Here is a 54,391-nt window from a genome sequence, read left to right on the forward strand (position 1 = left end):
TCAACAAGGTAGACTCAACACTAACTGCCGGTGACATCACATTCGAATACGGATTGACCGGAACAACAACAGTGACATACACAGGAGCCACAGGATTCAATGCAACAGCCGAAAAAGGAAATGTCAAAATTGAAGGAAATGTAATAAGCGTTTCTGATTTAAATCCTGGATCATACGCTCTAAACATAACAACAGTGCCTGACACTAACCACAATGCGGTCAGCAAAAGCATCAGAGTTACAGTAAACAAGGCCAGCACAGAAATAACCGCACCAGGCATATTGACTGTATACAACATCAACAAATACCTGACAATAACCTTAAAAGACAACAAAAACAACACAATTGCAGGTGCAAACATAACAGTCAACATAAACGGTGAAAAGACATACACAACAAATCAAAACGGCCAGGTCAAGATAAACACCAAGACCCTGACACCAAAAATCTACAAAGTCGAAATTTCCTATGCAGGAAACGAGACACACAATGGAACACAGGCCACATCAAATATACTTTCCATAAAGGCAAAACCAATACTGACTGCAAAAAACAAGGTGTTCAAATCCACTACCAAAATCAAGAAATACAGTGTTTCACTCAAAAACAATCTGAAAGCTCCAATGAAGAAGGTTAAGGTCAGTTTGACAATCGGTAAAAAAACATACAATGCAAAAACAAACTCCAAAGGAATTGCTACATTCAAACTGACAAAACTGACAAAAACATCCAAGGCTACTGTAAAATATCTTGGAAACAAAAACTACTATGCAGCAAGCAAAAAAGTGAAACTGACAGTAAAAACAGTATTTAAAACAATATCCAAAGGAAGTAAAAACCACGCAATGGTTAAAAAAATTCAAAAGGCACTTATTAAAAAAGGATACTATAAATCATCTTCCGGCAAAGCTTATAAGGTCGATGGAAATTATGGGGATCTCACTGTAAAGGCAGTAAAACAATTCCAAAAGGCCAAAAAACTTAAAGTAACTGGAAAGGTTGACGAAAAAACAGCCAAAAAACTTGGAATAATTTAGTGTTGAATTGTCTCGGTCTTTAAAGGCCGGGGCAGTTCAATTTAAACATTTTTTTTGCATTTAGGGAAGTTGTTTTCACGACATCATCTTCAGCCATGTCCAACTCTTCAGCTATTTTTCTGATTATATATTTCAAGTTAAAAGGAGTATTCACCTCTCCCCGCTTTTCTTCGGGACTTAAATATGGGGAATCAGTTTCCAGAACGATATTGTCAATGCCAACTTTTTGTAGGGTCTTTCTAACTTTTTTGTTGTTTTTGTGGGTAACCGGTCCGCCTATTCCAATGTTAAATCCTATCTTGACGAATTCCTTTGCCATTTCGGCTGAACCCTGATAGCAGTGCATTGATCCCACAACGTCATGGCTTTTCAGGATGTCGAATGTGTCCTGCATTGATTTTCTTGAATGCACAATCACGGGAAGGCCGTGCTTTTCTGACAGCTCCAGCATTTTTTCAAAGAGTTCCTTCTGTTTTTCCTTGTTTTCTTTGGTGTGGTAATAGTCGATGCCTATCTCTCCCACTGCAACCACATTATTGTTTTCAAGCTGCTTGTCCAATAATGTGATGTCTTCATCACTCACTTCATCTGCAAATGGGTATAGGTATCCCAAGGCGGCATGGACATTGTCATATCTGGAAGACAGTTCCAGTACCTCGATGTTGCTTTGGGGATCGGTACCGTTCAATATTAGTTGGATGTCATTTTCTGCAGCTTGCCTTATTATTTCATCTGCATCTTCCATTTCACTATCATAAATATGGCAGTGTGTGTCTATTATCATTAATATCATCACTTAAAAATGTTGTTTAATCAATCGAATCTATAAAATTATTTGGGCATTAACTTTTTATTGTTTTATTATATAATTAGTTATATATCTTAATTAATTTTTGGTGACTTTTATATGGAAGGGAAGTTTTCAAGAACAGAAATGTTAATTGGAAATGATGGAATGGAAAAATTGGCCAATGCAAAGGTTGCAGTTTTCGGCATTGGTGGCGTCGGATCTTTTGTCTGTGAAGGACTTGCCCGAAGCGGAGTGGGCAACTTTGTTTTGGTGGACTTTGACAAGATTGATGAAAGCAACATCAACAGGCAGCTAATTGCAACAACAAAAACAATCGGCAAATATAAGGTTGACCTGATGAAGGAGAGGATTTTGGACATAAATCCCGATGCCAATGTTGAAACCTACAAGGAATTCTACATGGATGACTGTGAGCTGGACATCATCACAAAAGATTTGTCATATGCCGTTGACTGTGTGGATACGATAATGGCCAAGATTGCAATCATATGTGCCTGCGATGAGATTGGCGTTCCTGTAATGTCTTCAATGGGAACCGGAAACAAGCTTGACCCGACAATGTTTGAGGTTGCCGACATATATGAGACTTCAGTCTGTCCCCTTGCAAGGATAATGAAAAAGGACATGAGAAAGAGAAATATCGAGAAACTGAAAGTGGTATATTCGAAGGAACATGCAATAAACACAAATGACTGTCCTATAAATCATGACCGAAAGTTTAAGGTGAAAGGCAGCGTTTCATTTGTGCCTTCAGTTGCAGGTTTGATGATTGCCGGTGAAGTGATAAAGGATATTGCAGGGGTCTGATTTTTTCAATATGTCCTGATAAGTGAACTATTTTATTTTGTTTTAAGCGAACAGTTCGTATTATTTCACTGATTTGATTCAAAACTGTTCAATATTTGCTTAAATTTGTTGAATAACCTTCTTATTATTCCGTTTTAGATATATTTATTAACTGATAATTTAAAATATAACTGTATAAAATTCGGAGTTCCAAAATGAAAGAACAAAAACCTATCCAAATTTTCTCCAACTTGAATGATGATGTTGGGGTAAACGTAATCAAAAGTCCAGTAAAACTCACTATTTTGGAAATGCTTAGAGATAGTGACATGGAATTTGAAGAGATTGTTAACAATACTGGTAAATCAAAATCAACCGTTTCAGTTCACTTAAAAAGCTTAAGAGAAAGTGGAGTAATATCTTACAGGGTACATCCTGTAGATAACAGAAAAAAGATTTTCTATCTCAATTCAAAATACATAGGTTCCGTCAACTATACCGAGCCAAAGGAAATCAAGGAAACCCAGACAGATTATCTTGTTGAAAATCTTATAAATGAGGATGCCGAGTTTTCAACATTGCTCTTTCATACCCTAAAATCAATGCTTATACAGGAAGGAATTAACATTGACCCTATTATGCAATCCACAGGAAACCGCATAGGCAATTCCCTTTTCGATAAATTATATGATGAGGATTTGGAGGTTTTCATGGACAACATTGCGGAATTCTGGGATGCCAAAGGTTTAGGTAGAATTTCATTTAAAATTGGTCAAATAATTAAAATAACAACCTATGACTGTTTTGAATGCCAATTGCTTCCAAGAACAGGTAAGCCTGCATGCTTTTTAGACACAGGAATTTTAGAAGCATTGTTCTCACAATACTTCAAAATGCCCGTCAGCGTAATAGAAATCCAATGCTACACCATGGGTGATGGAAAATGTGTCTTTGAGGTCGAGCCTCTTCCGATTAAAAACTATTAGTCATCACCGAATTTAATTATTGTTGTTGTAAGATAAGGCTTTTCATTTGAAAATCCTTCAATTATTTTTTCGTTTTCTCTTGTACAGTTTTCAACTGAATAGATTTCTTTAGGTCTGTTTTTCTCTTCGATTGTATTTTCCAGTTTTGAAGTATTTCTTGATGCTTTCATAAGCACGATTGAGTCGCTGTAATCCAATACCTCTTCAAGCCTATCGTCTATTTTAGGCACGATTGTTAAAATGTCGTTCTGTTCCACAAGAGCTTCGTTACGTGCTGCAGCACACGCTGTAAATGAAGTAATTCCAGGTATTGTTTCGATTTCGTATCTTCCAATAAGTTTCTTTTGAACGTATGAGTATGTGCTGAATATTGAACTGTCTCCAAGGGTTATGAAAGCTACATCCCTTCCGCTGTCAAGGTATTGGGCAATCATTTCAGAAGCGCTTGTCCAGACTTTTTCAAGCTCTTTTTTGTCTTCAATCATTGGAAATATTGGTTCAACAAGCATGAGTCTTTTGTAATCTTTTCTTTTTTCAAGAACCGGTCTGACAATTGACAGTGCAATGCTTTCTTTTTCCTTTGATGATTTTGGTGAGAAAACTACAGGCACTGTTTCCAAAACCTTTGCCGCTTTCAGGGTAAGCAATTCAGTATCTCCAGGTCCAACACCAATTCCAATCAATTTTCCTTTTTTTGCCATATAATCACTCTAGTTAAGAATTATTAAATCTGATATTATTTTTTCAAATATGATTTCTATAATTTATTTATAGTATATCAACTAATATAATGTTAATGTCTAATTCTATGTTTTGTCCAAATTGCGGTATGCTTAAAAGTAATTGTACCTGTAAAACAAGTCGTAAAAATAAATCAGAGGGTCCTACTAACCTGTTTAGTTTTTCCAAAAAAAGAACATCTTCTATTTTGGATGATGAGATTCCTGAAGTCTATTCGGTTGATGACCATAAGCTTGATGAAGGAACATCAGCATATCTCAAGGAACTCAATCCTAATATCGACGATATAATAATAGAAAATTTTCCCTTTGAACAGCCTAGGCTGGGCCAGCTTGAAATAATTCAGGATATCTACGATGCAATAAGAAAAGGGTACAAATATATTGTTCTTGAGGCAGGAACAGGTACCGGAAAATCTGCAATTGCAACCACACTTGCCAAAATGTATGAATCAGCATACATCCTGACAATGACAAAGCAGCTGCAGTCACAGTATTCCAGCGAATTCGATTTTCCTCTGGTAAAGGGAAGGGGAAATTTCGCCTGTCTTAATGACAATCTCGAGACTACCTGCGATATGGGAACATGCAAGACAACACCAAATTCAAGCAACTTCTTCTGTCAGTATGGAGTTGCCAAAAACCCGACACTTGATGCGGAACTGGCATTTGAGGATTCATTTGGAGGATCTGTATTTTATCAGTCCGGAAGCCATTGCCATTATTGGAACCAAAAGGCCAATGCAATCAATTCTCCAATAACCCTGATGAACTATGACTATGCGATAATGGAGCTTAACTATGTAAAGCACTTCGGCACAAGGTCACTTCTGATTCTTGACGAAGCACACAACATCGAAAACAAGCTCATGGCAACAATGGAAGTTACATTGTACAACAGAACCCTTGAAAAGGACATTAACAAAGCCATATCCAAGGAAACATTGAAAGATGGTGAACTGGAAGATTGGAAAATGGAAATTGAAGCTATCGGCGACAGCTATGAAGACATTGACCTGAAGGAAGTCACCAAAAACAAGGCCGACAGAATCCGCTCAACAATTTCCAGGCTTAAAACCCTGAGAAACAACCTTGAAAAGGAGCCTAAAAACTGGGTCATCGACACAGATGAATTCGGAGTTACATTCAAGCCGTTGAGGGTTCACCACTATGCCAAGGATAACCTGTTGAAATATGGGGATGTAGTCATCTTCATGAGCGCTACAATCCTTTCCCACAAGATGTTTTCAAAATGGCTGGGCTTGAATCCTGCTGAAGTCTATCACATCAAGGTGGACAGTCCTTTCACAAAGGAAAAAAGGCCTATCATTCTTGATTTGGCAGGAAAGATGTCTGCAAACAGAATCAAGAACACCGCTCCAAAGACAATTCCGATTCTGCAGGAAATCCTCAAAAAGCATGAGGGCGACAAGGGTCTTATTCACACCCACAGCTACAAATGCCAGCAGTACATTACCCGCAACCTTAACAACTCACGTCTGATTTCCCATACATCACAAAACAGGGAACAGATATTGAATTTCTTTGAAAAGGATGAAAATCCGTTGGTTCTCATTTCACCGTCAATGAGTGAAGGAGTCGATTTGCCTTACGACAAGTGCAGATTCCAGGTAATCTACAAGATTCCTTTCCCGTATCTTGGAGACAAGCAGGTCAACATGAGAATGAAAAGGGATAAAAAATGGTATGCGTATAAAACGGTAATGACCCTTATGCAGGCTTACGGCCGTGGAATGAGAGCTGAAGACGATTCATGTTATACATACATTATCGACAGCGACATCAACATGCTCTTTAAAAGTCCGATGTACAGATCACTGATTCCTGACTTTTTCAAGGAAGCAGTTGTTCGCGTAAAAAAATGAGCGGACCTGGAGGGATTTGAACCCCCGATCTCAGGATCCGAAGTCCTGCGTCATTCCTGACTAGACCACAGGCCCTAAAAAAATAATAAAAGATAAAAAATTTATTCTTTTTTACCTTCTTCTTTAGAATCAACAGATATTATAGGAATGTCCTCAATACCCTCAACTTCAGCAAAAATATCATCAATAGTTTCGTTTTCAAGTTTAACTTGTTCGTATTCTATCTCTTCGATTTCCTCACTTGTCAAACCTTTTCTTTCAGGTGGTTTTTCACGAGCAGGTGGAATATCATCGATATTTTCTTGAGGTGTGGTTTTTTTAGGTTTAGAATCAGATTTTGTTTTTTTGAAAGTATTTTTTAATTCGCCGAAATTGAATTCGCCTATCTTGAAGGAATCCTTATCCAATGGAATGTTGCTTTTCGGAAGGATATTTTGATCCTTTTCTTCCATTTTTTCAGCAGGGGTATCATTTTCATTATCTAATGAGTCAATACTCTTTGAAATATCTTCCAATGGGTTTCTCATTCCAATTACTTTGTATATTCCATAAATTAATAATACTAATCCGCATACGATAAATATTACTGTAATAAAACTATTTTCTCCTGAAATAACATTGTCCACAATTCTATCACTGCGTGAACTGAAAGTAATTGCGCCCAATACGATTAAAATTAATCCTAAAATGGTGCTCACTACACCTATAATTGGGGTTCTGCCTATTTTGGCATTAAGAACATTGTCAAAGTTTTCACTGATTTCTCCTGTGATGACTTCATTATCATCATTCAAATCGATATCTTCCTCATTCAAACCATTATCACTTTCTTTTGGTGTTTTAATTAGGAACTCATCATCGATTGGATTTTCTTCTAAATTAACAGCATTTTTGGTATCCTCATCGGGATGATAGATGAATTCGTCATCAATTTCCAAATCCCCATAACCTTCTCTGTCTTCATTAAGGTATCTGATTAATTCTTTATCTTCTTCGATATCGTCATAACTTGTGTCTTCATCTTCATTGACATTATTGATCATATCCTTGAGATTGGAAATTCTATGCTCTTTATCTTTAGAATCTTTCATAAAAAAACCTCAGTCGTATGCTCTCCAAGTATGTTTACATTTGGCACAAGTAAAAATACGTGTAGGTGCTTCATCAGCACTACGGGTTTGTAATAATTTGTATGTAGCTTTATCATGTCCACATTCTGGACAGGTTTCGTTTGTGATAGGACCAACGTCTACGTCTTCACCGAGCATTTTGACATTATCGCTTTCCTTAATGTCCTCAGAAACCTCATATTCGTTGTTGTCTGAGAGGTTTTTTTCATGCCCGCATGAATTGCATTTTAGTATACCGTCTTTTGGAAGTAACATTGCTCCACATTCTGGACAAAATTCCATTTAACTCCTCCATTATATATCTATTAATCTTCCTTATATCTTGTAATATTTTTTTTAATATATTTAAATATATACCTTAAAAAGTGGTTTTGACCTTTTTTAAACAGTCTCTTATTATTTTATCATGGTCAAATGCAATATTGATTTCATCTAATTTTTCGGCTGAAAAAATCTTCACTTCCTTTGCATCGGTGTCGGCTTTCATCTTGCTCATGTCTCCGGTGGCGGTGAAAGCTACTGTTATTGTGTGACCTCTTGGATCTCTGTCGGGGTCAGAATAAACACCAACCAAGTCTTTCAGTGTTACATCAATATTTGTTTCCTCTTTTGCTTCTCTTATGGCGCCGTTTTCAACACTTTCGCCATATTCAACAAAACCTCCAGGCAATGCCCAGTAATCCCTAAATGGATTGTTTTTTCTTTTAACCAGTATGAAGTTAATCTCTTCGTCAAAAATAAAAATATCGGCAGTGACTGAAGGAGTCTTATATTCTGTCATTAAATCACAATAAAAAAAATAATGAAGCTATAAAGCTTCGTCAATGAGTTTTTTGAATTCAGCACTTTCTTTTTGAAGTTCTTCTGCTGCTTTTTTCAATACGATTCTTGGTCTTTTTCCCCTTTTTGTCTTGATGGTCATTTCAGGTTTTCCAGTGAGGGGGTGATCGATATTGTAAACAGCATATTCGACGTCTGGGTCTTGCATTAGAATGTGTCTGAGTGCATTGAAAACACCATGACTTTCATTTTCTACTCTAAATGTTAATTCTAATGTTTTTTCTTCAATAATTTTAAAATTCTCATCCATTATATCAACCTTAATTAATTAACGTAGTTTTTAGATATTTTTCTTTTTTCTTTTTTGTTACAAGTATTGCATTGGAGTTCGTTTTGTTTTTTTGTAGTGTGCATATAATCTCTGCAGCGTGTACACATAGCTTTTAAAACTCCACAGTCATCATCAACAGTGCCCAAATCAACATTGTCTCCAGTAATTTTCACTACTTTAGCCTGGACTATGTCTCCTATTCTAAAAGCATCAGACAATTTTTCCAAATAATCTTTTTTTGCCTGTGAAATGTGAATGGCACCCATATACGGTAATGCTAATGGTCTTGCATTGTCTTTTATGCAATCAATTTTTACATTAGCTCTTTGAGGTTTAATGTCGGTTATCTGTCCGTAGACTACATCTCCGACTTTCAATAAAGCCGGTTTTGCATCTGATTCAACGGATATAACCTTCATTTTTTGATTAATTTTAACGTTACCAAGTACTGATGATTTAATCTCTCCATTGTCATCGTAAGTACCTTCTCCCGGCAAATACTGTTCGATGATTCCTAATTTATCGCCAGGCATTACAATTTGTTCCTCTTCTATACTCATATTAAAATCACCAAAATAAAGATTTAATAAAAAATTTTTATTTAATATAATAATTTTATTGATATTACTATTTAAATCATTGGTATCGTTCATGGAATAATATTTCGTCTAATTGATAATTTTCCCATTCCCTTTTATTCAATACAATTTCCAACTCCTGTGGAGTAAGCAAAGGTTTTTTATACATTTGAGAATCGTCAATAGCTATTCTTGGGCATGCGCTGACGACAAATGCATCCAATTCCAGATATGGCAAAAGCACATCCGGATTCACATTGTCCACCAGAATGATGTAGGCTTCCATTCCATTTTCTTCAAGAAGCTTTTTTGTTTCCTTTGCAAGCTTCATCCTGTATTGGCCTTCCTTGGAGGATACGATAATTCCCCATTTCTCAGCACTTCTTGCCTTTGTTATTCTTGCAAATCTGATTCTCAATATTCTGTCAGCGTATTCATCCATTCGTCTAAGCTCATTGTTGTACGGATCCAATGCAAGAACAGGAGTGTTTGAAAAGAGGTTGATTCCTAGAGGGTGGAAGTTTCCGCTTCCTATAAACAGGAATATCTCAGCATCCAAATCCTTGATTGACGAGAAGTTGCATCCCAGAACCTGTCCCTTTCTGGTTGACTTTGATGAGCCGAGAACAACTTCCTTGCCGTTGTCCTCCAGATAATCCCTGATTTCATTTAAAAGGTGCAGGTGCTGTGTTGTGGTTACCAACGCTACTTTCGAATAGTCCTTCAAGGCATCCAGGCATTTTTCCAAATCCTTCTTGAGGTCTATCTTTGCAAAGGCTTCAACAAAAATTGTGGGAACCTCATACTTCAGCGGAAGAGGAGTGTGGCCGTAATGGACTATCAAATCTACAGATCCCTTCATCTTATAGTCGCTGACGTCACATGCTCCAAAGCATGGGTCACCTGAGATTATGACTGTTGCATCAGTTTCGGATTCAATCTTTCGTGCAATCTTGATTGCCTGCATCTTAAGACCTTCCGGAAACTGGAGGCCTACATTTTTCGCATCCTTGGAGTTGATCTTGCTGATTACCCTGTCCAGGTCCATGTTGTACATTGACATTTTAATCTTCAATTGTGCTTTCGATAACAACTTTGCCGTCAATGACGTCAAGCTTTACAAGTGACAGTACATCTCTGCCGGTTTCCTTTTTAACTATTTCCTTGCCTTCTCCCTTGTCGATTATGGCTACCACGGATTTCAAATCAAGGCCCATATCCTCAAGGGTTCTAATAAGTGCCACCATTGTTCCGCCGGTACTTACCACATCATCGATGAGCAGTATCTTCTCGCCTTCGTGCAGGTCATTTACATAAAGGTTTGATGAGCCGTAACCGGTTTTTTGATAAACTTCCTTTTCACCCGGAAGGCCGTATTGCCTTTTTCTAATCACTACAAAAGGGATGTCGGTTGCAAGGGATAATGCGGTAGCCAAATGGATTCCCATTGCTTCAACAGCAACTATTTTATCCACATCTAAATCAGCATACTTATGAACTGCCAATGCCAATTCTCTAAGCATTAAAGGGTTCATTGCAGGTACTCCATCACTTATAGGATTAACAAAATAATTGTATTCACCTTTCTTCACGATTGGTGAGGATTCTAATGATTTTTTTACTTCTTCTAACATTGTATCACACAAAAATTATAAAACATTTATTAGATATAAATATAACTTAATACAATTATATAATTTTGCTAATATAAAATATTATTAAGAGTGATTAAAATGGCAATGCTCGGAAGTTTAGGTGAAAATCTTACTAATACGATGAAAAAATTAGTAGGGATGTCTGTCATTGATAAAAAGACAATTAAAGAAGTTGTAAAAGATATACAACGTGCCTTAATTCAATCTGACGTTAACATTAAACTAGTTTTAGAATTATCAAAAAAAATCGAATCAAGAGCTCTTGAAGAGGAACCTCCAAAGGGTATCACTCCAAGAGAACATGTTATAACTATCATTTATGAAGAGATGGTAAACCTGCTTGGAAGCGAAGCTGCAGGTTTGGATATCAACGAAAAGCCATACAAAATTCTATTTTTAGGGCTTCAGGGTTCCGGTAAAACTACCACCATCGGTAAATTATGCAGATACCTTCAAAAAAAGGGTTTCAATCCTGCCGTTGTCTGTACAGACACATGGAGGCCTGCAGCATATGAACAGTTAAAACAGCTCACAGAAGAGATGGACGTTCCGCTATATGGAGACCCGAACAATAAGGATGCGCTTGACCTGGCCAAAAAAGGTCTGCAGGAATTCAAAAACAGAAAGGTCATCATTTTCGATACTGCAGGTAGGCACAAGAATGAGGAAGACCTTATTGCAGAGATGGATGAGCTGGACAATATCATCAATCCTACCGAAGCTATCCTCGTTATCGACGGAACAATCGGTCAGCAGGCCGGTGAACAGGCAAGAGCGTTTTCACAGGCAACCGACATCGGTTCAATCATAATTACCAAACTTGACGGTTCAGCCAAAGGAGGGGGTGCAATGTCTGCAGTTGCAGAAACAGGAGCTCCTATCAAGTTCATCGGTACAGGTGAGAGAATCGATGACTTTGAACTATTTGACCCTCAAAGGTTCATTTCAAGACTCCTCGGTATGGGGGATATCCAGTCCCTTATAGAAAAGGCTGAAGAAAACATCGACGAGGACATTGCAGAAAAGACCATGAACAACATGCTCACAGGTAAATTCACCCTGATGGACATGAAAAACCAGTTTGAGATGATGAACAAGATGGGTCCGATGCAGCAGGTGCTCAACATGATTCCTGGTATGGGAAACAAGATTTCCAAGGAAGCCTCCAAGATGACTGAAGACAAGATTGACTCCTATAAAATCATGATGTCTTCAATGACCGAAGAGGAAATGCTAAATCCGAAAATCATCAAGCAGTCACGTATTCAAAGAATCGCCAGAGGTTCAGGTGTTGATGAAACTGAAGTAAAAGAGCTTTTGAAATATTACAACAACACCAAAAAGACCATGAAGGGAATAGGAAAACGCAGCGGTCGTTTAGGTGGCGGTGCAATGAACCGTATGATGGGACAATTCATGAACAGATAACATGTTGGAATTAGCTAAACAGATTTTGGATGAATGCGACGGCAAAATCTGCAAAAATTGTCTTGGCCGCAAACTGTCCAAAACAGTCGAGGGTTCAAACAATATGGAAAGGGCAGACAAGGTCTGCAATGAACTTGGAATCACTCTGGACGGAGAATGTATAGTTTGCGACAACCTCTTTGACAAGCTCAACGACGATTTATATAAAAAGATTGACGATAAGATCAATCAGCTGGGAGTTGAGTTCGACACATTTCTGGTAGGTTCAAAAATCAGCAAGGACATTCAAAAGAGGGATGAGGAACTGTCAGAAAAATTCGATTTGAACGTTGAAACCATAAAAAAGGAAGTTAACAGGCTAATCGGTCTTGGAATTTGGGAAATATATGGCAAGGAAGCAGAATTCGAAAGCCAGGACATTGTCTTTAACGTTGATTTAATCAAAGAGCCAAAGGTAAGAATCCAAATCAATCCGTTGTATGTTGAAGGAAAGTACAACAAATGGAAACGTGGAATACCTCAGACAAAATGGCCATGCACAAAATGCAAGGGAAGAGGATGTGAAGAGTGCAATTTCACAGGCAAGCAATATCCCGAGTCAGTTGAAGAACTGATTTCCGAGCACTTTTTAAAACTGACAAAAGGAAGGGAAGCAAAATTCCATGGTGCAGGCCGTGAAGACATTGACGTTTTGATGTTGGGTTCCGGAAGACCATTTGTTTTGGAAATCAAGGAACCGAAGATAAGAAAACTTGATTTGCCAACACTCGAAGAGGAAATCAATAGGATTAATGAGGGAAAAACCTCATATCACAATCTCCATGTCTGCGAGAGAAGAAGAAAAGCGGAAATAAAGCAATCCTCTCCAGACACTTATAAGGTTTATAATGCACTTGTCAAATGTGACGGTGCCTTTGATATAAATAAGCTTGATGAGCTGACAGAATTAAATGAAATTCATCAGCAGACTCCGGTGAGGGTTTTAAGGCGTCGTGCCGATAAGGTGCGCATAAAGCATGTGTTAGACCTTTCATGTGAAGTCATTGACGATTATTCATTCAACATGAAAATCAAAACCGAAGGTGGTTTGTATATCAAGGAACTGATTTCCGGTGATGATGGAAGAAGCCAGCCAAATGTCAGTGATATTTTAGGTGTTAAGGCAATCTGTGAGAAATTGGATGTAATTGAAGTAAGCGAGAAGTAGGTATTATGGGAGACGAATTTACACATTTAACAGAAAGTGGAGTCCACATGGTTGAAGTTGGCGAAAAGCCGGATCAAAAAAGAAGAGCTATTGCAAGCGGCAGCATTTTTTTAGATGAAAATACTGTGGCAATGATTCAAAATGAAGAAATCAAGAAAGGTAATGTCCTGACAACCGCTCAAATTGCAGGAATTCAGGCGGTAAAAAATACCTCTTCAATAATTCCCCTTTGCCATCCGTTGGCCTTGACCGGCATAGAGCTTAATTTCGAAGTGAAAGCCGATGAAATCATAGCAACCTGTGCCGTCAATACTTTGGGCAAAACCGGTGTTGAAATGGAAGCCATAACTGGTGTAAGCGTAGCTCTGCTTACAGTATGGGATATGGTAAAGGCTGTTGAAAAGGATGAAGACGGTCAGTACCCGGACACCAGAATCAGCGATATCAAAGTTATCAAAAAAGAAAAAATCTAACCTTTATATACTATGAAAAAAATAGATATATACAATTATTTTTATCAATTAACTTAATAGGAGATTACTATGTCAAAAAAAGATAACAAGATTTCCATGCCTCAGACAGGTGCTGGATTAGTAAGATATTTTGATGAAGAAAGTGTAGGTCCAAAACTTTCTCCTGAGCACGTTTTAGTCGCTACTGTTATTGTAGCTATACTTTGTTTCGTTTTAAGATATTCCGCTTAAAATTATTGTTTTTTTTTAAAAAACAATACTACTTTTTTTTATTTATTTAGATAATATGTTAACTAAAAGAATTATTCCTTGTCTGGATTGTGACCTGCAGGTTCCCGAAGGACGTGTTGTTAAGGGAGTGGAATTCAAGGAAATCAAATATGCAGGAAACCCTGTAGACCTTGCCACACGCTATTATGAGGAAGGTGCAGATGAAGTTGTAGTTTTAGACATCACAGCTTCTCACGAAAGAAGAGCCACCATGGCAGATGTGATAGACAGACTGACTGAAAACGTTTTCATGCCGATTTGTGTAGGTGGGGGAATAAGAAAAGTTGACGACTACATTAAAATGCTTAAGGCTGGAGCAGACAAATGCTCAACAAACACTGCGGCAATCAAAAATCCGGAGCTTTTGACAGAAGCCTCAAAGGTTGTAGGTTCACAGGCTGTCGTGATTGGAATCGATGCCAAAAGAAGATATGTTTCACATCCGGATGATGCGCCGGAAAAGACAGTCATCGAAACCGATAATGGCTATTGCTGGTTTGATACAAGCATTTACGGTGGACGTGAATTTACAGGCATTGATGCAATCCAATGGGCTTTAAGGTGTCAGGAATTGGGTGCAGGTGAGATTCTCCTGACCAGTATGGATGGGGATGGAACCCAAAACGGATATGACATTGAGCTTAACAAGACAATCAATGATGCAGTTGACATCCCCGTTATAGCAAGTGGAGGCGTTGGCGAACCTAAACATATTTTGGAAGTCTTCGAAAAGACCGATGTTTCAGCGGCTCTTGCAGCAAGCATATTTCATTTTAACCAGTATTCAATAGGTACCGTTAAAGAATATCTAAAAGAAAATAATGTGGCTGTTCGCTTATGATTCTTAGGACACCTATTGATTTGGAGCTAACTCAACTGTCCGGTCAGACTTCACAGCCTCCATGGTGTGAAGTTGACGGTACTTTTTCTAATGTTGTTAATGTCAATGGCAATCAGGCTATTTTTAATGTTAAACAATCCGGTGAATTTTTAGATTTCAATTATTCAGGAGATGTTTCAGATAGTCAAGCTATTGATAAGCTGAATTATATTTTTGATTTGGATTTTGATTTGGATAAATTCTATAAGTATTTGGGCAATCATGCGGAGTTAGCTGAAATACCTGAGTTTTGCAGTGGTTTGAGACTTTTTCTGGCGAATGATCCCTTTGAATGCATAATATCATCAATATGCTCTGCAAACAATTCAATCAAAAGATGGACCAAATCAATTTCTCAGATAAAACAGAACTGGGGAAATCAGCACGGCAATTACTGCACTTTTCCTAAAAGCAACGATTTATCAAATGTATATCTGGACGATGAGAATGAATTTAATTCATCAGATATTCAGGATATTTCAATGTGCACTAATAATCTCAAAAGTTGCGGTGTAGGATATAGAGCACCATACATGAGAAGGGCATCTGAGATGTTTACAGATGAAATTGATCTCCACGAAATTTTCAAGATGAGCTATGATGAAGCCTTTGAAACAATACTGAAAGTTCCGGGAGTCGGTCCGAAAGTGGCTGACTGCATATTGCTTTACGGATTCAACTTCAGGGAAGCTTTTCCATCGGATGTATGGATAAAACGCATTGTTTCCCATTTGTATTTTGATGGAAAGGATATAAGTGTTGCAAAAATCCGTGAATTTGGAATGGAAGAGTTCGGCAAAAATGCAGGTTATGTCCAGCTTTACATGTTCCACTATGCAAGAATGAGTGGGTTGATGAAAAAATTGAAATGAATCTAACGGAGATTAGGGTTATTTTTTAATAATTAGCCGTTCATATTCGAGAAATCAGTATTAAACGGACAACATTGTTAAAAAAATTAATTTTAGCATAATCCATAGAACTGAAAAATTAGAAAAATTAATAATAATTAGAATATTTCATTTTTCCCTTAAAAAAATAGGAAAATGAGCATTTAAAATGCTCTAAAAAAATCTATTCTAATGAATCGCTTCCTTTAGCTTCTTGGTCTCTGTAGAATTGAACTATGTCTGCAGCGTCAGCACCATCGTTTTGTCCGCCTACAATAACTCCCCATTGGTCGTAGTAGAAGTTGTATTCTGCGTCATAATAAAGAGGCTCATCAGTATTATTGTGGGTTTTGCTTGCATTGGTGTCTTCGTATTTGATTGTACTTGCTGTTGAGTTGACATCGGTTTTTTCTGTGTTGGCTGAACCTTCCACGATTTTAATGGTTTCTTCCAATTTTGAAGGATTGTATTTGTTGTCTCCATAATAGTTGGCAACTACTTTGTGATCTCCTAATTCTTCATTTGTTAAAACCAAATAAAATTTACCGTCTTTGTCTGTCATGACAGAATAATTTTCGTATTTGCCGTTTGCTTCAAAACTAATGTTTACTTTTTGAGATGCAATTGCTTTTCCTTGTGCATCTTTAAGCTGGAATTCAATGTCATCTCCATTTTTTAGAGTTTTTTCACTTAACATTTTTATTTGGGTATTTGTCTTTGCTTCAGCAGCTACTGCAGCTCCAACAGCTACTGCAACAATGAAAATACTCAAAAGTACTAGTGTAATTTTTTTATTCATGTAATCACCATTTATTATTTTTTCACTTTGTTCATTAAATAGTTATCCTTTTAATTGAAGATACAATTATTAATTAAATTAATGTCGTTATGGTTATATTGTTGTCAAAAGATAATTACTTGTTTATTTTTTTTTGATTGGGTTAACTTTAATGCAATTGAATTTTCGTATTCATATTAATTTCTCGGCTTTTTCACCGAACCAGCCTTTCCTAGTTCCTACGTAATATAGGCCTAATGCTGAGACTGTAGTGACAATGATTGTTGAAGCAAAGTCGAAAGGACCAATTATGGATGAAGTTACCTCAAATCCTATGGCTGTAAAATATGCACTGGTTAAATTATTCACGCAATGGAGTGCAGAACTGGCTTCCAAACCATTGCTGCGCCAGGTTAAAAACCCTAAAAGAATTCCTTGTATCAATACTCCCACTACTCCTAAAATACTGTAGGGGTGCATTGATGCAAAAATCACGGACTGAAGAATTATGGCCACGATAGGTATCTTAAACCATGACCCGAAAGTTTGCATAACCAGCCCTCGCAGAAAGTATTCTTCCGCAATGCACTGTAAAGGTATTATGATTAGGCATATTACAAAGAATGTTACTGTCAGAGTATTTGGACCAACAGGGCCATGAATGATTGAAGTTATGATTTCATAGATTAGATATACTGCTAATGGAATGGTCAATGATTTGAAAAATAGTTTCCAGTCCCATCCTCCCCGTGATGATGAATATGAAGAAAACGGTCTGTCTCGAACGATTTTTGTTGCAATATATAGTGAAGGAAGAAAAATTGCCACAGACAGATAGCCGATGTAGCTTCCAGCTTCAGAATTCAACGCTTCGTATCCTTGTGTCATTAACTGGAAAATTGTATTCCAGCCGTATGCCATGCCGAAAATTGCAAATATTGCAACTTGCAGTATTACATATACAATTGCTCCGATTATAAATACTAGTATGGGCTTATACCATCTGTAATTTTCAAAAGTTCTTGGGAATGTTATATATTCCGGAGTATTATGTTCGCTCATGAAATATACTATATTCTAAAAAATATTTAAAGCCATTCATAAATATATAATATTGATGGATAAAAAAAATTTACTCTTATTTATTTGTACAGTATTGTCATTTTTCACTGTTTTTGCGGTCAATGCAGTTACCATTGTCATTCCCTCAATTGCAACTGAATTTCACATGAGCAATATTGTTCAAAACTGGGTAACTATCATTTTTTTACTTGTTGTGGCTGTACTGTCGGTTCCGGCAGGTCAGATTTCAGCAAAATACGGCCTCAAGAAAGTCACTATAATAAGCGTTGTTTTATTTATCATAATCTCCATTGCCAATGTGCTTGTAACATCACAGGAACAGTTTCTGGCTTGCAGATTGATTTTGGGAATTGCTCTGTCTTTCATTAATGTCACTTCAATGGCAATGATTGTGAATGCTTTCCCGCCTGAAGAGCGCGGAAAGGCATTGGGGATAAACATCACAGGCGTTTATGTAGGTCTTTCTCTGTCTCCCGTTATTGGAGGAATTTTGAATTATAATTTGGGATGGAGATCTGTAGTATTATTCGGCGTTCCGTTCCTCTTTGTTATTTTGGCTTTGCTTTTAACAAGAATTGATGATGAGTGGAGTTCCTTTGAAAACCTTCCTCTGGATTTGAAGGGATCATTTGCCTATGGAATCGGAATGGTACTGTTCATGTATGGATTCACCATTCTAAACACTCAGCTTGGAGTAATATTGACAGTTCTTGGTGTAATGATTCTTTTAATATTTGCATGGATTGAGCTTAAACAGGCATATCCGGTATTTGACATCAGATTTTTCAAAAATCACAAGTTTCTGTCCGCCAATTTCGCATCACTGTGTGCATATCTGGCGACTTATGCCGTAACAACAATCCTAAATTATCACCTGCAATACATTAAAGGCTTTGATTCACAGACTGCGGGAATGATATTGCTTGTAGCACCATTTTGTCAGGTGGTTTTAGCTCCAATTGCCGGAAGATTGTCTGACAGGTTCGTGCCGCAAATCCTTGCAGCAATCGGAATGGCTTTAGGTACTTTATCATTGTTTCTGTTTTCATTTTTGGACAGCGCAACATCAATTGAATTTTTATTCGTGGCAATGATACTCTATGGAATCGGTTTCGGATTGTTTTCACCGCCGAATACGAATGTAATCATGGGTTCCGTTCCGCCGAAGGACACATCAGTCGCTTCAGCGGCAGTTGCAACAATGCGTACGGTTGGCCAGGCGATGAGTATGGGAATACTGACATTGGTGTTTGCATTTGTAATGGGTGACGTTCCTATCATTCAACAGTATTATCCTCTATTGATTCAAAGCTGTCAGATAACATGCATTATCTGTGTGGTATTGTGCATAGCTTCTGTTTTTGCTTCATTTGTTGGAATCAAATCTGATAGCTAGTTTAATTCATTGAGCAAATCAAATATCTCTTTAGATTTCATATGGCATCTATTAAATGTATGTTTTATATTTTTGGGATTTTTAGAATCATAATCCACCATATTGCGATATTTTCTTAATACATTAAGGTTTTGAGCTATTTTTGCACCAGCATTATTTCTATTTAAGTTGGGGTGCTTTTTAAATATGGATCTGGTTTCTTGGTGAACTCTGCCTGAAGTTGATTTCATGATTTTTTCATTGAAAGGATTTAAAAATATATTGTTTTCCAAAATGAAATCTCTAGACTCTAGAAAAGATGAATAATAGTATCTGCCAATTCCAGTTCTTAATTTTGCATTGTCTTCTTCATCACTGTAGCTATTGGCAAGTTCATAATATTCATACCAATCGAAATTATTGCTATTCATATTGTTCCACCAAAATTATGTACTCAATTGTTGTTTTAGGATATTTGTCAATTAACATGTCACAAAGCAAATCCTCTTTTTGAAGTAATTGGTCGGATTCCAAATCGGAGTAAATTACTATTTCAAGAATTTTTTCATTTGGATCGGTTTCCTTCATGAAATCAATAGAAAGTTTTCTGTATGGCAATTCCTTTGATAGGATTTCAGGCAAATTCAGGATTATTTTTTCCATTTCTTTGTCGCTGATAATGAATTCATTAATTTCATCAAAATTATTTGATGGAAATTTAAAATGATTTTTTAGAGATTCGTCAGGTGAAATGTTTTCCTTTTGCATGTTTTCTAGTCCGGTATATGTATTCTCCTGTGGAATTTGCATTTCCAATCTTTGCGGGTAATTTCGGTGCATGGTTTTATCCTCCAGAATTTTTTTTAAATTCAATTTATCCTTTGTTTTAATCATTATTTAAAGTTTTACATCTTAATTGAGGTCAATTTTTCTATATTGATATAAAATTTTAATTATATTTAAAATAAAAGCTTTTACGGTCGAATCAATATTGCATTGAATCTGTAATTTTTTTAAAATCAACGTTGAAGTTCAAACAAAGATATTTTTCTAATTAATGGATTTGTTGTCTCAATATATAAAATACGCAGTTTAAAATGAGAACAATTTTTAAAACTCGTACAATTTTATGGCAACATCTTTTAAATTGCTTTAAATTCATAAAATTGCTCTTACTTCGTAAAATTGTCTTTAAATTAAATAAAATAATTTATACTGTTGATTGAAATATATTTGAATAATCAAACTCTTGACCCATGGAGGTGATATTATTTTAGGTAGAATAATATTGCCAATAGTAGGATTTAAAACAGATGTTTTAATGAATGCTCTCTTTGGCAAAACCACTAATTCAACAGGAGGAATCCTTATGAGTATCCGAGAGAAATTTTGGATTGGAGTGCTCATACACACCACTATTTCATGGTGTCTTGCATTCTACCTCATATGGGTTATATATTAAGTTAGCATGAGGCCATAGGATTTCACCTTTAAATTGTAGAAAATAATCAAATATTATGATGATTGTTTATCAATGGCCTTAAACAGCCATATTTGGGTTTGTTTATTCATAATCGACACTTTCTACAATTTATAAATTAAAATTAATAAAGTTTATATATCAATTGTTTCATATCATATCATAGAGTTTAAAATCCACTCTTTGGATACAATTAAATTCTAACGAATTAGTGGTTTAATTCAATGTCTATCTACCTAAACATGTGTAAACATGTTATAGACATTGAAATAACTAATCACCAGTCTTCAAGATTCATGTCATTATTCAAACTATTTTTTCCAAAACACATCTATTTTTGATATTGGTATCTTGCTTCTTAATGTAATTTCTATTCTGGAATCATGTGCTTAAGTTGGGCATAGTCATCATGATAATTTTAGATGTACCTTTAAAATGAGAGCAATTTTTAAAACTCGTACAATTTTTTCTTTAAAAATCGTTTAATAAGTTAAAATAAAAAAATAAGTTGAAAGATAAGTTCTATCTTTCTTCAATGGTCACTTTGTTCATGACGTCTCCTTGTTGGATTGCATTGACAACGTCCTGACCTTTAATTACTTGACCGAATACGGTGTGAACACCGTCTAAATGTGGTTGTGGGGAGTGAGTAATGAAGAATTGGCTTCCACCAGTGTCTTTACCTGCGTGTGCCATTGATAATGCTCCGGTTCCGTGTCTGTGTGGGTTTCCTTCAGTTTCACATTTGATAGTGTAACCAGGTCCTCCGGTACCGTTACCTTTAGGACATCCCCCTTGAATTACAAAGTCAGGGATTACTCTGTGGAAAGTTAATCCATCATAAAATCCTTCGTTTGCTAATTTTTCAAAGTTGGCTACAGTGCCTGGAGCTTCATTCGGGAATAATTCCAATTCAATATTTCCTTTATCAGTTTCGATTATAGCGACTTTCATTTTATCACCTATTTTTAAATAATATTAATATTATAAATATTAATGATTAAATAGTTTATGGAGGCATTATATGAATACTCAGGAATTAATAAAAATAGAAGATGATTATTTCATAAACACTTTCACAAGACAGCCTGTCGTACTGGACCATGGTGAAGGTGTAAAGGTAACTGACATTGATGGAAACGAATACTTGGACATGTTTGCAGGTATTGCCGTAAATGCTTTAGGTCATAATCATCCTAAACTCGTAAAAGCAATACAGGAACAAGCAGAAAAACTAATTCACATTTCAAGTATCTATTACAATGAACCTGCATTAATCTATGCAAAAAAATTGATTGAAATGACAAGCTTTGACAGAATCTTTTATGCAAACAGCGGTGCTGAAGCAAATGAAGGAGCTATCAAACTTGCAGTGAAATACACCGGAAAAAGCGAAGTCATATCAACTGTCGAATCATTCCACGGAAGAACAGTCGTGACACTTGCCGCAACCGGACATGAACATTATCACGAACCGTTCAAGGCAATACTTCCTAAAGGTTTCATTAATGTTCCATACAATGATATTGAAGCAATTAAGGAAGCAATAACCGAAAATACTGCAGCAATCATTGTTGAACCTATTCAGGGTGAAGGTGGAGTTAATGTCCCTGATATCGAATACCTCCAGGAAATAGAAAAAATCTGTCATGAAAATGACATTGTTTTCATTGTAGATGAAGTTCAGACAGGTTTTGGAAGATGTGGAACACTGTTTGCACATGAACTCTTTGACGTAAAACCTGACATCATGACAATGGCTAAAGGTATAGGTGGAGGAGTTCCAATGGGTGGAATCCTTGCAACAGAAAAGGTTGCCAGCGCATTCGTACCTGGAGATCACGGAACCACTTTCGGTGGAGGACCTCTTGTCTGTGCTGCAGCTAATGCGGTTTTGGACACAATCGTTGATGAAAATATCCTTGACAATGTCAATGAGGTTGGAGACTACTTCATTTCAGAGCTTAAGAAATTGGACAAGGATGTAATAGCTGAAGTAAGAGGAAAAGGTCTTATGGTTGGTCTTGAACTCACCAAACCTGGAGCTGAATATGTGGACAAACTCCGAGAAGCAGGATTTTTAATCAACTGTACTGCGGATAAGGTCTTGAGATTCGTTCCACCACTTATAATTACAAAAGAAGAAGTCGACGAGTTTGTAAAAGCTTTGGATGAAATTTTATAAAAAATTAACAAGAGGTTTTGTTTATGGCAAGGCGGGTAGAATATTTATGCAATACTTGTGGATATACTTACACTTCCATAGATGAAATATTTTGGATTGATGAAACAGGTCAGGTTAACATAAAGCCGTTGGTAAAGTCAACATCTGCAGAAAGCTCAATCGCACCGGTCAAAGGATTTTTTGCTAAATATTATTGCTATGGATGTCAAAAATTCGTAAATAAATTCATAATATATAAAAAATCCCTTGAAATGGATGACGGTGAGATAATTCAGATGATTGAGGATTCCAGTGATGATTCAAAAATCATTCAGTTTGACGATGAGTTTCAAAGATGCATAGAATGCGGAAGCGAACTTGCTTCAAAGGCCGATTACTCATTTGCACTGGATACGGATGATGAATTCCACATTGGTGAAGACGATTATGACTTTTCTGCTGGCAATAAATTCAAATTTGCCGGAATCTATCATGGTTATTTCTGTTCAAACTGCAAAAAGCAAATCAACAAATTTGTAATAACTGAAAACAATGCAAATTTCACAGATTCTGAAATCAAGGCCATTCTGAACGAGCATACCAATGACCTGACAATATTCATTCGCCGTGATTTTGATATTTGTCCTGATTGCGGTGAAGAGGTATACTACCTGAATCAGAATTCCACATGCCCGAAATGCAGAAAAGATAGTTTAACCGTCGTAGGTCATATGATGGTGGACTAAATCTTTCCTTTTCTTTTTTTCAATACTTTCTCAAGAGATGTAGAAATCTCCAATGTTTCAATCTTATCCAGATTGGCCCACATCCAGTCTGTGTGCTCTTCGCTTATTTTCACATCACCTGAAACATCATCAAGATACATTATCAGCTGCACGGTTCTTTTGTGCATGTAATCGTTTTGAACGGCTTCACAGAAGTCCCCCACTTCACAGTCAAGATTTGTTTCCTCCTTGATTTCTCGGATAAGGGCATCTGCAAAGTGCTCTGCCTTTTCAACTTTTCCTCCAGGAAGTTCCCACATCTCCGGGTCGGTTCTGCTTTTCGGATGTCTTTTTACAATCAATATTTCATCATCACTGTTTTTGATGATTCCCCTTACTGTTAGTCCATATGCCGGTTTCATTGTATCACTACATTATCTTTTCAAGGTACACATTAATAACTTGAACGGAAATTCCATTTCCTTGAAAAATTTTAAATAAAGCGAAATCCATAATTATAAATATAATGTAACTTTTTTAGGAGTTTTAATTATGGATTTAAATATAAAAGTTAACGACAAAAACCACCTTGATATCGGTGGAGCAGATGCAGTTGATATTGCAGAAGAATTCGGAACTCCAACCTTTGTGATTGATGAAAACAGGATAAGAGAAAACTATAAAAAATTTTATGGTGCATTTTCAAAATATTATCCTGACTTCAAGGTGTTCTATGCATGTAAAGCAAATACCAACATCGCTGTCATGAAAATTTTGGAAAGCGAAGGTTGCTGTATTGATGCAGTATCTCCTGGTGAAGTTCATATCTCCAAAATGGTAGGATTTTCCGGAGACAGAATTCTTTTCACAGGTAACAACATCACAAATGAAGAGCTAAAATATGTCCATGACGAAGGTGTTGTCCTAAACATCGATTCAGTTTCAGCATTGAAAAGATTAGCTAAAATGGTTGATCCTGAAGGATTAAAACTTTCATTCAGGGTAAACCCAATGGTAGGTGCAGGACATCACGAACACACCATTACCGGTGGTGTAATGAGTAAATTCGGTATAATGGACAATGAAGCTGTTGAAGTATACAAATTAGCTCAGGAATTAGGATTCAACCCAATCGGTATGCATTCCCACATCGGTTCTGGAATCTTGGACCCTGAACCATTCAAATTGGCTGTCGAATCAACTATGGACATTGCAGGACAAGTCCATGAAGAAACAGGAATCAACTTTGAATTCATCGATTTCGGTGGAGGTATAGGTGTTCCTTACACTCCTGATGAAAAACTTCTTGATTTGGATAAATTCGCAGAAGTCAATATAGGATTGTTCAAAGAAAAATTGGAAAAATACGGCATGGAAGAACCTACAATGTTTTTAGAACCTGGAAGATACCTTGTTGCTGATGCAGCAGTACTTCTTGTAACTGTAAACAGTGTAAAACAAAGCTACAGAAAGTTCATAGGTGTGGATGCAGGTTTCAACACACTTCAAAGACCTGCAATGTACGGTTCATACCACCATATTGTAGATGCAAGCAGAATGGATGCTCCTAACACCCAAGAGGTTGACGTTGCAGGTAACGTATGTGAATCAGGAGATCTCTTTGCACGTGACAGGCCGCTTCCAGACATCGAAGAAGGCGACATTTTAGGAATCATGAATGCAGGTGCATACGGATTTACCATGTCTTCAAATTATAATTCAAGACCACTTCCATCAGAAATACTCGTAACTGATGGTAAATGCACAGTAATTCGTGAAAAACAAACTTATGAAGATTTATATGCTAAACAAAGCATTCCACCACACTTAAAATAAGTTGATACCATGGTAGATTTAAAAGGATTAAAATTTTCAAAAATGCACGGAATCGGGAATGACTTTCCTATAATTGATGAAAGCAAAGGCAAAGTCATACCTGAAGAAGATAAACCTGAAGCATGCAGATTCTTATGCCACAGAAACTTTGGAGTTGGTGGAGATGGTGTATTATTTGTAGAGCCATCTGATGTTGCTGATATCGGGTACAGAATGTTCAATCCAGATGGAAGCGAAGCTGAAATGTGTGGAAACGGAATAAGATGCTTTGCAGATTTCGTATACAGAAAAGGCATTTTAAAACAGGAAAAAATGACTGTTGAAACTCGTGCAGGAATTAAAACTATAGAAATTACATTGGAAAATGATGAACCTGCATTATTTAAAGTTGATATGGGTTTATCTACCTTTAAAACTCCTGAAATTCCAATGACTGCTGATGTTGATGAATTTTTGGACGGTGAATTGGAAGTTGTTGATACTACATTCAATGTTACCGCAATCAGCGTTGGAAATCCTCACGCAATAATCTTTGTTGATGATGTGGATGCCATTGACATCAACAAATACGGTCCTGCCATTGAAGCACATGAAGTTTTCCCTGAAAAGATCAATGTACACTTTGTTGAAGTCATTTCAAAAAATGAAGGTAAAATGATTACTTGGGAAAGAGGCGCTGGAGTTACCCTTGCATGCGGTACCGGTGCGACTTCCACAGCTATTTCCGGTTTCAAATTAGGCTTATTTGATGAAGATGTCTTGCTTCATTTGCCTGGTGGAGACTTAAAATTCAATATTTATGAAAAAGACGATGAGCTAGGAGCATTCATGAATGGTCCTGCTGAACTTGTCTTTGATGGAGAATTCTAATTCTCCTACATTCCTCTTTTTTTACGATATAGTCCTATTGCAATATCTGCAATGGCCAGTATGAAAATTAATATTGTCCATATTGTTATTTCTTTTCTGATTATTGCAAATGCGGCTCCTAAAGCCATCAATATGACACCAACATAAACTGATTTTTTCCATTCTTCCATTTTATCACCTGTATTATATTTTGTAAGCATTAATTAATGTAATATCTTCGAAAAAGAAATGCTCTGAAGCAGCTATTTCTGCTATAAATCCTAATTCATCTAATATTGCAAGAGTTTCATCATTGCCTGAAAGTGAAGACTGAATCATCTGGACAATTCCACCATCATTTAAATGATTTCCCACTTCATTTAAAAATAAGTCAATGACTTTTCTTCCATTTAATCCACCGTCGAAGGCATAATTTATTGTGTTGTCTAAAACTTCATCATCTTCGGTAGGTAGATATGGAGTATTGAATAGAATTACATCAAACTTTCTATTTTCCACAACTTCAAAGAGATTTCCCCATAGGATTTCAATGTTTTCAATTCCGTTTTCGGCGAAGTTCTTTCGGGCAAGCTCGCAGGCATCGAAATTGATGTCTGTCACTGTGATGTCATCGGTTAATCTTGAAGCGTACATCGCAACGATTCCCGAACCTGTTCCTATTTCCAAAACGCTCTGTCCTTTTTTGATTTCGAGATTATCGGCCAAAAGGTAGCTGTCTTCTGCCGGAACATAAACATTGTCATCAGTATTTATAATAAAGTCAGGCATAACATCACTCATTAAAAATAGGATTCAATTTCTTTGATAAAAACAATATTTCTTCTGGAGTCAGCTCAACAACTCTTTTTGAGAGATATTCATTAAGTTCATCGTCTTCAATTGCATTCAACCTTTTTTTGAGAATCTTTTTGTCGATATTGCTTATTATGTGTCTTGAATCAATCAAAGCATTTTTGATTTTCTTGTTTCTGTGCTGAAATAGCGCTTTTGTAAAATTAGAGTATATCTTAAAGTCGTCATCGGATATTTTGTTTTCCTTTGGAGTCAGCTTGACGACAGTCGAGTCAATTTTTGGTTTTGGAATGAAGCTTTCTGCACTGACGTTTGTCAGAGTTTCGACATTGCACTTGAAATATAACATTGCTGAAAGCCTTGAATAGTTTTTACTTCCGACTTCCCCGTTCATGCGATCGGCAAATTCCTTTTGATACATTAAAATGGCCAGATCAAAGTCGTATTCTAAAAATTTGAATGTGATGGGTGATGAGATTTGATAAGGTAGATTTGAAATGATTTTGTTGAATTTCGGAAAGTCAACTTTCAGTGCATCATCATTGATTAGCTCTACATTATCTATTTTTTCATCTTTAAGTCGTTTGGTTAGAATCTTGCAGATGTTTTCATCTTGCTCAATTGCAATTACCTTTTTGGCTTTTTTTGCAAGTTCAATTGTTAGTGTACCTATCCCGGTTCCTATTTCCAAAACAACATCGTTTTTATCAACATCCCCAAAGCCGATGATTTGATTTCTTTTGTTTTTGTCAATCAGGTAGTTTTGGCCAAGATTTTTATTTAATGTTATCCCATGTTGATTCAAAATGTTTTTGGTTATTTTAGATAAGGATTGGGAGGTATCACTAGTCAATTTATCACTTAGTTTCTTGGTTTTCTCTGTGGTTTCCTCTGACCTCTTGGAGGTTGTGTGAAAAGATTATACTTATTTTTACCTCTTTTTGGTGTGGAGGTATCTAATTCTTGCTGTACTCTTTTTACAATCATTCCTGCAGGGTCTGCTAGAGTAGGGAGCCTTTGTGAAAAGTCTTCAAAGCTTTCAAAAGGTTTTTCTTCCCTTGCTTCAATAATTTCCCACATGTATTTTTTACCAATTCCAGGAATTAACTCTAATTTATGAAGTCTTGTACTTAATGCTTCAGCAGTATTAAAGAATTCAACATATTTGTCTTCTTGTGATTCAACAATGTCTCGAATAGCATATTCTAATTCTATTCTACTTGTTGCAGTTAAGTTTTCATAATCTAATTTTCCAAGAACCCTGTATATCTTATCTCTTTTGCCTTTTCCAATATACACGGTATCCTGTATTTCTAAATCTACTCCAGTCTTAGGAGCTAATTCTAGTAAAGTGAATTGTTCTGTACCAATAGCTTGAGCAATGGCTTTTCCACCAAATTTGGACATGTCAGATTTAACATATCCACGACTTAAATAGTCAAGTACAACAGCATGTTCCTCTTTTTTTACTGTTGACGCTTTGTTATTTTTGTTTTTATTCTCCATTTTATCACTTCACTATTGTTTTTTCATAATCAAAAAATTGACTAAAGATAATCTTAATATAAATTATTGTTTTTAAATGTAATAAACATATCTAAAAAAAGTTAGTAGTTTATTGAAAAATAAGTAAATAAATAAAAAAAGAGAAATAGTTTAAGAACTATTCCACAACATCATATTGTTCTAGGATTTCTAAAATTCCTTCCATTTCTTCTTTGGTAGGTTGATATGGTTCTTTAGCAAAAATTAATCTTAAATCTGCTAAATCTTCAGGAACTAAATCCACAATATGAACTATTGCCCTAGTTCTTAAGTTAGGTAATAATTCTTGAAGCTTTTCCATAATCTCTTCACTGTCTTCCACAGAATATCTTTTGAATCTTGAAAGATGGTTTAAGGTTAAGTTTTGTTCATAGTTTAATTCATTGTCCTGTGAGAAGTCTTCAAGAATTTCTTTTACTTTTGAGCTTGGTATTGCTTCACTATCAATTATTTCTTTTCCGATCATAAAAATCAGTTTTGTAATTTTAAGTGGTCTGGTCTTACGATTAAATCTTTAGCTTTGTTTCCATCTTTTAAGGATACGATGTAAGCTTTACCTTTTTGACCAGTGATTTTACCAGTTTTACCATGGAATCTAGGAGCTGGTTGTCCTTTTTGAATACTTGGGTTAATGGTAATGTGAACTAAGTCTCCTTCTTCGAATCTTTGGAGTCTGTTAGTAATCGGGTTAGTTCTGCCCGGTCTTTGTACTTTAGTCATTTTTTTTCTTGATCTACTTTTTAATCCTCTTGATCTTTGCATTTGAATAACCTCTTAATCAGTAGTCTGGGTATAAATCTATGTTATCAGCGACCTAGTATTAAAAAGCCCATAAATACTAGTAACATAGAATGTTAAAATAAAAATTATCATCCAGTGATATGATAATATTATATTTTTAGTTTAATCTTATTAATATACTTTTAGTTTTTCATATCCAATTTTTGAAAATTCAAAACTAAAATAAAAAAAGAGAGGAAAGTTTTTCCTCTTAAGCTTTAACTTTTAAAGTTGTTTTGATGGTGTTTCTATTGACGCTAAATTTTATTGGGTATGTCTTTCCCACTTTGAGCTTGCTGATAAACTTTTTATTAAAGGTAAATATGGCGTTTCCATGTTTATTGGTTTTTATTGCATATGATTTACCATTTAATTTGAGCATTACCCATATGCGATCAATAGCAGTTTTGCCGTTTTTAACTGTTGCTTTTACAGTGAGCTTTTTAGCGGATTTTTTCACGGTGAATTTTTTTGTTTTAAGGTTTTGTTTTACCTTAACGGTCCTTTTGATAGTTTGGCCTTTGTAGGTAGCGGTTAGTTTGTATTTTCCAGGTGTTGCTGTGTCAGGTATTTTTAAGGAAATATAACCTTTGGCATTTGTTTTTAATTTGTAGTTTTTCTTGTTAAATTTGACTTTAACTACCTGATTTTTACCGACAGCCTTACCGTCATTTCCGATAATTTTTGCTTTAAACTTATGTCCGTCAAAGTAATACATTACAATGTTTTTAGCACCGCTGAACCTTGAAACAACTTTGATTTTGCTTTTCTTTACCTCTTTGGTTTTTGGATTTTTAACCGAAACTGTTTGTGTTTTGGTTAATTTTTTAAATTTAAGGGTTATGTATCCGTTTTTGTCAGTTGTATATGTTTTGGATTTACCATTAATTGATACTTTAGCCTTGGTTTTTGCTAACGCTTTTCCAGCAGAATCCACTAATTTCACTTTATAGTTGTAGTTGCTTTTGTAGCCTCTTGCAACATTTTTTGAAATTACTGTATTTTTTATTTTGACATAGCTCACAATTTTTGTGTTGTTGAAGATTGTTGTGATTTTGTATCCTCCTGGTTTGGCGTTTATGTTAAGCTTAGCCAATCCGTCAGGACCTGCAGTTCTTGTATATTTCTTTTTGTTGAATATAAAAGTAACCTTTTCGCCCGGGCTGACTTTTGCGGTAAATGGTTTTGTATTTTTATAGTATTTTACCAGGTTTTTAGTGACTTTAATATCGTCAATTGTGTATGCTTTTACAATAGCTATTTGGTTAACGCTTTTAAGGTCTTGCCAGGTTTTTCCATTATTGGTACTTGCATAACTTTTTCCGGATTCGACAGGAATTCTGGTTTTAGAAACAGCAAACATTTTATTAGAGAATCCTACTACAAATTTATCTCCTTTTTTGACTTGGATAAGACTATTCAGTTGGATTGTTTCATATCCTCCATATTTGCTATTGCCTTTTTGTGTATGCATTTCAATACCATTTACAATTATTATCACTTCATAGGCCATGCCTGCTTTTAAAAATTGGGTTCCCACAGCTGCAATCAATGTGTCTTCTGCAGCGACAAATTCATTGAAATACCCTGAGACCTCTTTATGATAATAATTTTCTCCACCGATATCATGCTGATAAATCCTATCGTAGGACTCGTTGGTAATAACGTAGGCAATGCTGGTAGCATCTTTTCCCATGGAAGTGTCGTAATAGGAAAGATAGAAATATCCTCCGTCTCCCCAGTCGCTTCCCCAACTGTTTTTAACTATCCATGCACCATCACCAGGTGGTTCGATGAGGAAGTTGTGTTTGGAATAAGTGTCATTCCATCCGACAATACAGACTCTGTGGTCTGTTGCTTTTTTGCCGTTATAAAATTGTGCATTTGTAACAGGATTATAGTATTTTGATTCATTAAAGTCTGCATAATGGTTAACTGCTACAGCTCCATATTTTACTAGAGCGGTTTTAATTGCTTTTTCACGGTCTCCAGGTTTTTTACTGTCAGGAATAATAACAACATTTTGAATGTGAAGGTCATCGGAAGTTGTTGACACTGGGGAAATTTTACTAAGTTCATCATACTCCTCATATTTATCAGGGAAAATTCCTAACCAATTGACCAGATAAGACCAGCCTACAAATTCACTTGCGCCTTCAGTTGTGCCTTTTTTTCCATATTCCGAATATTGAAGCCCGATATTTACACCATTATTTACGGATAATGAATATGTTTTGTTTGTATATCTGAGTAATGCAGATTCTAGGGCTGCAAAATTACCGAATTCCCAACATGAACCCATAAATCCTTGGTTTTTAACAGGTGTGACCCAACCGTAATCTCTTAAATCATATTTCTCTGCTCCTATTTCACCAGTAGGGTTGTCGACTATTTTAAAAGGTTCTGCTGTATTTCTGAAATTGTAAAAGTTATTTTTATTGTTGAATGATCTGACGTCATTGAAGTAACTGTTTTTTGTATTTGATTTTATTTTTCCATATACTGTGTATATGCTTGTGACATTGGAAGGATTGTTGAATGCATTGTTTTGTAAAGATAAAGTGGTATCGTATGCATAGAGTGTAGAAACGGTTGATCCAAGGTTGTCTCGGAAAACATTGTTTTTAATAGTTACGGTTCCCATATCAAAATAACATGCTCCTCCGTAGGATACTTTATCTATTAATCTGTTGGATCTGAATATTGAGGTTGAAATGCCTACATTAGCATAACTTGTATAGATTGCACCACCATCGTATTCCGCTGTATTGTAAGTGAAATTTGTATCGGTAATTCTTAATTTTCCACCTAGCTGAAGGATGGCTCCTCCAAATCCAGAGTAACAATTATTAAATTTGGTGTTTTTAATTGTAACTAGTGCATTTTTGATATCATTTTCGTCTGCGGGGATATCTATAAAAATAGCACCACCATTATTGGTACTGGATATATTGTCAAATTCACAGTCAGATATTGTTAATTTATTACTTTTTTTAAAACAAATTGCTCCTGCAGTTCTATTTGCAAGCAGGTTTTTGAATTTTGATTTGGAAATTGTTACATTGGAATATTCCTCAGCAAATATTGCAGTTGAATATTTGGAAGTTGTATTCAAAAAGTTGGAATTTGATATTTTTGCTATTGCGTTATATATGTAAATTTGACCTTTAATTGTTTTATTGGAGCTACTGATGAATGTGCACTTGTTAATGTTCAAGTCACTTCCATAAGATGTTATTGAAGCACCTTCTTCTCCGAAGTTGTCAATGAAGTTACAATTTTTAATATCTGCTTTGTATCCCTTAACAAAAACGGCTCCGACTTTAATATCGTCAATGGTTCCATTACTATTACAATTTATAAAAGTTACATTATCTAATATTAAATTGGAATAACTTACGATTGCTGAACCTGAATCACATAATCCGTTTTTAATAATTAAATTCTTTATTGTAAATGTTCCTTTACCGGAAAAATTAAATGCTTTTGCCTGATTGTCACAGTCAATTACATGATTATTACCGTTGATTTCAAAGCTATATTTATTTATATTAATTCCTTTATCATAATTCACATCGGTTGTCTTGTTGAACTTGTAATCTGTATCTAGATCTAGTTTTGACTCTGATATACCTACATCAGCCCATAAATCTAGAAACGTACTGCTTTTTACATTATCTTCCTTTAAAACATTCTCTGCCGTGTTGTCAGTGTCGTTCAAATCAGCTGCCGATATTGCAGAGATTGAAATCAATAAAACAAACAACATGAGAGTGAATGCTACGAATTTGTTTGATTTCATAATACTCTCATCCATTATATTTACAATTGTTATATATAACAGATTAAAATATTTAAATCATTCAGTTTTGATGTGGAAATTGTTAGGTATATATGCTGATGGTTCAGTGATTAAAAAAAATAAGGTGGAAAAGATAACTAAATTTAGTTATCTTCAAATCTTCTTCTGTCAATTAACTCTTGACGTTTACCTGGGTTCCATCCACCGGAAGCGGATTTTGCACGGCCTACTTGTTGTACGTATCCGGTAATTCTGTCATACCATTCTACGTCTTCACTTTCGCCGCAGGTAGGACAAGTGGTATTTAATCCTTTCATTAAGGTTTTACATTTTAAACAGAAGCTTAATGCGGAACTGTAAGCCCAGAATCCGATATCGGATTTTCTTGCAATTTTGTCGGTTAAGCTCATTAATGAATCAGGGTCTGAGTAGGATTCTCCCATGAATGCATGGAAGATGTGTCCACCTGGAGTTAAGCTGTGGTACTGCTCTTCAATCTTGATTTTTTCAATTAATGATGCGCCGGTGTCTACTGGTACATGGGAAGAGTTGGTGTAGTAGTTAGCGTTTCCTTCACCTTGTACAATAGCCTGATCGCCAAATTGTTTTTTATCAAGAGTTGCGAATCTGTATGCGGTTGATTCTGCAGGAGTTTGGAGAACACTCCATCTGAGTCCAGTTTCTTCCTGTAATTTTTTAGCCCTGTCATTGACGTATTCGAGACATTTTACACCAAACTTGTTTGCATCTGGGTTTTCAATGCCTTCTCCGAATAAGGATAATAACATTTCGTTAAGTCCAACGAAACCGAAGGATAATGTTGAGTTTTGGATTCTGTAGTAGGAATCTTCAGCTACTTGCTGTTTTAAGAATGGTAATATGTGGAAATCGTTTAAACATTTTAATCCTTGTTCTCTTCTAAGCATTAATGTTTCAGTTGCTAGGTCCATGTATTCGTCTAGGTATTCAAATACTTGGGTTTCATCTTTGGATTGGTATCCGATTCTTGGGAAGTTTAAGGTTACGTATGCGAGGTTACCTGTTCTTAAACAGTCTTGATCCCAGTCACCAGTCCAGGTATCTTGTAAACAGGTTCTGCAACCCATGTAGTTTGCCATTTTTCCTCTGTATTTAGGGAACATGTTTACAAAGTAGGATGAACCGTATTTTGCAGATAATTCATGTACCAAACGGATGTCGTCATCATATTCGCTGGTCATTGTTTCAGGTCTTAAGGTGTAAATTGTATTTGGGAATAAATGAGGTTTGCCTTCATTGTCTCCAGCGAGTAAGGTTTCAGTAAATGCTCTTTGGATTAATCTGGTTTCTTCTTCAAAGTCAGCATAGGTTCCGACTACTTGACCTTTAGGTCCGTATGCGGTTTCATCTTTTAGGAAATCAGGAACACCGAATTCCAATGCCATACTTGTAAATGGAACTTGTGAACCTCTTGCAGCGTAAGCCATGTTTAGGTTGTAAACGAGCATTTGAACTGCTTGTTTGATTTCATCGTATGTTCTTCCTCTTGCAAATGGTGCTACAAATACGTTCCAAAGGGACATTCCTTGTCCTCCGGACATGTTTTGTTGTGCTGCAAGCATGATTTCACCAGTGTGGTTCATTAAGGTTTCCATGTGGTTAGGTGCGCCTGCAATGGAGGTGTGGTCACCAGTACCGTCAACTTTAAGTCCGTATTTGATGAATGTTCTGATGTCGTGTTGCATACAGTTTAGAGGTCTTCCTGCGAAGAATTCCAAATCGTGAATGTGGATGTCACCTGCCATGTGTGCATCTGCCAAGTGTGCTGGTAACATTTTTAATAATGCGTATTGTTTTAAAGCTTCGTCTGCTACGTGTTTGTGAATACTTTCAGGGTTGTGAATCATGTTTGCATTATCTCTGTTACCGTTTTCGATTAAAGAGGTAATGTTGTATACAGGAATACCTAAACGGGTGTAACGACTTCTTAAGTCTTCCAATCCGTATTCGATTAATTTTGTGTTAACCATTTCCCTGATCATTGGAGCGGTCAAGTATTCGACGTTTAATTTTTTGAGTTCTTTCCAGGTTTCAGTAGCGATTTCAAAAGCGGTTTCTTGGCTAGCACCTGTTTCTTCAATTAAAGTGTTTGCAATTTTTGATAAATCGAATGCTTCGATTGTATCTCTTGATGTACGAACTTTTAATTGGGTGCTTGCTAAGTATTTGTTTGCAATTTCTGTGTCGATGTCTTCAAGACATTCGTAAACGATTTTTTTGATTTCTTTGGTTGTAATTCCATCATATAATTGGGATACAACGGTTGCTACAATCTTATCAGATTCAAAAAAAGGAGTTTCAACCATTACTAAAGATTTTACTAATTTTTCGTAGCTGAATCTCTCTTTTATACCATTATTTTTCTCTACGTTTATTTTAACGGATTCATTTAAATTATTTCCGATTTCTGAACTTCTTTCCATATATTATCCACCTTATTCATTCTATATTAATTAATATTGAATTTAATTGTATAATTATTGTTCGTATTAATACGAACATAATTACACTTAATTCATTTATCTTTTTTAGTATATATATTGTTCGTCTTGATACGAACAATGTTTGTGCTCTCTGAAATTTACTATATTATTAATATTAAAAATATGATGTCCGAGAGCACATGAAAAGTAATCATGATTTAGAAGAAAATGTCCAATGAACTCTGCTTGGACTTGTCACTTTCAAAAAGCGAGTTGATACCAAATTCCTGAATCTCAAGTCTCTGTTCTAAGTAATGGGAAACAGGGTATCTGTTTACCAAATCCCTTGAGATTTCAAGATACTTTGTAACAGATCCTTTTGAAACGGACAATATCAGATTGCCTCCACATTTGCATTTTCCGGTAAGGGGCATTCTTCTATATTTTGCTCCGCATTTGGTGCATCTGACCTTCTGCTTGGAAAATGCCCTAGAGTTACCCATAATGTCCGGCAGGAAGTGGGAAGATAAAACCTTTTCAACAACTCCCCTTTGGTCCACTGCCCTTATCTTTTCGGCAAGGGTGATTTGGGCCTCCACCTTTTCTCTCATTGAAGGCAGTCTCTTGTAAAGACACACTGTAGGACCTGCATGAATGCTTGAGGTGTGGTGTGAAAACATAAGTCCCTCATATTGCTGTGGTGTTCCCAAATGCATCTCCACATTGTCAATGTATTCCAGAACGTCAGCCGGCTTGTGGGGGGTATAGGTTTCCTCATAGAATTCAACAGGGAACCTTTCGAAAATGTCCAGGTTGTGGGATTCGTCGTCTATCTCCTCAGGATCAATTCTTGAAGATAAAACCAATGGAGCATCCATACTTCCACCTCTAGTATTCGGAAGGTATGTCTTTGAAAAGTTAATCAGGGCATCTAAAAGAAGCATTACAGCATCTTCGTCACTGTCACAGTTTCTACGTTTTGCAGAATGGAAATACGGGTGGGCATAACATCCGAGCGCCTTTGTAAATCCGACGATTCTTCCAAGAACTCCTGCTGATGTGTGCGGCGCAAGGCCTGCAACCAAATGCCCAATCAAATCGCTTCTTTCCTTGACATTGTAAAACGGCTCCATATCATAGTAGCGTACAAGTTCATCGTCAATGAACTGGGCGGTTCTGAGAAGATACTCTCCACAGTTGTCTGAAATAACGATGTCCTGAACCCTGAGTTCAATGATTTGGTCTTCACTTTCAATAGGATTTCCATAACAGTCCTTTTCATAGCCCATTTCCAAAAGCTTTTCAACTGTAACTCCAATTTCTTTCGGAACGAAATGGGTTAGGGGCAGGTCAGTTGAATCGTGACGAATTGTTCCGTCCTTGAATGTAAACACTTCATTTTTAGCTCTCAATATTCCCTTTTCAAGAGGTTCAGGCAGCTTTGCCTCTGAAATCATTCCGACAACACCTTTAACCTCATCAACCCTTCTGACCTTAACGTTGTCTGAAGCTTTTTTGAGCATGCTTGCAAGAGGAATGCTCTTTTGGCTAGGCTTTCTCATTTCGGTCGGATGGCCACATTCCGGACATAATGAATTGTATGAGCTTACTCCACATTCTGGATTGGTACATTTTCTTCTTGACAGTTCAATTTTGATGTTTCCCTTCTTGGCTGCGGTAGCTATCAGTCTTCTGGAGCCTCCATAATTACCGATAGGAAAGAGCCCATGCGGTGCAGGTTTCATCAGTCTTTCCTTGGATTTTTCAGGCCTACCTACACGGGTTCCAATATATGCTGGAGCCTTGTTCTTGATTTCAACAGGGGAAATCTCATTCAATGCCTCAATTGTGGTTGTCTTTTCAGGCAGTTTTTTGGACAGTGTAATTACCAGAGCGTATGAATGATCCTTGTCGATAATGATTTTATCGTCACGTACAATATGGGGAACACCGATTATTTCCAGTGTTCTTTTCTGATAGGACAAATCCAATTCAAGCTCCTCATTGATCTTGTAGGTTGATTTGGCCTGATTTATCAAGTCAATCAATGAATTCAAATCTGCGATTGTAACGTCATTATAACAATAAGTGTATTTTGGGTGAAGCGGGATGTCATAGTCCTTGGAGAGTGTGAACGCTTCGATTGCGGTAAGATATTCATACTCGAGCTTGTGCATATCAAGGTCGTTGTTGTCTGCATCGAAGTTTTCGCTTCTAGTGAGCAGCTGTATCCACCACTCTTCACACCATCCGGACGGATACAAAGGCTGGTTGTTTCTTAAAAATTCTCCGAACGCAACGAGCATATCTCCTAAAAAGAGTATTTCAACCACGTCCTTTTTAAGCTCTCGGGCTTGTTTGATGCTGTCGATTGCCACGACATCGCCGTTTTTAAGCTTGACTATAGGTCCTTCAATGGAATCGACCGGAACGACACAGTTACCTTTTCCGGGATACTCGATTTTGAGTTGTGTTCCAACAGCCAAAAACTCAAGCAGAGCCATTGTTGCCGGATGAACTCCCATTGTTGCAAGGCCTGTATTTCTGCTTCTTCCATATCTGAGTCTGAATCCCCCCTTCTCTGAAGGATATCCTAAAATAGGCCTTCCGCCAATAATATCCTGGATGTATTTAGGTTCACTGACAATATCTGAATCGTCTCCGTCATCTCCTCCGGAATCGTCTTTTTTAGGTTTGGAATATTCGGTAAGCCATTCCCAGTTAAGGCCCAATTTATTGGAGATTTTATGAATCTTTTTTGATTTCTGGATAACTCCCTCAACCATCGCAAGAAGTGCTCCTCCACGAATGTTGTTGGTTTCTACACGTTCCAAATCCCTGTGTGACACTTCAACCTGGTCGGTCTGCTCTCCTGTTACTTCAACCGGAATGTTGTTTGCAGCGAATCTCACTTCTTCTGGTGTTGGTGAGTATTGAAGGTTTGTAACTTCGGATTCGTAAAGCTCGACCTCTTCCACGTATCTTTCGATTTCATCGTCTATCGGCTTGAACCTGTCGATGTTGATTGCCTGTCTGATTTTATCTCCTAAAAGAACTGCAAGTGCTGCAGCTGTACCTCCGGCACTTCTGATAGGGCCTGCAAAATAAACTCCAATGTATTTTGTTCCGTCAAAATTGTCCTTGATTTTAACATCGGAAATACCTTCCAGAGGTGCTGCAACCACTCCTTCTGTAAGGATAGCCAGCGCAGTCCTGAGACCCTGATCTGACCTTTGCTCTTCGTTCCATTCAGCCTTTTCGCCGGTGAGCGTAAATTTGCCTGATGCAATTTCAGCGGCAATTTCAAAGGCAACGGATTCTCTGTCCATATCTTTTTCCAATTCCTTGATACGATTTGCAACCCCTTCCGGACCAACAAGCCCTTCGACTCTTTCTGCTAAATCCTTTGCAAGAGGCACTTCAGTTTTTGTTTCAACATCTAAACCTTTTGACCTAGCCTCATTAGCTATATCGTATAGGTGATGGGTATCAGCTTCTAATCTGTCAAAATAATCCATTTTATCGCCACAAATTATTAAAATTAATTCAGTATATAATTATTGATTTTCATAATATTAATAATATTTGCAAGTGTGAAAATGTGGCTTGGAATTTTGACAATCTTTAAATATGGTGTTAAAGAAAAATTTAATTTTAGTATACTGGTGGTCGAATTTTGTTTTTATTGCTATTTTGGTGATATAAATGTCTGATAAAAAACCTGTTAATGCTATGTATGGCACTAAAATGAGTTTAAATCTTGATAAAATTAAAAATAAATCTAATGATGAAGTGGTTGAAGAGACTCCTGCTGTTGAACAAGTTGAAGAGCCAGTTTTAGAAGCTCCAGTTGAAGAGACTCCTGTTTTGGAAGAAGAGGAAGTTGAGGAAATTGAAGAGGCTCCTGTTTTGGAAGAAGAGGAAGTTGAAGAGGTTGTTGAAAAAACACTTGCTCCTAAAAAAGAAGATAAGGGTGTAGAAGAATCTGTTGAAACCTCTGTTGATTACAATGTAGTTTCCAAATTGAAAAAAGAGCTTTCTGAGAAAAATGAAAAACTTTCAAATCAATCAAATGAGCTTAATTACTTAACTAATAAAGTCATTCCAAGACTCAAAAAGGAAAATTCCGAATTGAAAAGCGTTAAGATTGAATTGACTGATGCTTTGGAAAAAAGTACAAGGAAATACTTCGACCAATTGGATATCAATGAGGATTTAAGTAATGAGATAGGAAAACTCGGTGCAGACGGTGCAGTCAATAAAGTAAGGGCTGATAAATTAGAAGCAGAATTGGAAACAATCAAATCCGATTACGAATCTAAAATTTCAGATTTAAAAGACGAATTGAATTCTAAAGATATTCATGAAGTTGACAAACTCAAAGAACAAAATAAAACTTTAAAACAAAGAATTGAAGATTTGAACAATGATATTGACTCATTGAAAGATGAAAACAATGGTCTCAATTCTGAAATTGCCGAGTTAAGAAAAGACCTAATTGAAATCGGTAATTATAAAGAAGAAGTGGATAAACAAAACAAGGATGCCATTTCCAAATATAAGGAAGAAATTTCTTCACTTAAAACTCAATTGAAAGTTAAGGAAAGTAGCTACGATAAGTTATCCAATGAAAACAACAAAACAATTACTGATTTAAGAAAACAAGTTAAAAAACTTGAAGAACAATTGGAAAAAGAATCCAACAAAGGATTATTCAATAGATTCAAATAGATGATTGATTTCATCTATTAACTTATTTTTTTTATGAAAACTGATGCTTATTTTATGGATGAAGCCATTAAAGAGGCTGAAAAATCTTTGGCTGAAGGTGGAATTCCAATCGGTGCCGTTCTTGTCAAGGACGGGCAAATCATTTCAAGAGGCCATAACAGGCTGATTCAAAACGATTCTGTATTATTGCATGCCGAAATGGATGCAATTGAAAATGCAGGGCGTCTTGATTATGATGATTACGTGAAATGCACACTGTATACCACTCTTTCGCCTTGTCCGATGTGCTCTGGGGCGGTGATTTTATATAATATTCCTCGTGTAGTAATCGGTGAAAACACCACTCTTATGGGCGCTGAAGGATTGCTTGAATGCAATTGCGTTGAAGTGGTTGTCCTGAACGATATGAGATGCAGGGATCTCTTTTTGAGATTTGCATGCAACAATCCGGGCGTTTGGGAAGACGAGCTTGCAAAGGTAGGAAACACTACGGAGGTTAAAGATGGAAATAATAGTGACTGACGAGCGTGATGTGCGCTTTGTTGAATTTTGCCGGTCATTCGGCTGTGTGGTCGATGACCCTCAGGTAGTTCTGCTTTTAAACAGATTCGGCAAGGTTGTGGGATGCGCCAGCTTCAAGGTTTATGATTCCGATTCCTGTGAAATCACTACGCTGTTTTTAAATTCCTATGACGACAGGGAAAAGATTGCCTACAAGCTGATAAGACAGCTTGAAAAGATTGCCATGGATTATGAATTCAAAAGTGTTGTCGTCAGCTTCGATTCAAGGGAAGACATTCTGGTTGAAATATTTGAAAAGCTTGATTATCAATTTGTCGATGAGCTTTTGGCGAAAAAAGAGTTCAAGAGTTTGATTTAATAACTGATTTTCTAAAATGCTTATTCAAATGTCTTGAATTCATACTTTTTTTTTTAAAAAATTAATCCTTTTATAAAGCAATATTTCATCTTAAAAACAACATAATTGATTTCTCCTTTAAATTGTGGGAATCTTCAAATATTACGATGATTGTTTTATAATGGCCTATTGGCTATATTTGAGTTTGTTTATTGTGGGAAAAATAGTCTTGGAGTGTAAATTCAAAAATGTTGTCATTAGCTTTGATTTAGGGGAAGATAGTTCGGTGAAAATTATCCTTATGGAATTTAAATAAGGAAGTAAAAAATAGAGAAATGAGTCAAAAAATTATTTAAAAAGAAATTTTTGCTAAAAAAAATAAATTTAAAAAAGATTAAGCTTCTTTTCTTAATCTTTTTACAACAAAGTCCTTATCCAAGCTTAATAAAAATGAGGCAGCTCTTGGGCCTTGTTTTTGACCGAGAATCATTTTATAAATTGCCTGGAAACCTTTTTGAGGTTTTAATCCTTGACCTTCAAGGATTTCATACATCGCATCGTGCAATTCAGCTGCATCACTGAATTCAGTATTTTCCATCAAATCAGCCAGGTCAGCCAGGAATTTGTCCTGTTCTTCGGTCAATGGCAATTTAGGCACGCTTTTTTCCTGAACCTGGAATTTCACGAATTTAGGTGCGTAATTGTCCAGCCAGTATATTACATTGTCGACCCTTTCCCTGTACTGGGCCATTTCTGTTTCGGTCAAATCACCAAATTCCTTATCTTCAAAGCTTTTGGTCAGTTGGGAGTTCCTTTTAAGGATCTCAAATATCTTTTCAAGGTTATCTCCTGCAATCTGATAAGCGTTAACAAGGAATCTGAACGGCGGTCTGAAAGGCAAAGGCGCATCAGGATTCATCTGAACTATTTCATAGATTTCCTTGAATTTTCTTTCCTCTTTTTCGGATGGAGCTTCCACTTCATCGTAGAACACTTTTTCAACTGTATCGAAACTGTCAATGAAGTCTAAAAACGGCATTTTAGGTGAGAAATCCTTTGCTTTCATAGGCTTTGATCTGAAGAGATAATAGTGAAGACTTTCTGCAGGTCCTATTTTCAGCCATTCCTCAGGTGCAAAGAAAACACCGTGTGATTTACTCATAGCTTCTCCGTCAAGGGTAATCCATTCGTATGGCACTGGATATGGTGCAGGATAGTCGAAAATTTCTTCTGAAATGACGCTGCTTACATCATATGACCCTCCGCTTGCGGCATGGTCTTTTCCAAAGGGCTCGCAGGTAACTCCCAATATTTTCCATCTTGCAGCCCATTCGACTCTCCATGTTAACTTTCCGTTTCCGGATTTGATGTCCATTTCACCGTCATGGCCGCATTCACATCTGTATTTTACAATGTCTCCATCAAAATCATAAGCTTCTGTGGTATTGACCCTTCCGCACTCTTCACAGATTGGATTATAAGGAAGCCAGTCATCAGCTAAAGGTTCCCTTCTGTATTCGTTGAATATCTCCTTGATTCTTTCCACATTTTCAAAGGCGGTTCTTATATAATCGTTATAGACTCCTGACTGATACATTTCAAAACCTGATTTCGCTTCCATTTCTATTCCATAATCATCTATTACTGAAAGCAAAGGTTTTTCGAAGTGCTCTACAAAGTTTGCACAGCATCCGTCAGGACATGGAATGGTTGAGTATGGCATTCCAAGGTATTTGTCATAATCTTCAGGCAATGGATAAGGGACTTTTCTGAGCGGATCGTGGTCATCAGCAATCCAGATGGTTTTAGCTTTCTTTCCTTTTTCCCTTAATTTTTTTCCAATTCCGTTAGCTATAAAAATGTCGCAAGAGTTTCCAATATGTATTGAACCTGAAATTGAGGTTCCACTTGCAATTACATGTTCTTCTACGTCTCTTTTAGCCAGTTCATCGGCTATGTTTTCAATCCAATGTGTCATATATTCACCGTAAATAAAAAAATTATCATTAAAATAAGTATACTAATAAGTCTTTGTTATTATTAATATAAAAAGATTAGTTTAATAAACCTTACCTAATAACATGTTAGGTAATTTTGATGAAGCATTGCCTTACCTTGATAAGGCAGCACAGATAGATGGAATAGTTTGAGTTTAAAAAAAATAAAATCCTTAATAGAAGATGAACGGATGATTAGGATGATAAAAAAATGTTATTTAATGTCTTATTGTAGAGATAAATCCCTACAATATTCTCGCAGACATTAAATTCATTATATCCCTAGAGGTTTACTTGAAAGTAACTCTCTTGTTTTAATAATTTATGGAATGTCATATATAAATTTAATCTTATTTGAAAATGGCAATTAAACAGTGGTCATCTAAGGGAAAAAACCTTCAAGAAAACAATAACATGTTTTCTAAAGACTATCATCGATATTTTGATAATATTTAATTGCCTAAAGTAGAGGTGAAATGTGAGTCATTATCTTCAATCAACATTGAAAACATTAATATCTTTAATTATTGAAAAAATATTAAAACTATATGTTCCAATCATGAAAATAATTATCTCCATTAGTTTCGCCTCCTTGGGATATAATGGGGGAACACCATAACAGATGCGAGAAAAAACTGTTACAATTAGAAAATAAATATTTGTTAATAATCATTAACATCATACTTATCTGCCTCCCTAACATTAATTGAAGGCTTTTTAACTAGATATATATTGTTAAATAAATAATTTAAATCTTGTTGAACTCATTTAGTAAAATTGCAGTGATTATGACAATATATATAAAGTTTTCGGCAATATAAATCAAAATAATATTTGAAAATCAATATGATGGGGCCATTTAACAAAATTGTTCTAAATGTGAGAAATTGCTTGATGGTTAAAAAAAATAAAAAAAGAAGTAAAATAGATATGATTATCTATTTAATGAGGTCGGAATCGGATTGGTCCAACCATTCGTTAACGATTTTTACTGCACAGAAGTTACCGCACATGGTACAGGTGTCTTCTTCTTCAGGAGGTCTTTGATCTCTTTTTGCACGTGCAGCTTCAGGGAACATTGCACAAGCATATTGTGCTTCCCAATCGAGAGTTTTTCTCGCTTCAGCCATTGCTAAATCCTGTGAACCATCGATTTGTCCGGTTGCTAAGTCTCCAGCGTAAGCTCCAATTTTAGTAGCTATTACACCTTCCCTTACGTCATCTGGGTTAGGAAGAGCTAAGTGTTCTGCAGGAGTTACGTAACAGATGAAGTCTGCTCCGGCTTTTGCGGAAGATGCTGCACCGATTGCAGATACGATGTGGTCGTAACCTGGTGCTACATCACATACGATAGGACCTAACATGTAGAAAGGAGCGTTGGAACACATTTTCTTTTGAATCATTACATTTGTTGGAATTTCATTGATTGGAATGTGTCCAGGTCCTTCAATCATACATTGCACTCCGGCTTCACGGGATCTGTCGATTAATTCTCCTAAAATGATCAATTCTTGGATTTGAGCCCTGTCTGTTGAATCAGCAATGGATCCTGCTCTCATACCGTTAGCGAGTGAAAGAACAACGTCATGTTCTTTTGCGATTTCTAAAACGTAATCGAAGTTTTCGTATAATGGGTTTTCTTTTTCATTTTCAACAATCCATCCGGACATGAATGATCCTCCACGGGATACGAGTCCGGTTACACGGCCTTGCCTTTTGAGTCTGGTCAAGGTTTCAATATTGATACTACTGTGGATTGCCATAAAGTCAATACCATCTTTTGCTTGCTTTTCGATGGTGTTGAACAAATCATCTTCAGTCATGTAAATTACTGAGCCATCTCTTCTGATGCTTTCGATAGCTGCCTGATAAACCGGTACGGATCCTACAGGTAATGGGGACATGTCCAATACTCTGTTTCTTATTACATCCAAGTCTCCGCCGATACTTAATTCCATTAAACAGTCTGCACCGTTGTCGATTGCAATTTGTGCCTTTTCAACTTCTTCATCAAAGTTAACGATATCGGTTGAAGTACCTACGGTTGCATTTACTTTTGTTCTGAGTCCTGCACCGATACCTGCTGCATCTATATCTCTGTTTACGTTTCCTGGAATTACAATGGTTCCGTTAGCAACGGACCTTAAAATAAAATCTTCTGAAACACCTTCAATTTTTGCTACATGTTTCATTTCATCGGTTAATATACCTTTCTTTGCGTCACTGATTTGTGTCATTTAATCATCCCTCAATTAAGATTTATAACAGTCAAATTTAATTTAAAATATTCTCATACTAAGTTGATAGTCACTATTTTTAATTTAATACTATTTAAATTAATAGGATAATTCCTTAATTCTATTTGATTTGACTAATATAAAGTTTTTTTTAAAAAATAAGTTAAGTTTATTTTCTATACTGGAATTAAAGAATTGTTGATAATAATAAAGTTCACTTTAAAAAAAGTAAAAGAATAGATTCAGTAAAATCCATTCATTCTTTCAAATGCATCATCGAAGCTAGGCATGTTGGTTTGACATCCTTGTTGCTCTACAATAAATGATGATACGGAAGATGCAAATTTGGCTGATTCTTCGAGTGATTCTCCATTCAAGAATCTTGACAGGAATCCTGCTCTATAGGAATCTCCAGCTCCAGTTGGGTCGACTGCTTCTCTGGTTATTGCATCAACTTTGATTTTATCTTCATTGGAGTAGATTTCACTTCCATTTGCTCCGCAGGTTTTAACGACGATTTTTGGACCTAATTGTCTGAGTCCATCGAGATCGGTTTCAAGAGCTTCCAAAATCCTTTCGATTTCATGATGATTTCCGAAAAGGATGGTGGTATTTTCAATTACATCTTTTAGTTTTTTGGTATCGTACATTCCCAAATCCTGTCCGGGGTCAAATGAAACAAGCAAATCTTCATTTTTTGCTTCTTCAGAACATTTCCAGTTGAAATCAGGGTCGCCTGTTGCAAGGTGTACTGCTTCAGCATTTTTTATTGCGGCAGTTGGTGCTTTGCTTTCTGCGAATTCACGTGCAGCCCCCCAATAGAAATAACTGATTTGATCTTCATTGTCGTCTGTTAGGACAAATGCGGTTGGGGTCGCTTCGCCAGGCACTATGATTAATGATTCTGTATCAATATCAAGGTTTTGCATATGCTCATAGTATTCGGTTTTTTTAAAGTCTCCGCCAACTGCAGATACTAATGATGTTTTTAATCCTAAGTTTGCTCCAACGCAAGCCACATTAGCAGCAGCCCCACCATTAAATGTTTTCATATTTGTTATGGGTGCTGAAAAGTTTGCTTTTGGAAATTCAGGTACTCTAATTATATAATCATGAGCAGAGTGACCAATTGCTAGTAAATCTCTGTTTTTCGCCATAATATCGCCTTTTAAATTTTCAATTTAATATTGGTTTTTATCATTATTTAATGTTTTGAAATATCACATATGCACATACATGATATTTCATAGGGTCATATGAGTGTACAATATTCTTTATTATAATATTATTATATTAGTTGTCTGTGAGCATGTGAAAAGTAATAATCATATTAATGTGAAACCCTGATTTTCAATGGCCTCTTGACCGTCATTAAGTATATATTCAATATATTCGTCTACTTCAGGTTTATCTTCGTTAACTTTGATTAAACTAATTACATGTCTTGTATCAAACTTTAAAATGTCATTTCCTTTGAAATAACTTGCATTTAAAAAACTGTGAAGATTTTCGGAATTCCTAACCAATTTGAATGCATCAAACTGTGAATTGACAGTAGTTTTCAAATCATAGTCTATGTCATAATGCTCCAGACTGTTCCATGCAAGCCTCTGGGCTGAACCTTCCACGTTGATGAATTCAAGGCCTTCAAGATCGTTTATGCTTTTAATTTCCTTGGAATTCGGGCTTGAAATCAAAACAAGGTAATCATAGGCTATTGGTGTAAAATCAATATTCAGTTCATAGGCAAGAAGCGGATCATCAAGTGTCAATATGTCGACAGCACCTCTTTTTGCAAGTTCAAATGCATCCTTGTCGCTGCTGCTGTAGACATTTATATTAAATGGATGCTTTATACTCTCCAAAAGCCCGGAACTGATATGTCCTCCGGCAATGTTGATGTTTGATGTTTTTTCTATTTGGATTTGATATTTTCTGAATTCATTAAGCAGATCGGTTCCTGCTTCGCTCAGCAGTGTGCCGTTTCCAACCTTTTGTGTAATCTTCAGACCTAATTTTTCTTCGGCTTTAAGAAGTCGTCTATTGAAGACGGTATGTGATATATTCAATTCTTTTGCAGATTTTCTCTGGGATTTTGTTCTATTAAGTGATTCTAAACTTTTAAATAGTTTATAATCATATATTTTCCCATCAATTTCCAGATTTATCAATCCTTTGCTTTCAAATTTCATGTCAACCTATTTCAAATAATTTATAATAATAATTATTTTAACATTAATTATTTATAAAATTGTATTCATATAATATAATATAGTTTAACATATTTGGGATTAGATAAAATGGAAATAATGAAAGATTCTATTAAGGCCATATTGGAGAATATTGATTCTGCTCAACAATTTTTAGATGAAGAATCTGTCGATGAATTTGAAAATATAATTATGGATGCCAATAACATTTTTGTTACCGGAGCAGGTAGGTCTGGACTTGCCGCAAAAGCGTTTGCCATGAGATTGATGCATTTGGGTTTAAGTTCATTTGTTGTGGGTGAGACAATATCTCCTGCCATCAATGCTGACGACTGTATAATTGCAATTTCCGGATCCGGTGAAACCAATACTATCGTTTCTGCTGCAAAGATTGCTAAAAATAGAGGTTCAAAAGTATTGGCAGTTACTTCTTATCCTGAATCCACTTTAGGACAATTGGCCGATGGTTATCTTTTCGTTAAAGGAAGAACCAAAAAGGAAGTTGACGATGAAAACTATATGAAACGTCAAATTCATGGAAACTATACTTCCTTGACTCCTTTGGGAACTGCCTTTGAACTGACCACTTTGGTATTTCTTGATGCTGTCGTATCCGAATTGATGGAAAAAATGGAACAGACAGAAAGTGATTTGAAAGCCAGACATACAGTATTGGAATAATTAGAAAATTATTCTATTTTGATTATTATAGACATTGCATCTTTGGCCTCTTAAAAAGCCAACTAATGTAATGTTTCCTTTTTTTGCAATATTATATCCTGAATTTGCAGGTGCTGCATTTGATGCCAGTATGGGAACTCCTGCCCTTGTCATTTTTATTACCATATCTGCAGGCATTCTTCCGCTGTATATAACATATGAGTTGGACAAATCAAAGTCATGCAACAATCCGTAACCGATTACCTTATCAACAGCTACATGGCGGCTTACATCTTCTTTTACAATAAACTGGCCATCATAAACGATTCCGGCAACATGTGTTCCTCCGGTGGCCTGCCAAATTTCGGCATTGTCTTTCAGCTCTTCAATTCTTGAAATCAATTCGCTGGCATTGACTTGAAAATCGGATTCAACAGGATTCACGGTTTTGATTTTGCTTCTCCATCCTCCTGCAGAGTCGGAACAGAGTACGGTTTCATTGGTTTTAAGTAGGGTATCGTCAATTTCAGCATGGATCTGTGTCCCGTCGACATTGATTTTTTTGATTGCATCCATTGAATTTACCATATTCTCATTGAACAGGTATCCTACAGCAAATTCCTTCAGTGAATCTTCGATTGCTGACAGACTGCGGCTTATAGTTCCATTGATTGTTAAAGTGATTGTTTCATCCTTTACAACCTTTTCTTTGGCATTTTTTGCTTTTCCATTCTTGTAGTTTATTGCATCAATTTCTTCAATTTTCATGTTTAAAACCCCTATAATAATATTATATTATGATAAGATATATCTTTCATCAGGTCATTTTTTTGATATTGAAAAAGTGTTGTTATCGTTGCGGTGATGAATTTTCAAAATCAGAATATTTCAATACTGGCAAGGTTATAAAGTTGAATGTTATATTGCATCGAATTTTGTTCGTTTTTCATCGAATTAATTATTTTTGACTGTGTTGTTCTATGTTTGATTAGTTATTTTTGAGTATCTATTTTGGTGTATTTTTACCAACGAATTTTCATTATATATAAATATATGTTATGTAAGATAGTTTAGTTCGTATTTCAAAAAGTTTTATTTCATTTATTTTTATTAAATTATTATTGATTAGATATTATTTTGATTATAATAAATTGATTTAAAGTATTATTTTCATGTAAAAATTAATTAAAAATAGTTTTTTAAAAAAAAAATAATTATTATCGATGTGATATTAATCTATAATGATTTATCATTACAATTTAATATAAATTGATTATACTATTTAAATATTTCTTTTCGATGCAGATAACAAATCCTTTTTATATATTAAGATATATAAATAATATTCATAATACTTTGAACTTTTTAGTGTGATTCATTAGTATTATAAAAAATTATAAAAAAAGGGATAAAGAGGTTGATAATATGAGTTCATCTTTTAAAAGCCCAGTAGAAACAGCAAAGGCAATTTCTGCAACTGCTGGTGCAAAAAACTCTGCAAATATTGTTAATGTGATTTTGCTTTCTTTTTTAGCAGGAGCATACATCGCATTCGGAGGTTTATTAGCTGAAGTCGCTAATGCTGGTATGGTCGCTGCAGGACTACCAATTGGTTTATCCAAATTTGTATTCGGTGCAGTGTTCCCTGTAGGTTTGATTATTGTTGTACTCGCTGGTTCTGAATTATTTACCGGTAACGTAATGTTCATGACCATCGGTGTATTAGATGGTACCGCTTCTGTAGGCGGTCTCGCTAAAAATTGGGTATTAAGTTGGTTATTCAACTTCGTAGGTGCATTATTCGTTGCATACGTTCTTGCATTTATGGGTGGAATCATCACTTCTGATCCAGCTATCCAAGCAGGAGCAATTAAGGTAGCTACTGGTAAAGTTGGAATGTCATTTGACGTTGCATTTATTAAAGCTATTGGTTGTAACTGGCTTGTATGTCTAGCTGTATGGTTAGCTAACGCATCCGATGATATCATTGGTAAAATCTTTGGTATTTGGTTCCCAATTATGGCTTTCGTAACCATCGGATTTGAGCACAGTGTTGCAAACATGTTCTTCATACCATTAGGTATGTTCTTAGGTGCTGAAGGTGTAACCTGGAGTACTATTATTGTAAATAACTTAATTCCTGTAACTCTCGGTAACATCGTTGGAGGAGCAATATTCGTCGCTTGTATCTACTGGTTCACATACCTTAAAGAATAAGCTAGTAAATTTCAAATTTGAAGAAGCTTTAAAAGCTTCTTTTTTTTTTAATTATTTTAAATAAAAAATAATATATTTTGGAGATTATAAAATGGTTGAAATAAAATATGTTCCAACAATCTGTCCTTACTGTGGTACTGGTTGTGGACTCAACTTCGTTGTAAAAGACGAAAAAATTGTTGGTGTAGAACCTTTAAAAAGACACCCTGTAAACGAGGGTAAAGTATGTCCAAAAGGTAACTTTGGATATCAGTTTATTAATAGGGAAGACAGATTAACTACTCCTTTAATAAAAGAAAATGGTGAATTTAGAGAAGCTTCTTGGGATGAAGCATTAGATTTAGTTGCTAACAAACTCAAAGAAGTATCTGACGAAGATCCAAACAAAGTTGGATTCTACGCATGTGCTCGTTCACCTAACGAAAACATTTACATTACTCAAAAATTAGCAAGAGTAGCTTGTGGTACTCAAAACGTAGACCACTGTGCACGTATTTGTCACGGTCCTACTGTAGCAGGTTTAGCTAACACTTTCGGATCAGGTGCTATGACCAACGGATTCGACAGTATTAAAGAAGCTGACTACATCTTCTGTATTGGATCAAACAACATGGAAGCACACCCATTGTTTGGACGTAAAATGATTCAAGCTAAACAAAACGGTGCTAAATTAGTTGTATTAGACCCAAGATTTACTCCTACTGCTAAAATCGCAGATGAATATGTACAATTTGAAACCGGTACTGACGTAGCTTTAATGAACGCAATGATTAAAGTCATCATTGACAGAGGCTTACAAGATGAAGAATTCATCCACTACAGAACCAAAGGTTTCGAAGAAATGAAAGAAGTTGTTCAAAAATACGACTTAGATATGGCTTCCGAAATTACCGGAATCAAACCTGAAGTAATTGAACACTTAGCTATTGAATACGCATCTGCTGACAAAGCAGCTATCGTATACTCATTAGGTATTACCGAACACTCCCACGGTGCTGACAACGTAATGTCCACTGCAAACCTTGCAATGTTAACTGGTAACATTGGTAGACAAGGTACTGGTGTAAACCCATTAAGAGGACAAAACAACGTACAAGGTGCTTGTGATATGGGTGCATTACCTTCCGATTACGTAGGTTACAGAAAAGTTAAAGACCCAGAAACTACTGCATGGTTCAACGACTACTACAGTGGAGAAGGTTATGAAGTAAACTTACCAACCACTCCTGGATTAACCTTAGTAGAAATGATGAACGCTGCTCACGCTGGTGACTTAAAAGTATTATACATCCACGGGGAAGACCCAGTTCTCTCTGATGCTGACGTACAACACACCAAAGAAGCACTTGAAAACTTAGAAATGTTAATTGTTCAAGAATGTTTCTTAACCGATACCGCACAATGTGCTGACGTTGTATTACCTGCAGCAGGTTGGGGTGAACAAGAAGGTACCTTCACCAGTGGTGAAAGAAGAGTACAATGCTTACACAAAGCACAAGAACCTCCTGAAGGCGCTTGGGTAGACTGGAAAATTATGGAAGAAATCGCAGTCAGAATGGGCGTACCAAGAGCATTATTCCACTACGAATCTGCTGAAGAAATCTTTGATGAAATCAGAGAATGTGCTCCTATCATGGCTGGTATGAACCGTGAAAGATTAGACACTCCTGAAGCACTTCACTGGCCTTGTCCTTCCGAAGACGACCCATGTCAACCATTAATGCACAAAGTAAAATTCGCACACCCTGACGGTTTAGGAATTTTCCAAGCATTAGAACACAAAGGTCCTGTTGAAACCGTAGATGATGAATACCCATTATTATTAACTACTACAAGAATCTTGTTCCACTATCACGCTGCAATGACCAGAAGATGTGAAACATTATCCAACGAAGTTAAAACCGGATTCATCGAAATCAACACTAAAGATGCTGAAGCAAGAGGAATCATTAACGGTGAAGTAGTAAAAGCATTCTCTAGAAGAGGAGAAATCGCAATTCCTGCTCGTGTAACTGACGACATCAAAGAAGGTATTGTAAACATTCCAATGCACTTTGTAGAATGTGCTGCAAATGTATTGACCAACTCCGATTCTTTCGACCCTAAATCCAAAATGGTTGAATTGAAAGCTTGTGCTATTGAAGTAGAAAAACTCGATGATGTTGTCGAAATGAAAGGTGAAGTATACAAAGATGGTACTGACACCGAAATTAAAGCTGAAAACATGGCAACTACCACCGTAAAAGTAGGTAAATAATTGAGGAGTAGATTTAAATGAGCGCAAAAATTAACGATATGTATTACGCATACTCTGCTATCGAAGACATCAAACAAAAAGGTGAATACGGTGGAGTAGTTACTACCATCATGAAATACTTATTAGAAGAAGGTATCGTTGACGGTGTTGTTGGAGTAACCCAAGGTCACGATATTTATGATGGTGTACCAACCCTTATCACTGACCCTGCTGATGTAATCAAAACTGCAGGTTCCATTCACTGTGGTACCTTAAACATTGCTAAATTCGTATCCAAATACTTAGATGGTGCAAGATACATGAAACTCGCTGTTGCATGTAAACCTTGTGATGCAATGACCATCCGTGAATTAATGAAAAAAGGTAAAATCATCGAAGAAAACGTTATTATGATCGGTGTAAACTGTGGTGGAACAATGTCACCTGTTCCAACCATGAACATGATTAGAGATGTATACGATTTAGATCCTAAAGACGTTGTCAAAGAAGAAATCGCTAAAGGTAAACTCATTATGGAAACTGCTGACGGCGAAAAAGCTTTCAAAATCGATGAATTAGAAGAACAAGGTATGGGTAGAAGAGAAAACTGTCAAAGATGTAATCTCAAAATCCCTTCCAACGCTGACTTAGCTTTAGGTAACTGGGGAGTTATCGGTCCTTTAGCTGGAAAAGCTACTTTTGTTGAAGTATTCTCCGAAACTGGTGCAGATGTTTTAGGTAAAGTAATTGACGCAGGTTTAATTGCTACCGAAGAACCAAATCCAAAAGGTGTCAAAATCAGAGAAAACGTTAACAACTTCATGCTAAAAGAATCTCAAGCTAAAAAAGAAATCGATTACGCAGGTACTACCGGAGACATCATCGACGTATTCTATCAATACGAAGACGAATTCTCCAAATGTATGAAATGTTACGGCTGTCGTGAAGCATGTCCATTATGTTTCTGTGAAGACTGCTGTCTTGAAGCTGAAGGTCCTGAATGGGTACCTGGTGGATACACTCCTGCTGCTCCATTCTTCCACTTAACACGTTTAGTACACATGGTTGACGCATGTACCAACTGTGGTCAATGTTCCGAAGTATGTCCATGTGAAATCCCTGTTGCTAAAGTATGGAGTACTGTAAACAACAAAGTAAGAGAAGTCTACGGATACATCCCAGGTATGGGTAGTGATGACCCACTTCCATTCACTGATCACGTATCCAAAGCTAAAAAATTATAATATTGGTCATCTGACCTTTATTATTTTTTCTTTTTTTTAGGGTGGCTGCCAAAATTAAATTTTGGTTGACTTGTTGATTTTTTTTAAATATTGTCACATCGAGTTTTAATTGGTTTTTAATGGATGTGCTTTTGCAGAAATCTTTTAAATTTGTTTTGTAATTATTGTAGATTCTTTTTATTTTATCTGGTTTTCTGGATTTTTGTGTGATTAACATATTTTGCAAAAAAGTTCATATTCTGATTTTCTAGGCATTTAAATGAAGTTTCCTTTCTTTCCTTTCATAAATCTTGCTTCAATATCATTTATTGGTATTTTTTTTATTTTCTGTTTTGGGGGCTTTTTTTAGGCATGAATTTTTGTTCAGTATACTTTTTTTATGGATTTTTGATAATTGCTTTGAGTATGAAAATTGCTCTGAGTTCGTTATTCGAATACTT

General features: G+C 36.1%; 51 protein-coding genes and 1 tRNA gene. 22 read left to right on the top strand and 30 right to left on the bottom strand.

The window, feature by feature from the left end; translation table 11 throughout:
* Positions 1–1,037 (top strand): peptidoglycan-binding domain-containing protein (locus tag QZ143_RS02390; RefSeq protein ID WP_292880882.1); only part of this gene is annotated, 1,037 nt, incomplete at its 5' end.
* 19 nt (positions 1,038–1,056) lie between these two features.
* On the opposite strand, the gene QZ143_RS02395 is transcribed toward QZ143_RS02390, so the two are convergent.
* A complete protein-coding gene (locus QZ143_RS02395) occupies positions 1,057–1,830 on the bottom strand; it encodes a TatD family hydrolase (protein WP_342765205.1) in 774 nt (257 codons plus the stop codon).
* A 114-nt stretch (positions 1,831–1,944) separates the two neighbouring features.
* Here QZ143_RS02395 and QZ143_RS02400 point away from each other — a divergent pair, with 114 nt between their 5' ends.
* Together QZ143_RS02400 and QZ143_RS02405 are read left to right on the top strand one after the other, a co-directional pair.
* Positions 1,945–2,655, top strand: a complete 711-nt coding sequence (locus QZ143_RS02400; protein WP_292607636.1) for a tRNA threonylcarbamoyladenosine dehydratase — start codon at positions 1,945–1,947, stop codon at positions 2,653–2,655.
* Between the two features lie 194 nt (positions 2,656–2,849).
* On the top strand, positions 2,850–3,620 hold the full coding sequence (locus tag QZ143_RS02405) for a V4R domain-containing protein (RefSeq protein WP_292880889.1): 771 nt from the start codon (positions 2,850–2,852) through the stop codon (positions 3,618–3,620).
* Here QZ143_RS02405 and cobI read toward each other — a convergent pair.
* Entirely contained in the window at positions 3,617–4,321 is a 705-nt protein-coding gene (cobI, locus tag QZ143_RS02410) for a precorrin-2 C(20)-methyltransferase (protein ID WP_292880892.1), read from the bottom strand. The genes QZ143_RS02405 and cobI overlap by 4 nt on opposite strands.
* Before the next feature lie 95 nt (positions 4,322–4,416).
* Here cobI and QZ143_RS02415 point away from each other — a divergent pair, with 95 nt between their 5' ends.
* Complete coding sequence (locus QZ143_RS02415; protein WP_292607627.1) at positions 4,417–6,246, top strand: ATP-dependent DNA helicase; 1,830 nt, start codon at positions 4,417–4,419, stop codon at positions 6,244–6,246.
* 1 nt (position 6,247) lies between these two features.
* On the opposite strand, the gene QZ143_RS02420 is transcribed toward QZ143_RS02415, so the two are convergent.
* From QZ143_RS02420 to hpt, 8 genes are all read right to left on the bottom strand, one after another.
* Positions 6,248–6,321 (bottom strand) — tRNA-Arg (locus QZ143_RS02420).
* A gap of 26 nt (positions 6,322–6,347) precedes the next feature.
* Complete coding sequence (locus tag QZ143_RS02425) at positions 6,348–7,337, bottom strand: DUF308 domain-containing protein (protein ID WP_292607623.1); 990 nt, start codon at positions 7,335–7,337, stop codon at positions 6,348–6,350.
* A gap of 9 nt (positions 7,338–7,346) precedes the next feature.
* The gene (locus QZ143_RS02430) at positions 7,347–7,658 is read right to left on the bottom strand and encodes a transcription factor S (RefSeq protein ID WP_292607620.1); all 312 of its coding nucleotides are present in this window, start codon (positions 7,656–7,658) and stop codon (positions 7,347–7,349) included.
* A 76-nt stretch (positions 7,659–7,734) separates the two neighbouring features.
* Positions 7,735–8,157 (bottom strand): NUDIX hydrolase, encoded by a 423-nt coding sequence (locus QZ143_RS02435; protein ID WP_292880896.1) that lies wholly within the window; start codon positions 8,155–8,157, stop codon positions 7,735–7,737.
* A 27-nt stretch (positions 8,158–8,184) separates the two neighbouring features.
* On the bottom strand, positions 8,185–8,469 hold the full coding sequence (locus QZ143_RS02440) for a DNA-directed RNA polymerase subunit L (RefSeq protein WP_330048360.1): 285 nt from the start codon (positions 8,467–8,469) through the stop codon (positions 8,185–8,187).
* Positions 8,470–8,480: 11 nt separating this feature from the next.
* Positions 8,481–9,047 (bottom strand): exosome complex RNA-binding protein Csl4, encoded by a 567-nt coding sequence (locus tag QZ143_RS02445; RefSeq protein ID WP_292880898.1) that lies wholly within the window; start codon positions 9,045–9,047, stop codon positions 8,481–8,483.
* Positions 9,048–9,123: 76 nt separating this feature from the next.
* Positions 9,124–10,128, bottom strand: coding sequence for a diphthamide biosynthesis enzyme Dph2 (dph2, locus tag QZ143_RS02450; RefSeq protein WP_292607609.1), 1,005 nt, complete (start codon positions 10,126–10,128; stop codon positions 9,124–9,126).
* Between the two features lies 1 nt (position 10,129).
* Positions 10,130–10,699, bottom strand: coding sequence for a hypoxanthine/guanine phosphoribosyltransferase (hpt, locus tag QZ143_RS02455; protein ID WP_292607607.1), 570 nt, complete (start codon positions 10,697–10,699; stop codon positions 10,130–10,132).
* Between the two features lie 99 nt (positions 10,700–10,798).
* Between hpt and QZ143_RS02460 the strand changes: the two genes are divergently transcribed.
* The 6 genes from QZ143_RS02460 to QZ143_RS02485 all read left to right on the top strand — a co-directional run bounded on the left by QZ143_RS02460 (position 10,799) and on the right by QZ143_RS02485 (position 15,850).
* Entirely contained in the window at positions 10,799–12,148 is a 1,350-nt protein-coding gene (locus QZ143_RS02460) for a signal recognition particle protein Srp54 (RefSeq protein WP_292880901.1), read from the top strand.
* Position 12,149: 1 nt separating this feature from the next.
* Positions 12,150–13,355, top strand: a complete 1,206-nt coding sequence (locus QZ143_RS02465; protein ID WP_292880903.1) for a tRNA pseudouridine(54/55) synthase Pus10 — start codon at positions 12,150–12,152, stop codon at positions 13,353–13,355.
* Between the two features lie 5 nt (positions 13,356–13,360).
* Complete coding sequence (gene moaC / locus QZ143_RS02470) at positions 13,361–13,828, top strand: cyclic pyranopterin monophosphate synthase MoaC (protein ID WP_292880906.1); 468 nt, start codon at positions 13,361–13,363, stop codon at positions 13,826–13,828.
* Between the two features lie 69 nt (positions 13,829–13,897).
* Positions 13,898–14,059 (top strand): preprotein translocase subunit Sec61beta, encoded by a 162-nt coding sequence (locus tag QZ143_RS02475; RefSeq protein WP_292607598.1) that lies wholly within the window; start codon positions 13,898–13,900, stop codon positions 14,057–14,059.
* A 55-nt stretch (positions 14,060–14,114) separates the two neighbouring features.
* A complete protein-coding gene (hisF, locus tag QZ143_RS02480; RefSeq protein ID WP_292880909.1) occupies positions 14,115–14,939 on the top strand; it encodes an imidazole glycerol phosphate synthase subunit HisF in 825 nt (274 codons plus the stop codon).
* Positions 14,936–15,850, top strand: a complete 915-nt coding sequence (locus QZ143_RS02485; RefSeq protein WP_292880912.1) for a DNA glycosylase — start codon at positions 14,936–14,938, stop codon at positions 15,848–15,850. The genes hisF and QZ143_RS02485 overlap by 4 nt, the downstream gene beginning before the upstream one ends.
* A gap of 202 nt (positions 15,851–16,052) precedes the next feature.
* Here QZ143_RS02485 and QZ143_RS02490 read toward each other — a convergent pair whose 3' ends face one another.
* Positions 16,053–16,667, bottom strand: coding sequence for an Ig-like domain-containing protein (locus tag QZ143_RS02490; protein ID WP_292880915.1), 615 nt, complete (start codon positions 16,665–16,667; stop codon positions 16,053–16,055).
* A gap of 171 nt (positions 16,668–16,838) precedes the next feature.
* Positions 16,839–17,708, bottom strand: a complete 870-nt coding sequence (locus QZ143_RS02495; protein WP_292880918.1) for a type II CAAX endopeptidase family protein — start codon at positions 17,706–17,708, stop codon at positions 16,839–16,841.
* Positions 17,709–17,763: 55 nt separating this feature from the next.
* Here QZ143_RS02495 and QZ143_RS02500 point away from each other — a divergent pair, with 55 nt between their 5' ends.
* Entirely contained in the window at positions 17,764–19,125 is a 1,362-nt protein-coding gene (locus QZ143_RS02500) for an MFS transporter (protein ID WP_292880921.1), read from the top strand.
* Here QZ143_RS02500 and QZ143_RS02505 read toward each other — a convergent pair.
* From QZ143_RS02505 to QZ143_RS02515, 3 genes are all read right to left on the bottom strand, one after another.
* Positions 19,122–19,535, bottom strand: coding sequence for a hypothetical protein (locus QZ143_RS02505; RefSeq protein WP_292607584.1), 414 nt, complete (start codon positions 19,533–19,535; stop codon positions 19,122–19,124). The genes QZ143_RS02500 and QZ143_RS02505 overlap by 4 nt on opposite strands.
* Positions 19,528–19,944, bottom strand: a complete 417-nt coding sequence (locus QZ143_RS02510) for a hypothetical protein (RefSeq protein ID WP_292607582.1) — start codon at positions 19,942–19,944, stop codon at positions 19,528–19,530. The genes QZ143_RS02505 and QZ143_RS02510 overlap by 8 nt, the downstream gene beginning before the upstream one ends.
* 1,162 nt (positions 19,945–21,106) lie before the next feature.
* Positions 21,107–21,538, bottom strand: coding sequence for a peptidylprolyl isomerase (locus QZ143_RS02515; RefSeq protein ID WP_292880923.1), 432 nt, complete (start codon positions 21,536–21,538; stop codon positions 21,107–21,109).
* A gap of 70 nt (positions 21,539–21,608) precedes the next feature.
* Here QZ143_RS02515 and QZ143_RS02520 point away from each other — a divergent pair, with 70 nt between their 5' ends.
* Together QZ143_RS02520 and QZ143_RS02525 are read left to right on the top strand one after the other, a co-directional pair.
* Entirely contained in the window at positions 21,609–22,769 is a 1,161-nt protein-coding gene (locus QZ143_RS02520; protein ID WP_292880925.1) for an acetylornithine transaminase, read from the top strand.
* 23 nt (positions 22,770–22,792) lie between these two features.
* Positions 22,793–23,494: a hypothetical protein gene (locus tag QZ143_RS02525; protein ID WP_292880928.1), complete on the top strand. Its 702-nt coding sequence runs from the start codon at positions 22,793–22,795 to the stop codon at positions 23,492–23,494.
* Here the strand turns inward: QZ143_RS02525 and QZ143_RS02530 are convergent.
* Entirely contained in the window at positions 23,491–23,895 is a 405-nt protein-coding gene (locus QZ143_RS02530) for an NUDIX domain-containing protein (protein WP_292607571.1), read from the bottom strand. The two genes, QZ143_RS02525 and QZ143_RS02530, sit on opposite strands and share 4 nt — an antisense overlap.
* A gap of 130 nt (positions 23,896–24,025) precedes the next feature.
* Here QZ143_RS02530 and lysA point away from each other — a divergent pair, with 130 nt between their 5' ends.
* Complete coding sequence (gene lysA, locus QZ143_RS02535; protein ID WP_292880931.1) at positions 24,026–25,309, top strand: diaminopimelate decarboxylase; 1,284 nt, start codon at positions 24,026–24,028, stop codon at positions 25,307–25,309.
* Positions 25,310–25,318: 9 nt separating this feature from the next.
* Complete coding sequence (gene dapF / locus QZ143_RS02540) at positions 25,319–26,179, top strand: diaminopimelate epimerase (protein ID WP_292880933.1); 861 nt, start codon at positions 25,319–25,321, stop codon at positions 26,177–26,179.
* Between the two features lie 5 nt (positions 26,180–26,184).
* Here dapF and QZ143_RS02545 read toward each other — a convergent pair whose 3' ends face one another.
* The 9 genes from QZ143_RS02545 to polC all read right to left on the bottom strand — a co-directional run bounded on the left by QZ143_RS02545 (position 26,185) and on the right by polC (position 39,078).
* The gene (locus tag QZ143_RS02545) at positions 26,185–26,349 is read right to left on the bottom strand and encodes a hypothetical protein (RefSeq protein WP_292607562.1); all 165 of its coding nucleotides are present in this window, start codon (positions 26,347–26,349) and stop codon (positions 26,185–26,187) included.
* Positions 26,350–26,362: 13 nt separating this feature from the next.
* A complete protein-coding gene (locus QZ143_RS02550) occupies positions 26,363–26,947 on the bottom strand; it encodes a HemK2/MTQ2 family protein methyltransferase (RefSeq protein ID WP_292880962.1) in 585 nt (194 codons plus the stop codon).
* 4 nt (positions 26,948–26,951) lie between these two features.
* The gene (rsmA, locus tag QZ143_RS02555; protein WP_292880935.1) at positions 26,952–27,824 is read right to left on the bottom strand and encodes a 16S rRNA (adenine(1518)-N(6)/adenine(1519)-N(6))-dimethyltransferase RsmA; all 873 of its coding nucleotides are present in this window, start codon (positions 27,822–27,824) and stop codon (positions 26,952–26,954) included.
* An 8-nt stretch (positions 27,825–27,832) separates the two neighbouring features.
* On the bottom strand, positions 27,833–28,477 hold the full coding sequence (locus QZ143_RS02560; protein WP_292607557.1) for a DUF655 domain-containing protein: 645 nt from the start codon (positions 28,475–28,477) through the stop codon (positions 27,833–27,835).
* 157 nt (positions 28,478–28,634) lie between these two features.
* Positions 28,635–28,982: an RNA polymerase Rpb4 family protein gene (locus QZ143_RS02565; protein ID WP_292607555.1), complete on the bottom strand. Its 348-nt coding sequence runs from the start codon at positions 28,980–28,982 to the stop codon at positions 28,635–28,637.
* Positions 28,983–28,987: 5 nt separating this feature from the next.
* Positions 28,988–29,278, bottom strand: a complete 291-nt coding sequence (locus tag QZ143_RS02570; RefSeq protein WP_292607552.1) for a 50S ribosomal protein L21e — start codon at positions 29,276–29,278, stop codon at positions 28,988–28,990.
* A gap of 229 nt (positions 29,279–29,507) precedes the next feature.
* Positions 29,508–33,098 (bottom strand): C1 family peptidase, encoded by a 3,591-nt coding sequence (locus tag QZ143_RS02575; protein ID WP_292880939.1) that lies wholly within the window; start codon positions 33,096–33,098, stop codon positions 29,508–29,510.
* Between the two features lie 143 nt (positions 33,099–33,241).
* On the bottom strand, positions 33,242–35,560 hold the full coding sequence (gene nrdD, locus QZ143_RS02580) for an anaerobic ribonucleoside-triphosphate reductase (RefSeq protein WP_292607547.1): 2,319 nt from the start codon (positions 35,558–35,560) through the stop codon (positions 33,242–33,244).
* Positions 35,561–35,778: 218 nt separating this feature from the next.
* A complete protein-coding gene (gene polC / locus QZ143_RS02585) occupies positions 35,779–39,078 on the bottom strand; it encodes a DNA polymerase II large subunit (protein ID WP_292607543.1) in 3,300 nt (1,099 codons plus the stop codon).
* A gap of 187 nt (positions 39,079–39,265) precedes the next feature.
* Between polC and QZ143_RS02590 the strand changes: the two genes are divergently transcribed.
* From QZ143_RS02590 to QZ143_RS02600, 3 genes are read left to right on the top strand one after another with little or no spacing between them, the layout of a single operon-like run.
* A complete protein-coding gene (locus QZ143_RS02590) occupies positions 39,266–40,291 on the top strand; it encodes a hypothetical protein (protein ID WP_292880942.1) in 1,026 nt (341 codons plus the stop codon).
* Between the two features lie 33 nt (positions 40,292–40,324).
* The gene (locus tag QZ143_RS02595; protein WP_292880945.1) at positions 40,325–40,813 is read left to right on the top strand and encodes a nucleoside deaminase; all 489 of its coding nucleotides are present in this window, start codon (positions 40,325–40,327) and stop codon (positions 40,811–40,813) included.
* Entirely contained in the window at positions 40,794–41,171 is a 378-nt protein-coding gene (locus QZ143_RS02600; protein ID WP_292880948.1) for a GNAT family N-acetyltransferase, read from the top strand. Before QZ143_RS02595 ends, QZ143_RS02600 begins: the two co-directional genes overlap by 20 nt.
* 373 nt (positions 41,172–41,544) lie before the next feature.
* Here the strand turns inward: QZ143_RS02600 and lysS are convergent, their stop codons facing one another.
* From lysS to QZ143_RS02620, 4 genes are all read right to left on the bottom strand, one after another.
* Positions 41,545–43,128 (bottom strand): lysine--tRNA ligase, encoded by a 1,584-nt coding sequence (lysS, locus tag QZ143_RS02605; protein ID WP_292880950.1) that lies wholly within the window; start codon positions 43,126–43,128, stop codon positions 41,545–41,547.
* A 957-nt stretch (positions 43,129–44,085) separates the two neighbouring features.
* On the bottom strand, positions 44,086–45,384 hold the full coding sequence (gene thiC / locus QZ143_RS02610) for a phosphomethylpyrimidine synthase (RefSeq protein WP_292880951.1): 1,299 nt from the start codon (positions 45,382–45,384) through the stop codon (positions 44,086–44,088).
* Positions 45,385–45,626: 242 nt separating this feature from the next.
* Complete coding sequence (locus QZ143_RS02615) at positions 45,627–46,541, bottom strand: carbohydrate kinase family protein (protein WP_292607008.1); 915 nt, start codon at positions 46,539–46,541, stop codon at positions 45,627–45,629.
* 168 nt (positions 46,542–46,709) lie between these two features.
* Entirely contained in the window at positions 46,710–47,576 is an 867-nt protein-coding gene (locus QZ143_RS02620; RefSeq protein ID WP_292607011.1) for a LysR family transcriptional regulator, read from the bottom strand.
* Positions 47,577–47,684: 108 nt separating this feature from the next.
* On the opposite strand from QZ143_RS02620, the gene hxlB reads away from it, so the two are divergent.
* Positions 47,685–48,275 carry a 6-phospho-3-hexuloisomerase gene (gene hxlB, locus QZ143_RS02625; protein ID WP_292880954.1) on the top strand — a complete coding sequence of 197 codons (591 nt, stop codon included), beginning with the start codon at positions 47,685–47,687 and terminating at the stop codon, positions 48,273–48,275.
* On the opposite strand, the gene fdhD is transcribed toward hxlB, so the two are convergent.
* A complete protein-coding gene (gene fdhD / locus QZ143_RS02630; protein WP_292880957.1) occupies positions 48,276–49,022 on the bottom strand; it encodes a formate dehydrogenase accessory sulfurtransferase FdhD in 747 nt (248 codons plus the stop codon).
* A 657-nt stretch (positions 49,023–49,679) separates the two neighbouring features.
* Between fdhD and QZ143_RS02635 the strand changes: the two genes are divergently transcribed.
* The 3 genes from QZ143_RS02635 to QZ143_RS02645 all read left to right on the top strand — a co-directional run bounded on the left by QZ143_RS02635 (position 49,680) and on the right by QZ143_RS02645 (position 53,951).
* Positions 49,680–50,471, top strand: coding sequence for a formate/nitrite transporter family protein (locus QZ143_RS02635; protein ID WP_292607451.1), 792 nt, complete (start codon positions 49,680–49,682; stop codon positions 50,469–50,471).
* A gap of 91 nt (positions 50,472–50,562) precedes the next feature.
* Positions 50,563–52,728 carry a formate dehydrogenase subunit alpha gene (gene fdhF / locus QZ143_RS02640; protein ID WP_292880960.1) on the top strand — a complete coding sequence of 722 codons (2,166 nt, stop codon included), beginning with the start codon at positions 50,563–50,565 and terminating at the stop codon, positions 52,726–52,728.
* Positions 52,729–52,745: 17 nt separating this feature from the next.
* Complete coding sequence (locus QZ143_RS02645; RefSeq protein ID WP_292607454.1) at positions 52,746–53,951, top strand: Coenzyme F420 hydrogenase/dehydrogenase, beta subunit C-terminal domain; 1,206 nt, start codon at positions 52,746–52,748, stop codon at positions 53,949–53,951.
* Positions 53,952–54,391: the final 440 nt, after the last annotated feature.

The organism is Methanobrevibacter sp. UBA188, from assembly GCF_905234905.1.
Taxonomy (GTDB): Archaea; Methanobacteriota; Methanobacteria; order Methanobacteriales; family Methanobacteriaceae; genus Methanocatella.

What these genes read in the sequence shown, in the direction of transcription:
- QZ143_RS02500 (WP_292880921.1), top strand. Translation starts at nt 17,764, where the DNA reads ATGGATAAAAAAAATTTACTCTTATTTATTTGTACAGTATTGTCATTT.
- moaC (WP_292880906.1), top strand. Translation starts at nt 13,361, where the DNA reads ATGGGAGACGAATTTACACATTTAACAGAAAGTGGAGTCCACATGGTT.
- QZ143_RS02465 (WP_292880903.1), top strand. Translation starts at nt 12,150, where the DNA reads ATGTTGGAATTAGCTAAACAGATTTTGGATGAATGCGACGGCAAAATC.
- QZ143_RS02600 (WP_292880948.1), top strand. Translation starts at nt 40,794, where the DNA reads ATGGAAATAATAGTGACTGACGAGCGTGATGTGCGCTTTGTTGAATTT.
- QZ143_RS02425 (WP_292607623.1), bottom strand. Translation starts at nt 7,337, where the DNA reads ATGAAAGATTCTAAAGATAAAGAGCATAGAATTTCCAATCTCAAGGAT.
- QZ143_RS02565 (WP_292607555.1), bottom strand. Translation starts at nt 28,982, where the DNA reads ATGATCGGAAAAGAAATAATTGATAGTGAAGCAATACCAAGCTCAAAA.
- QZ143_RS02530 (WP_292607571.1), bottom strand. Translation starts at nt 23,895, where the DNA reads ATGAAACCGGCATATGGACTAACAGTAAGGGGAATCATCAAAAACAGT.
- lysS (WP_292880950.1), bottom strand. Translation starts at nt 43,128, where the DNA reads ATGACACATTGGATTGAAAACATAGCCGATGAACTGGCTAAAAGAGAC.
- nrdD (WP_292607547.1), bottom strand. Translation starts at nt 35,560, where the DNA reads ATGGAAAGAAGTTCAGAAATCGGAAATAATTTAAATGAATCCGTTAAA.
- QZ143_RS02400 (WP_292607636.1), top strand. Translation starts at nt 1,945, where the DNA reads ATGGAAGGGAAGTTTTCAAGAACAGAAATGTTAATTGGAAATGATGGA.
- dph2 (WP_292607609.1), bottom strand. Translation starts at nt 10,128, where the DNA reads ATGTCAATGTACAACATGGACCTGGACAGGGTAATCAGCAAGATCAAC.
- QZ143_RS02520 (WP_292880925.1), top strand. Translation starts at nt 21,609, where the DNA reads ATGAATACTCAGGAATTAATAAAAATAGAAGATGATTATTTCATAAAC.
- QZ143_RS02415 (WP_292607627.1), top strand. Translation starts at nt 4,417, where the DNA reads ATGTCTAATTCTATGTTTTGTCCAAATTGCGGTATGCTTAAAAGTAAT.
- QZ143_RS02515 (WP_292880923.1), bottom strand. Translation starts at nt 21,538, where the DNA reads ATGAAAGTCGCTATAATCGAAACTGATAAAGGAAATATTGAATTGGAA.
- QZ143_RS02430 (WP_292607620.1), bottom strand. Translation starts at nt 7,658, where the DNA reads ATGGAATTTTGTCCAGAATGTGGAGCAATGTTACTTCCAAAAGACGGT.
- QZ143_RS02395 (WP_342765205.1), bottom strand. Translation starts at nt 1,830, where the DNA reads ATGATATTAATGATAATAGACACACACTGCCATATTTATGATAGTGAA.
- QZ143_RS02475 (WP_292607598.1), top strand. Translation starts at nt 13,898, where the DNA reads ATGTCAAAAAAAGATAACAAGATTTCCATGCCTCAGACAGGTGCTGGA.
- QZ143_RS02490 (WP_292880915.1), bottom strand. Translation starts at nt 16,667, where the DNA reads ATGAATAAAAAAATTACACTAGTACTTTTGAGTATTTTCATTGTTGCA.
- QZ143_RS02495 (WP_292880918.1), bottom strand. Translation starts at nt 17,708, where the DNA reads ATGAGCGAACATAATACTCCGGAATATATAACATTCCCAAGAACTTTT.
- QZ143_RS02505 (WP_292607584.1), bottom strand. Translation starts at nt 19,535, where the DNA reads ATGAATAGCAATAATTTCGATTGGTATGAATATTATGAACTTGCCAAT.
- polC (WP_292607543.1), bottom strand. Translation starts at nt 39,078, where the DNA reads ATGGATTATTTTGACAGATTAGAAGCTGATACCCATCACCTATACGAT.
- QZ143_RS02510 (WP_292607582.1), bottom strand. Translation starts at nt 19,944, where the DNA reads ATGCACCGAAATTACCCGCAAAGATTGGAAATGCAAATTCCACAGGAG.
- QZ143_RS02590 (WP_292880942.1), top strand. Translation starts at nt 39,266, where the DNA reads ATGTCTGATAAAAAACCTGTTAATGCTATGTATGGCACTAAAATGAGT.
- QZ143_RS02570 (WP_292607552.1), bottom strand. Translation starts at nt 29,278, where the DNA reads ATGCAAAGATCAAGAGGATTAAAAAGTAGATCAAGAAAAAAAATGACT.
- QZ143_RS02445 (WP_292880898.1), bottom strand. Translation starts at nt 9,047, where the DNA reads ATGAGTATAGAAGAGGAACAAATTGTAATGCCTGGCGATAAATTAGGA.
- hpt (WP_292607607.1), bottom strand. Translation starts at nt 10,699, where the DNA reads ATGTTAGAAGAAGTAAAAAAATCATTAGAATCCTCACCAATCGTGAAG.
- cobI (WP_292880892.1), bottom strand. Translation starts at nt 4,321, where the DNA reads ATGGCAAAAAAAGGAAAATTGATTGGAATTGGTGTTGGACCTGGAGAT.
- QZ143_RS02460 (WP_292880901.1), top strand. Translation starts at nt 10,799, where the DNA reads ATGGCAATGCTCGGAAGTTTAGGTGAAAATCTTACTAATACGATGAAA.
- QZ143_RS02615 (WP_292607008.1), bottom strand. Translation starts at nt 46,541, where the DNA reads ATGGCGAAAAACAGAGATTTACTAGCAATTGGTCACTCTGCTCATGAT.
- QZ143_RS02560 (WP_292607557.1), bottom strand. Translation starts at nt 28,477, where the DNA reads ATGGAGAATAAAAACAAAAATAACAAAGCGTCAACAGTAAAAAAAGAG.
- QZ143_RS02550 (WP_292880962.1), bottom strand. Translation starts at nt 26,947, where the DNA reads ATGCCTGACTTTATTATAAATACTGATGACAATGTTTATGTTCCGGCA.
- hxlB (WP_292880954.1), top strand. Translation starts at nt 47,685, where the DNA reads ATGGAAATAATGAAAGATTCTATTAAGGCCATATTGGAGAATATTGAT.
- QZ143_RS02435 (WP_292880896.1), bottom strand. Translation starts at nt 8,157, where the DNA reads ATGACAGAATATAAGACTCCTTCAGTCACTGCCGATATTTTTATTTTT.
- QZ143_RS02525 (WP_292880928.1), top strand. Translation starts at nt 22,793, where the DNA reads ATGGCAAGGCGGGTAGAATATTTATGCAATACTTGTGGATATACTTAC.
- fdhD (WP_292880957.1), bottom strand. Translation starts at nt 49,022, where the DNA reads ATGAAAATTGAAGAAATTGATGCAATAAACTACAAGAATGGAAAAGCA.
- QZ143_RS02645 (WP_292607454.1), top strand. Translation starts at nt 52,746, where the DNA reads ATGAGCGCAAAAATTAACGATATGTATTACGCATACTCTGCTATCGAA.
- thiC (WP_292880951.1), bottom strand. Translation starts at nt 45,384, where the DNA reads ATGACACAAATCAGTGACGCAAAGAAAGGTATATTAACCGATGAAATG.
- dapF (WP_292880933.1), top strand. Translation starts at nt 25,319, where the DNA reads ATGGTAGATTTAAAAGGATTAAAATTTTCAAAAATGCACGGAATCGGG.
- hisF (WP_292880909.1), top strand. Translation starts at nt 14,115, where the DNA reads ATGTTAACTAAAAGAATTATTCCTTGTCTGGATTGTGACCTGCAGGTT.
- fdhF (WP_292880960.1), top strand. Translation starts at nt 50,563, where the DNA reads ATGGTTGAAATAAAATATGTTCCAACAATCTGTCCTTACTGTGGTACT.
- QZ143_RS02485 (WP_292880912.1), top strand. Translation starts at nt 14,936, where the DNA reads ATGATTCTTAGGACACCTATTGATTTGGAGCTAACTCAACTGTCCGGT.
- QZ143_RS02620 (WP_292607011.1), bottom strand. Translation starts at nt 47,576, where the DNA reads ATGAAATTTGAAAGCAAAGGATTGATAAATCTGGAAATTGATGGGAAA.
- QZ143_RS02595 (WP_292880945.1), top strand. Translation starts at nt 40,325, where the DNA reads ATGAAAACTGATGCTTATTTTATGGATGAAGCCATTAAAGAGGCTGAA.
- QZ143_RS02635 (WP_292607451.1), top strand. Translation starts at nt 49,680, where the DNA reads ATGAGTTCATCTTTTAAAAGCCCAGTAGAAACAGCAAAGGCAATTTCT.
- QZ143_RS02545 (WP_292607562.1), bottom strand. Translation starts at nt 26,349, where the DNA reads ATGGAAGAATGGAAAAAATCAGTTTATGTTGGTGTCATATTGATGGCT.
- QZ143_RS02575 (WP_292880939.1), bottom strand. Translation starts at nt 33,098, where the DNA reads ATGAAATCAAACAAATTCGTAGCATTCACTCTCATGTTGTTTGTTTTA.
- lysA (WP_292880931.1), top strand. Translation starts at nt 24,026, where the DNA reads ATGGATTTAAATATAAAAGTTAACGACAAAAACCACCTTGATATCGGT.
- QZ143_RS02405 (WP_292880889.1), top strand. Translation starts at nt 2,850, where the DNA reads ATGAAAGAACAAAAACCTATCCAAATTTTCTCCAACTTGAATGATGAT.